This window comes from Maribacter sp. 1_MG-2023 (assembly GCF_030547005.1).
Classification (GTDB): Bacteria; Bacteroidota; Bacteroidia; order Flavobacteriales; family Flavobacteriaceae; genus Maribacter.
The window spans coordinates 1-57671 of record NZ_JAUOPN010000015.1; the positions used below are offsets into that span (position 1 = coordinate 1).

Here is a 57671-nt window from a genome sequence, read left to right on the forward strand (position 1 = left end):
CGATTTTTATATCCACAATATATCTCAGGTAATCCTAAGCAAAAAGAACATTAGCGATGCCAAATTACTTACAACGGTTTGTATATGAAACGTAGCGTGTAAAATAACGCAAACCTTTCGGATAAACACAGAGCCGAATTTTTATGTTTTGTTTTTACTTTTTCTCTTTTAAAAGCCAAATTTAAAAATTTGGCGGCTTCGCAAATAAGCACAAACCTTTCGGTTTAGCACTTACTAGCTATGTTTTATATACGTTGTTGTAACCAGTTATTTTACGCCCAATAACGTTCTGAATTCTTCTTCCAAATCCTCTATTACTTTCGGAAATTCGTCTTTAACAAACTGAGATATCTCTTTTGTTTTGTTAGAGTATTCTTCATAGAGCTCTCTAGTCATTCCTGATTCACTCAAATAACTGCTCATTTGCGCAAAATCCCAGCCTTTATTCCTATACTCATTTGCAAGGTTGTCCAATTTTTCCGCCAAATCTTTATCAAAGTAAATTCTATTAGGTAAATAGTAATTCACAAAATCTATAAGTCCTTTATTTACTCTAGTGATTCGTTCTTCTTTCTCCTTTTCTGCGTCTTCGATTACTGCGTGCATCCGTCTTGTGAAATCCGTCATCGCTGCCTGTAATTCGATTAACTTATGATATAGTTCTTTGACTACTTCAGCTCTGTCTTGATGTAATTTGGAAAATTGAATATTAAACTCATTAAGTTTTAAATCCAAATTGTGTTGGAAGTCTTGATTTTGCTGCTCCAACTTCATTTTATGGTTTTCCAATTCTTGGTTCAGTTCAGTTTTTTTCAATTCAATAGTTTCCGAAAAGAAGTATTCAATTAATTGTTTTCCAAAAAAGAGCACAGCAAGTATTATTAATACTCCTGGTCCATTTGTTTGTATTAGGTTATAAAGTTCTGTCATAATTGGTTACAACGTCTCGGCTAAGCGTAGTGCGGTAGTAAGGAAACGTTGAGTTTCCGTCTGCGCACGAAGCTAAAGCTTATTGTTTTGATTTATTTTTTCTATTTTAAAGCTAAATCCATAAGATTTAGCGACATCATAAATATACACATACCTTTCGGTTTTGCCCTAAAGTCCGCATTACGTTTAGGCATTGTTAGCTGTAGTTATTTTCACAATATTTTTAAAGTAACATAACCAATTGAGACAACTAGAATTAAAAAAGTTATAGCGCCTAGAATGTAGCTCAAGAACCCTTTGAAATAGCTCCATCTTTTCGGTCGTTCAAAAAATTGTCCAATTGCCCAAGCAACATAAATTGACCCAATAATAAATCCAATTTGCACTACTTTAAGGTTGGTAGTTCCATTAATAATTCCAAAAATTGTTTGAATTAATACCGAAATACCTATAAAATAAGAAAGTATGGTAAAAATTTGATAGTAGTTATAGTTTTGTTTTCGAAAAAATATTTTTGTCCACAAAGCAATGGGAATTGCCATTAAGATATTTGAATAACCGTAATTTTTAGAAAGCCATTCAAATAGTTTTTGGAAAATTGATTCCTCTTGAAAGTCCATAAAATAGCTTTGGAAGTTCAAAAACTGTTGAGCTAAAGTGAAAAGTAATGAGCATATTATTAAAAATAAGATAGGCTTAACTAATTTAGTCCTATCCTCATTCATGAACTCACGAACTGTTGGTCCAGGTTTTAAGAACAAGTTCTTAACGGTAAAAAAAATTCCTTTTTCTAAATTAAAGACGCTCTTAAATTCATCAAAAATATACTCTCCATCAATTGTTTTCAGTTTAATAGGAAAACCACAACTTGGACAAAAATTGCCATTAAATTCGGTGTTACATTTTTTACAAATATTCAATGGTGTTCTTTACTTTTTTATAATTACAGCTAACGGTTGAGCTATGAACAGTACGGGAGCAAACTAGCGTTTGTTTTCCGGCAATCACATAGCGAAATCTTTTGGTTTTGTTTTTTCTTTTTTTGTGTCAAAGCGAAATCCCAAAGATTTCGCGACATTATAAATATACACAGACCTTAACGTTTAAGCCCAAAGCCCGTATTGTTTATAGGTTTTGTTGTCATTAGTTATTCTTGCACAACAATATTAAAATTTTCAAATCCGTTTATCTTGTTGAGTTCGTTTAAAAATATCTCCATATCCTTATCTGCTTTATTTTTAGCTTGTTCCTCACTCAGTTTACGACTTTCTTCACTTATTGGAGTATAGAAGGCTTGAGTTTCCATATTCGATGCGTTTCGTGGATAATTCTTTGGGATTTCTTGTTTTGTTAGTTCTCCAAGAATTGTAGAATAGAGTGTTTTATATAATTCGGACTTAGATATAACCATCTCAAATGCTGTTCCTCTATTCCGTTCTAAATATCCCTCCAGCATTTTATAAAATTCAATTTCAGAATCTCGTTTGGGATTATATAGTTTTAGCTTTTGAATTAGTCCAATTTTGAAATCGCTAATATTTCGATAACCTTTCAGTTTTATATTTCTAGTGTTATTAGCTTTCAATACTTAATTCCTTTTGTTGAGTGAGTTATTGTTCATTTAACTATAAGCTTCTTCATAATTAATGACAACGGCGCGGCTATGGCAAGTAGGGCAGCGGACAGGCACTAAAATTTCCTCCACTCACTTAGCAAAACCTTTGGGTTTTCTTTTTTTTTTTTCTGGACAAAGCAAAATCCCAAAGATTTTGCGGACTTTGTAAACACGACCAAGCCAATGGATTCAACACTTTACGCCCTGTTTGCTATAGCCATTGTTGTCATTAGTTTTTTCCCGCTACTGTCTGTTTGTTATTTCGTTATTCCTGAAAATTACATACCAAGAATAAGAAACTGTTTCATAAGTTTCTTTACTCTTAATGTATGCTGGCTCAATGTCTTTTAATGAATTTACTACATCTTCAGTAATTTTTTTTAATTCAGGATTTTTGGTTTGATTCTCCGAAAGTGTTGTCGAGCCATCTTTATTAATTCTTATACGAACTTTTAAAGTGTCGGCTGGTAAAACTATTTTGTATTGATTTGCCCTGCTTAATATTTTGTTGCTAATTGCATTTTGAAAACAAGCCTCCGTATGATTTTTTTTACATTCCGATATTAAAGGAATTCTTGACTTGTTTTTAAACTTAGGTAATGATTTGTTTTTTTCTATTAATTTTGTTCGGTCTTTACTTCCAACGTATTCTGTTCCGTTCAATTTTGAATCGTTTACTAATGTTCTGTAAACTATTAAAATCTTGTGGATTGGGTAAATATTCTTTTTCTTATGAAGAGAATTAGACATTTCCAAAATCAGGTCAATTCGAGTATTCCCAACAGTCCAAGTATTTTTCTTATAATAATCTTTTTCTCCGTCTATGATGCTTTTTTTCGTGAATTCTCCTGTTTTATGACTTTTTCCTAATTCTTCGGATAACTGTTGTTCAATCAATATATAGTGATTCGCCAAAGATGTTCTAAAGTCTTTGTCCTGTTTATTTTCTATTTTTTCGTCAAAGTTTGCTATGTCAAGTTCATATCTAATTTCTTTAATTAACGAATCTTTTTTGGAAAAAACATAGCGTACTATTAAGTCCAAGTTCGGAACGCTATTGTCCTGTCTAATAAAAGATGCTATATCCAATTCCTCAGTGAGCGAGTTTACAGATTCGTCCAATATTTTTCCTCCCACAAACTGTTTTTCGATAGCTATAAAATCAGAAAGTGTCGATTTCGATATGTCATATTTCTCCTGAGATTTTCCTTTTGTACAGATTAATAGGACAAGAATTATGACTAAATTTTTAATGGTCATTCGGTTTTTTTAAAATTAATGACAACAATTGTATAAGGTAACAAGTTACTTTATATCTATTTTTGAATCACTAATCTAATGGATTTTTAATTTCTTTAAAAGTATTTGTAGCAACATGAGTGTATATTTCTGTAGTTTTACTAGAGCCATGTCCTAAAAGAACCTGAATTTGTCTTAAATCAACTCCAGATTCTAGTAAGTGAGTAGCAAAACTATGTCGTAGTACATGTGGAGTAACGTTTTGAGTGATTTTTGCTTTAATCGCAGCATTTTTTACTACCCCCAATACACTAACAGCAGAATATTTTGTGGCTTTTCGACCTTCAAATAAATATTCTTGTGGTTTCCATTCTTTAAAATATAAACGAAGGTCTTTAAGAGCTGATTCTGATAATAGTGTATACCTATCCTTATTGCCTTTTGAATTTTCGACACGTATAAGCATTCTTTTACTGTCAATATCTTTAATTTTTAAATTTAAAAGCTCACTCCGGCGCAAACCAGAACCATATAGCATTTTAATGATACATCGATGCTTTAAGTTGTTGGTGCTGTCAATTACAGCTATTATTTCTTCTTTAGAAATAACCTTGGGTAGTTTATGCTGTTTTCTTGGTCGTTCTATTTCATAAAACCGATTAGGCATTCCTAATACAACTTCGTAATAAAACTTAATGGAGTTGATGACTTGATTTAAATAAGAGTTAGATACATTTCTTTGAATTAGTACTTGTAGATAAGCCCGTATGTCTCTTTCATCAAGCGTTTCTAATTTTCTTTCTCTATAATGGTTAATGAACGTTTCAAAGTAAGTTACATAAGTTTTAACCGTACTATTGGCGTATTTTTTTAGTTCCAGTTTTAATAAGTATTCTTCTGGGCAAAGTCGGTAGCCTGGTACTATTATCCTTTTTCTAAACCATTGTACGTCCACTATTTCATTAGTAGTGTTGACAGGTTTGTTGGGGTGAAATTTATTGTAATTAATCCATACGATGCCTTTAAAAGTAGTAAAGAGAATTCCCAAGTTTTCTTTTGTGTTCGGTATATAAGCCATATTATATTGTTGACTCCATTTAGGGTTAGGAAGACCCTTGATCAAGTTCTGTATCAATTTATCTGGTGAGAATTTGATACCGATCATCTTCTGATCTTTAATCATTAAATGGTATAAGGTTATTGACTTTAATGGATTCATGTTGTAAGAATAATTGAAAATAAAATAATTAGCAGTATATTAACTGGGTAATATACGTTTACATTCGTTTATGAAAAAAAGATGTCCAGAGTGCAATATTGAAGTTGTCGGAAGATCCGATAAGAAATTTTGTTCGGCAAAATGTAAATCGATACATCAATATGAAAATGTACAGAAACAAGAAGTTTTCTATTTAATGGTCGACAAGCAGTTGAAAAGAAATAGAAGACTTTTAAAAAGGTATAATAAATCTGGCTTTACTACCATTAGAAGTACTGTTCTCTTAAACGACGGATTTAATCCTAAATATTTTACGCATTATTGGAAAACGAAGAAAGGGGAGCTTTATTTATTTTGTTATGATTTTGGATTTTTAAGTATGAATAGAAAAGGAGTGCAGAAGTATCTAATTGTACAATGGCAAGATTATATGTATGATTGATCAATAAGATGATTTAACATAAAAAAAGGGACAGCCAATAGCTATCCCTTTTTAATATCTTATTTAAAGCTGTTTTACGCTCTTGAGGTCAGTGATTTAAAGAATACGAACCCAAAGCCCAAGAATAGCATAAAGTGAAACGGAAACAGTCCGAAATCATTTAATGGTATTGCGCTATACATACCGAACATGAAATAAATCATTAAAGCAAATTCCAATATCATATTTGGCGATAATTTTTTAGCTAAATACTTGTTACCTTTCCAGCTTTGCTTAATGGTGCTAATATTGAATTTTGGTGTTCGTACAAATTCACTTCTTTTACCCATATGACCTTCAATTACTGCAATGGTATTGTGTAAAGAGAAACCTAAGGCAACAGAGAAAAAGGTAAAGAAGATACGTATGTAATCTACAAAGTTGTTAAAGCCACTGCCTTGTATACTCTTGTAAGTAAACCAATAGCAAACGAATAATATGATCGTACTTACGGTGAACAAACTTAGTAGTGAGAATACCCAGTCTAAATGCCCGTACGTATTCTTAATATAAAGCGATGGTATGCTTAATAAAGCAACTAAGAATACACATAAGAACATTGAGCTGTTCAGTAAATGCATTACCCCGTGAAACTTTGTTTTAAAAGGAATATTTTTTGCAGTTATAACGCTCCATACTGTTTTTCTAAAGTTCTCTGCACCACCTTTGTTCCAACGAAATTGTTGAGAACGTGCGGCACTTATAACTACAGGTAACTCTGCAGGAGTCTCTACATTTTCTAAATACTTGAATTTCCAGTCTTTCAACTGTGCGCGGTAGCTAAGGTCAAGATCTTCTGTAAGTGTATCGCCTTCCCAGTTACCGGCATCGATAATACACTCTTTACGCCAAATACCTGCGGTACCGTTAAAGTTGATGAAATGTCCTTTACTATTACGACCCACTTGTTCTAAAGTAAAATGCGCATCTAAGGCGAATGCCTGTATTTTAGTCAAAGTAGAGTAGTCGCGGTTCAAGTGGCCCCAACGGGTCTGTACCACACCAATCTCTTCATCTTTAAAATAGATAACGGTCTTCTTCAACCAATCTGAAGCCGGTAAAAAATCAGCATCAAAAATGGCAATGAATTCACCCTTAGCTACTTTAAGTCCTTCTTTTAAGGCACCCGCTTTAAATCCAGAACGATCAGTTCTTGTAATATGTTGAATATCTAAACCGGTCTCTTGTAATTTTGTAACAGTGGCAGCAGTAGTAATTACGGTGTCATCTGTAGAGTCATCTAAAACCTGAATCTCTAATTTACTTTTAGGGTATTCTATTTTAGCGATGTTTTCCAATAAACGATCCATAACATACTCCTCGTTAAATACAGGGAGTTGAATGGTTACGAACGGAATTTCTTTTGGGTCTAATAGATTAAATTTTGGAGCTGTTGTATTCTCTCTTTTTTGTGATAAGTAATTGATTAGCAAGTTCAGCTGCGCCAAGCTATAAAAGAAAATCAATAGTAAAGAGATACTATAAATTACGATAATAAGATACGCTAGAGCTAATGCCATATTATTTTATACTGTATTTGAAGATCCACCCCAAAATTTTTATGCCTGCAAATATACTACCTTTTACGGTTCCTGACACTTTAGAGATGCCAATTCTTCGTTTGTAACGCACTGGTACTTCGGTATATGTCATTTTTTTCTTAAGAACTTTTAGTTGCATTTCAACCGTCCATCCATAAGTTTTGTCTTCCATGTTCAATTCCTTGAGCTTTTCGTATTTAATTGCCCTAAAAGGGCCTAAATCCGTAAATTTTGCGCCAAAAAATAATCGCATTAAAAATGTCGCCAACCAGTTGCCAAAAATTTGTTGCGGAGTCATGGAGCCTTCTTCTCGTAAACCCTTAGTTCTGGCGCCAACTACAAAATCAATATTATTTTCCAAAATAGGAGCAACAACTTTATCAAGCTCCTCGGGATAATCAGAATAGTCTCCGTCAATAAATACGATAATGTCTGGTTGTTTAGATGTCGAAGCAACATAATCTAAGCCTTTAAGGCAGGCATAACCATAACCTTTTTTAGTCTCTGTAAGTACCGTAGCACCTGCGATTTCCGCATTTTTTACGGTATCGTCGGTAGAATTATTGTTCACAACGATTACCTCAGATACCGATTTTGGTAGCTCGTTGATGACATGGGCAATGGATTCTGCTTCGTTAAAAGCTGGTATTATTACTTTAATGTCTGTCATTATTTTAAATCTGATAAACTATTTTCACTGGTGAAAGCGCGAAAAGATGTCCATTCTTTTACTTTTTCACCCTTGTTATATTTCTCTGCAGATATCAATTTTGTGTCCTTGTATTTTAGGCAATATCCGTCTTTAATTCCTTTTGTTAACTGGCATTTGTGGTTTACGCTTCCCTTTCTGTCGTAAAACAACCACCAACCTATTTCTTTATTTTCAACGAATTTCCCCTCTTTGGTTCTAATACGGTCTTCGCTAAAAAAGAACCAATATTTCTCTTTCTTACCGTATGCGTAAAAACCTTGTTCAGATTTGTAACCGTTTGGGTGGTAGAAAGTCCAATAATCCGTTTTTGTACTATAGCGAATCCAGCCTTCACTTTCTAAGGTTCCGTCATCATAATAGGTACGTTCGTAGCGTTTGTCTTCAGGATTTATAAAAGCTAACAATCCTAAGCAAATAAGTGCGGCGTAAAAGAGTTTAAATAGCTTCATTTTTTTTAATATTTCATGTTTATTGCTGTATCGAGACAGACGTCTAAATTGCTATATTATTTAGCGCTTTTTAGAGTGTATGTATTATTTCCAGGTTTTAGTTCAACCTCAGTTCCTTGCCAAACTACCTTTCCTTTTATGGTTGTAGGAAGGGTTATTTCTGCGGATAATTTATGCTTGTTTCTTTTTAATTCAAATTCAATATTCCCTTTTGATGTAGGAAGTAAGCCTTTTATTTCATTAAGTTTTCCGAATGCCGGAGCAATTTCTACCTCTTCAAAATCATTTTTTACAGATCGGATGCCTGCCAAATAATTAAAATAAAAATATGCGGGCGATGCACTCCACGGGTGTACCTCTGATCTTGTAGGTTTTTCAACACTTTCAAAACGCTCTAAAGTAGTGGTCATGTGGTCTTCGATCATTTGCTCCCATGGTTTCTGGGCAACATCAAATAATTCTGGCGCCCCTAATTTTTTAATCGCTTCAAAAAGATAAAAACGGTAGTAATAGGTTGCTTGTAATAAATCTTCTTCGTTTAGAATTTTATCTAAAAGTGCACGCTGATCATTCTCTGGTATAGCATCGGTCAATATTGCCATGATATTGGTATGCTGATCATAAATGGTTTTATCTGGGCGCTCTGCAAAAAGATTTCTTTCAGTATCATAACACAATTCGTATACCGATTTAATAATTTCATCAGCACGATTTTTATAATTGATAGCAGTCTGCTCGTCGCCAATTTCATTAAAAAGGCGAGATGCATTTTGTAAGGCATCCACATAATGCAAACTAACTACGGCAGAGTTGAGTCCGTCGTTTTTAGTAGCGGTTCCGCTACCGTTATTCGGTCCGGTATACCAATCTATAAAATAGCGGTATGGTGTTTTGTTGACCAAATTAAGGTCGTTCATATTCTTCTCAAATCCGGCAAGGGTATTAATAATGCCATCTTTATAGGTATGAATAAATTCTTTGTTGCCAGAAGTATTGTACTGATCGGCAATCATATCTATCCAAACCAAAGAGTAGGTAGGGTAAATAAAGGTCGATCGCAGTGGGTAAGCTCCTAGAATATTACCGTCAGAATCTCTAGAATGGTCAAACTGGCGAATCGCATTTTTGGTATGTTCGGCATTACCGCTTAAAGCCTTCCAAATTAAGCCTTGTATTTTAGTATCGCCCACATACTGCATAGTTTCATAATAGGCATCACTTAAAAAGTAATCTTGGGTACAAATATCAATAGTACGCTTACAGATGTCAAAAATATCATTGTATATGTCGTCATCTGAAGTGAATTTTGCAATAGAAGGTATGGTAGTTCTTGATCTATGATTTACGAAATTTTCAAGAACAAGTTCTTGGTCTTTGGTTTCAATTTCAAACTCAATAAACCGAAACGTACGCATCCAGTTCGGAATGAATTTCTGTTCATCTTTTCCGTTAGAAATAACTTCATCGTAATAACCTAAAAGTTTTTTGTTCTTTAAGTCGTTTCGGTCCCCTTTTGCATTGTTGTCTCCGAATAGGTTCTCAGCGTACTTAATAGTAATTATTGATGATTTTCCTTTACTGAAGATTAATTCTGGGAATCCGTTAGTAACGTATTGTTGATCTAATAGAAAAGTAGTTTTTGTATTCGGGGCAAGCTTCAAAGTACCCAACACCGGAAACTCGGTTTTGATAGGTGTCGAAGAACGAACAATACTTGCAATTCTTTCCTCATCCCATGAAAGCAAAGGTAAATTACGAGGCTCTAATAAATAAGCAATAGAGCCGCCCATGCTACTGGCATTCTCAAAAAATTCAACTTTTTTCCAGTTAGTATGATCAAAATCTAACTTTTCCCAATGAGTAGGGTAGTTGTTCATATCAACAATATCAGTAGGGTTATTGGCATAGAATCCGCCAACGATTGCCTTTTCTCCATCACCTCTCCAAACTACTTCGTTCGCTTTGTACGATTCATCAATGGTGCTTACCCAAGTATCATTGAACCCGGTGGTATTAATGATTTTAGCATTTTCAGTAACGCCATTTACCATTAAACTGGTGAAAATGGACTGCATGCCTAAAAATCTTCTTTTACCAAAATTAATCACCTTAACGGCAATAACATTTTTCCCTTGGTTCAGGTAATCTTTCAGGTTTAAGGTTTCGTATTTGTAGTGCTGAATATCGCTCAATTGAGGTCCGTGAGTAATAAACTGACCGTTAACATATAGGTAATAATGGTTGTCTGCAGAAATATTGATAATAAAATCAGCTTTGGGATCTGCTACTTCAAAGGTATTACGAAACAACACGGCTGTGTCTTCGCCACCTTTAACATCTGGGTGGCTTACCCAACTGGCACTAATGTTCTCCTTACCATAAATAACTTCAGGGTAATTGACTTCCGTTTGCGATTGAACAGAAAGAGACACTAATAGTAAGAAAGAAAACAAGCGATTCATGTAATATATTTTGATGTAATTTGGTTGTAAAGATCATGAAAGAATAGTAAAAACCAGTCTTTCATGAGCTTTTTCCTGTTATCTAATTTAAGTGCACTTGAGTTTATAAGTCCCAATGCAAAAAAAAGCATATTTTATTTTAGAAATTAGATCTATTTCTTGTTCACTAGATCCATTAAATCAACATCGTTACCTAATAAAACATCTTGAGAATTAATACGTCCTTTTTCAGGTCCGTTTTCTAATTTTAAAACTCCCCTTGGGCAAACCGCAGAACAAATACCACAGCCTACACAACTAGAACGTACAATATTTTCTCCTTTTTGAGCATAGGCACGAACATCGATACCCATTTCGCAATAGGTAGAACAGTTACCACAAGAAATACATTGACCACCATTGGTCGTAATTCTAAATTTAGAGAACATACGTTGTTGAAAACCTAACATAGCCGCCATTGGGCACCCAAATCTGCACCAGACACGATTACCTAAAATAGGGTAGAATCCTGTTCCAATAACACCAGAAAAAATACTACCAATTAAAAAGCTATAAGTGGTTCTTAATGTTTCTGCTTTGAAAATGAATATGTTTGCTGAGTCACTAAAAAAGTGCATTCCTATTAATACAGCGATAATAGTGAAGTAGCCGATAGCACCATACTTGGCATCTTTCGCCAATTCTTCTCTTTTATAAATCATAACCCAAGCAAATACTGCAGTCAAAATAACTGCTACACCAGAGATGAACATTGTTTTTGTTAACCAGTATTTACTACTGTCATTTCCTAAATATGAGTAAATAACAGCTGTAGTCATTAAGGTTACGAATACTACCACACTGTGTACAACCCAACGCTCAACTTTCCAAGCAAATTTAGATTTATCACTTAGCTGGCGAAAAGAGTCACCGGCAGTCTCAGCCAATCCGCCGCAACCACAAACCCAAGAGCAATACCAACGTTTACCGTATTTATAGGTTAAAAAAGGAGAGATTACAAAAATCGAAATAATTCCGAAGAACAACATCGTCATACCAACACTACCAGAATCTATAAAGCCATTAATACGGTAACGTTCAAAGTTGTAATAGTTTAAGGGCCACATGTTTTTAAGATCGTAATATGGTAAATCACCATTTAAGCGCGCCATGATTTCTGGAATAAAAAAGGCAAATGCAGTCTGAAAAAACATAACACTAACCGTTCTCAATTGCTCGTATTTATTATGACGGTATTTCCAAATGAATTTAGCGCCAAAAGCCAAAATAGCAACGGTATACATAGTACCGTAAACAAACCATTGGCTGGCAGGGTTACCGCTAAGTCCTTTACTCAATGGGTCAAATAAAGCAATTAAACCTGTGTTGTCGCCATCTTTTACCAGACCTAAATACTGCGGATAGAAATAGAGCACAATATAAAACCCTGTTAAGGCGATACCACCCATCCAGGCAAGAACACCACGGCTAGAAATAGATTTAAACCAAACACCGTCATTTTTAATACCCTTGTGTTTATGTGCATAAGCAGCTTGAGAAAACCAGATAATACCTGCGAAAATGGCAACAATTGAAACCGTTAACCATAGTGCAGTATTACCTAGGTTTAAATTGAACAATTGTAGAATGAGAATGCCCAGACCGATCATTCCTGTTACTATTGCCAATTTTTGACCTGTATTTAATGCTTTAGGCGGTTCTCCCGCAAGTGACATACTTCTGTCAAAATTACCCATAGTAGGTGTTGTTTGTGTTTGTTATTTAGTTAGGCGATACTGAAAATACGTTTCCAGCTTTTTTTCTTTGCACTGATATTCTTGTTGAAATCAGCATTGTATTTGGCGATAATCTCATCCTCATAAAGTTTAAAGAACTCTGGGTCGAAATTGGCATCTTTTAAATAGGTCATGACATGGTCAATATCTTTGTTTTCTGTCAACCATTGGTCAAAAATTTCGTGTCGCATTCGAATGCCAAAAGTATTTAGACCTAAGAATTGATGGCTGTCTTTATCAAAGGCAACCGTTATACATATCTTTTCAGAAGCATGGCGCCAATGAAAATGGTGTTCGTTATCTTGTTTACTACGTTCGCTAAATACCCAACCGTAGGTTTGGTATTCTACATCTAAAAATTTAGCCGAATTGAACCAGTGACCAGGACTGTATTCTCTTGGGTTACCGCAAATAGATTGTGCAAGCGCTTCGCCCATCATTCTACCTGTATACCAAACAGCCTCTATTGGTCTTCTGCTACCAATACCCTCATGCTGTTCTGCACAATCGCCAATGGCGAATACATCTTTTACGTTGGTCTCCAAAAATCGATTAACCTTAACACCTCTGCCTAATTCAATGCCAGAATCTTTTAGAAAATCGATATTTGGTGCTACACCAGCAGTTAAGCCGACCACATTGCATTCAATGGTTTCGCCTTTATCTGTGACTACTGCTTTTGCACGCCCATTTTCATCAGAAATTATCTTTTCAAGATTGGTGTCTAACTGTAAATCAATATGGTGTTCTAGAATATGTTCGTTGATCATTGCAGATTCACCTGCAGGTAATACTCCGTTCCAAAAGCTCTTTTCGCGTACTAAAAAAGTAACCGGTATTTCGCGAGAACGCAACATTTCTGCCATTTCAATACCTATAAGTCCGCCACCTACAATTACAGCACGGTTACAAACCTTTTTGTTAGGTGCATTTTTCTCAAGCATCTCAAGGTCTTGTTTGGAATACAAACCTTGTACACCTTTTAAATCTTGACCAGGCCAACCAAACTTGTTCGGTTTAGAACCTGTTGCGATGATTAGTTTGTCATAAGAAATAGATGAACCACCTTTTAAGACTAGCTTTTTAGTATCGGTCTCCACTTTTTTAACAAACCCGTTTACGAGGTCGATTCTGTTTTTCTTCCAAAACCAGTTTTCGTAAGGTTGTGTATGTTCAAATTTCATGTGGCCCATATAGACATACATTAATGCGGTACGGGAGAAGAAATAGTCACTTTCTGCAGAAATAATGGTGATTCTTTTGTCTGATAGCTTTCGTATATGTCTAGCTAAAGTGACTCCGGCTATGCCATTACCAATAATTACAATATGATCCATAAAATGCTTTTGTTGATGGTTGTGTCGGTATTAAAGGTAAGAACTTAACACTACCCTTTTTATTTAGAAAGATTATAAACTTGTTATAACTCTGTGATACTTTTAAACGTAGTTTGCGTTTTAATAGAATTAAAACAGATTTGTAACACGCAGTAAATCAGTGCTTAATTAGCTTAAGAATTTTAAATAAAATAAATTTTATTTTTTAGGAAGTGTATGTTTTTGAAAAAAGCCACGACCTAAACAATCTCAAAAGCGATCATAAATTTAAATACCATGAAAAGAACTTTAATACAGACTTTGTTTTTCCTTTTAATAGTGACCAGTGTTTCTGCACAAGATGTAGCTACTTTTTTTAATAAGAGCGATAGCTTTTTTAAGACCAATGTAGTTGATGGTAAAGTAAAGTATGCAGCTATAAAAAATAACCCCGAAGCTTTGAATGCAGTATTGGAATCTGCCAAAGGCATTACAGTATCAAAATCTGATGCTGCTACCTATCAAGCTTTTTGGATTAATGTTTATAATCTGCTTGTTATAGATGGAATTGTTAAGAATTACCCATTAAAATCGCCTTTAGATGTTGCTGGCTTTTTCGATAAAACAAAGCACGAGGTTGGTGGAAAATCAATAACCTTAAACGGAATAGAGAATGATTTGCTAAGAGCACAGTTTCCGACTGAGGCAAGATTCCATTTTGTATTGGTATGTGCAGGTTTGGGGTGCCCTCCAATTATAAATACCGCATATAAGCCAGCTGAATTAGAAAGTCAGTTACAGAAGCAAACCGTTTTAGCGTTAAATAATCCTAACTTTATAAAAGTAAATAAGAATAAAGCTCAGATTTCACAATTGTTCGAATGGTATAAAGGAGATTTTGAACAAAAAGGAAGTACAGTAGATTTTATCAATACCTATAGAAAAGAGCAATTACCAGAAAATGCAAAGGTTTCTTATTACCCTTATGACTGGTCTTTGAACGAAGCTAAATAATTAACAAAATTTAAAAACCTTATTATGAGTATTTTAACTAGAGATTTATTTCTTGCTGTGGCTTTTTGTGCCTTATTTAAAGGGTATAGTCAAGATAGTTTGCAGCAAAAAAGTAATATTCAACAGTACACACCTTCGAAATTAGTAGGCAAAGGGCAGTACGATATCAAATGGTTTAATAATTTATATACCCAGACCGAAAGCACATTTACAGAAGGTAAAGAGCCAAGACAAACATTTTTTACTTCTACCATTGAAGGGTATACAGGCGTTGGTACGAACAAAAGATGGAATGTAGGTGCTATTTTAGAATTTAGATCAAATGTTGTCGGTGATAGAAGTGCATTAGATGTATTTAAGTTTGACGGAGAGAATAACACCGCCAGATCAGGTCTAACATCGATAGCGCCATCGGTAAAGTTTGTGCCAATTGCTTCGGTCAGTAATTTTTCTGTACAAAGTTCTTTCTTTATTCCGTTGGTGGATAATGAAACAGAGAACGGAGTATTTTTAGATCAAAAGGGATACATCTGGCAAAATAGATTCTTTTATGACTATACTTTTCCTGGTGATAAATGGCAGCTTTTTAGTGAAATCAATTCAGAATTAAGCTTTGGTGACAAAGATGAAAGTTTTGCAAATAATAGCTTAAATCTAAGTCCGGGTTTATTTCTTAGCTATTTTCCATCAAGTAAGTTTACCATTTTGGCATTGGCACAGCATTCTCAGCGTTTAGATTTAGGTAACAACTTTACACAAGATTTTACAGCCTTAGGTGGTGGTGCAAAATACCAACTAACAAATGCCTTGAACTTAGAGCTGCTGTATACCAACTTTGTGCGTGGTAATAATACAGGGCTAGGGCAGACCTTCAATTTGGGGTTGCGCGGTATATTTTAAAATTAGTTTGAGTGTTCCTTAAAAGAGCTTTTCGTTGTTATAAACAACTAGGCTCTTTTTTTTTGTATTTATAAACCAGGGTTTAATAGTTGGCTAATAACATGTTATTTTTGTTCTATATTGATAAAACAGGCATACAGTTCATGGAAATTTTGTTACGAGTATTAAAAAAATGAATTTAAAATCTATTCCGTTTCTAATATTGATGTTTGCTTTTCTTCTATTGAAAGGACAAAATAGCATGGTTGATACATTAAAATTTTCTGGAATTAAGAAAATTAAACTTTCTTTTGTAGAGAATTTTGTGGAAGCTAAGAATGGTATGGTGATAGATTCTCTTTTAATGGAAAGAGATATGCTACGTTTAAAAAGGTTGCCCTCAATAACGCATGCCTATTACAGTGTTCGTGCTTTAAAAAATAATCGTGTTGAGGTTAATTATGTTATAGAGGAGAGTTTTACTTTAATTCCTTCTGCTAATTTATTTAGTTCATCTAATGATGATTTTGCTTTTAGAATTGGATTGAAAGAATTTAATTTTCTGGGTCAGAACATAACCCTTGGGGCATTTTATCAATTTGATAATTACAGTTCGTATGGAATAGGTTTGAGAGCTCCTTATTTGTTTTCTAAAAAGTTGGGTCTAGCATTTAACTATAATGATTTTACAACGCTAGAACCGGTATTTTTTGAAGATGATACTGCCGATTATAAATACAGTAATAGTGGGTTTGAGCTACTTGGTCTTTATGAGTTCAATATCAACAATCGCATAGAGTTGGGCTATAGTCTTTTTACAGAAGACTATAGTTATGTTGAAGGTTCTACCAGTGTAGAAGTCCCTTTAAGTTTAAAGGTAGATAAGCATTTGTTTAAATTCATTTATGATTATAATAATTTGGATTATTTCTATCATTATTTAGAAGGGTTTAGAAGTCAGCTTAATTTTCAATATGTAGGAAGCGCTAATGCCAGTTTGCCTGAATTTTTAATTGGCTTTAATGATTTTACTTATTTTAAAAGATTTGGAAGTAAAGGCAATTGGGCAAACAGGTTGCGTTTAGGTTTGGCTAGTAATGTTGATAGCCCATTTGCTCCATTTACGGTTGATAATAATCTAAATATTCGTGGTGTTGGAAATACAATAGATAGAGGTACGGCAATGATTGTATTGAATACGGAGTTTCGCCATACGCTAATTGATAAGAATCAGTTTGTTTTACAAGGAAATGCTTTCATTGACGGAGGTACCTGGCGCAATCCTGCCGGTGGTTTTGATGATTTGCTTGAAACAAGAAACCTTAGAATTTATCCCGGTTTAGGCATAAGATTTATGCACAAACGAATCTTCAATGCAATTTTTAGAATAGACTATGGATACGGAATAACAAAAGATGGAGACAAAGGTTTTGTCTTTGGTATTGGTCAATATTTTTAGCAATTTTTTGTAATTCAAATGATGGTGATAAATAAATTATGGCATAGACCTTGCGTTAATAATTGCATGAAATATAACAGTTTTACAATTTTATTTTTATTGTTTTTTAGCGTTTTTTGCACTGCGCAAGATTCGTTGAAAACGGTTGTGGCAGAACCCGGAGACGGCATTTTATCACTGTTACGGAAGCAAGGTGTTAATCCGTATGAAGCTTATGATGAATTTGTAGAATTAAACTATCATGATTTGCGCGATAGTGTACATCTTGTTGCTGGTAGAGTTTATGTACTTCCAAGAATAAAATTAGATACGGTGGCTATTGTAGATTCTTTACAGTTGCAATCAAAAGAAATTAAAGCCCTAGAAAGTGATTCTTATGATATTTTTGGAGAGAAGCATAAAACGGTTATTGCTAAAAGCGAACGGTTAGAAGGCAATGTTTATTATTTAGTTTCGGGTCACGGTGGTCCTGATCCAGGAGCGATGGGCGTTTATGCAGGTAAGGCGATAGCAGAAGATGAATATGCCTATGATATTACTTTACGGCTAGCTAAAGAATTATTGGCTCATGGTGCAGAAGTTTATATCATTATACAAGATGAAAATGATGGCATTAGAGATGATTTCGTTCTTGAAATCGACCATGATGAGGTTGCGTATATGAATAAAAAAATACCGCTAAACCAAGTGGCAAGATTGAAACAACGGGTAGATATTGTCAATGATCTGTATAAAGAAAATAGAGAAAAATACCAGCGATTGATTGTTACTCATGTAGATAGTAGAAGTGAAAATCAAAATATAGATGTTTTCTTTTACCATCATGAGAAAAGTAAAAACGGAGAAAAACTAGCAGAAAGCATTCATAAGACCTTCGGAGCCAAGTATAAAAAATACCAGCCTAATAGAACGTATTCGGGTACTTTTGAAGATAGAACATCGCTGTATCTAGTAAAGAAAACGCATCCTGCAATGGCATACATTGAGATAGGGAATATTAGGAATAAAAAAGATCAAATCAGAATTCTAGATCCAGACAATCGCCAGGCACTCGCCAAATGGATCAGTGAAGGGATGTTATTAGATTTTGAAGGGGAATAAAGATTAAGCCGCTATATACTTTAAATAATACTGGTGTAACTCAGCTGGTTTTGCGCCTAAATGGTATTTTAAATGAATCATTCCGAAATGCCATTGCAATCGTAACTCGCCGCGCTCTTCATAACGTCGTGCGGAAGTAGTTACGGCAGAAGAAATAATTTTAAAAGGTTTTAGTTTGTATACTCTTCTAATGAATTCGTTGTCTTCGTAAATAACATAATTTTCATTGAAACCTTTAAGTTGTTGAAATAGTTTACTGGTGATGAAAAGAGACTGGTCGCCGCCTCGACAAATTTGATGATTAATGCGTGTGCACCAAGAAAAGAATTTTAAAAATCGGCTATTACTGTTAAAACGCATTTGAAAGCAACCCACTTCAAAACCTTGGTCAATTTCATTTAAAATAGCACTGTCAAAATCTTTTGGAGGTAAAGAATCTACATGTAAAAAATAAAGGATATCACCAGATGCCTTAGAGGCACCAAGGTTCATTTGTGCAGCACGTCCTTTTTTACTGTTAACAACAGATGCGCCATATTTTATAGCGTTTGCAACAGTGTGATCTGTGCTACCGCCATCAACCACTAGTATTTCTTTTATGCGATTTGTGCCCGCATTGGTAGAAATGGCAAGAAGTACATCTTTAATGTACTTTTCTTCATTCAATACCGGAATGATAATACTTATGGTTGCCTGGTGAGTACTCATAAAAAAATGTTTGCTTACTTATGGTAGTCAAATACTGGTATTCCTTACAATTGCTTAATTAATTCTTGAAATAACTTCACCATTTTAGGTTCAGTTTTTTCAGCAATAGAAATAATCTCGCTAATGTCAACAGGTTTTAAATTGTCTGGATCGCATTCATCTGTCAAAACAGAAACGGCAACAATAGGCAATGACAAATGATTGGCAACGATAACCTCTGGTACAGTACTCATGCCCACGGCATCTGCACCAATTAATTTGATCATTCTATATTCAGCCTTTGTTTCTAGTTGTGGGCCGACTACAGAAGCATAAACTCCGCTTTTTAATGATATATTATGTTCTTTGGCAATAGCGGTCAATTTGTTACGCATATCTAAATCATAAGGCTCAGACATGTCTGCAAAACGCTCGCCAAATTCACTAACACCTTTAAATGCTAAAGGAGAACCACCCTGTAGGTTAATGTGATCTTCGATCAGCATCATATCGCCCTTTTTATAATCAAGGTTTACTGCACCTGCAGCATTAGAAATAAATAATTTAGAAATACCCAACATGTGCATTACGCGAATAGGGTAGGTGATATCTAAAAAATCGTAGCCTTCGTAAAGATGAAAACGACCTTGCATTACAACTACTTTCTTACCAGAAATGGTACCATATACCAATTTACCAGTATGAAATTCAACCGTTGCCAATGGAAAAAATGGAATGTGATTGTAATGAGCTTCAATAGGGTCTTCAACACTATTGACTAATTTACCTAATCCTGTACCTAAAACAATTCCAATTTCTGGTTTGTCAAAACCTTTGTTTTTAAGGTATGCTACAGATTCTAAAAGTTCATCTTTCATCATAATTTTATATGTTTTAAAAAGGGAGCAAAGGCATCATTATCCTTTATATCCTCGTAATAATCAACGTCGTTTCTTGTTTCTAAAAGGGTAGTAGTTTCATTTTTAAGGTCAGCTAAAGTGTCCTTTAAAACGGTTTCTGTTCCCCATGTTTTGTTTTTGAAAAGTGCTGGTAAAAATTTCTTCATGCCTAGTAAATAGTATCCACCATCTTCAGCAGGGCCCACCACAAAATCGTTTTTCTCTAAAGCTTTAAATGCTTCTTCTAAATCTTCTTGAGAAAGATCAAGCATATCACTACCTATAATAATGATTTTTTGATATTCGTTTTTAAATCCTTCTTGAAAGGCATTTGCCATTCGAATACCTAAATCTTTGCCTACTTGTAATTTTTTACCAAATTTTTGATTGTCCCAGATATCGTTTTCCCAAATTTCTTCGGAATAATACACCTCTTTTTCTGCATATAAGTTTTTGGTGATCGCTACGGTATGGTCCAATAAAAATTTATAAATATCAAATGCAGCTTGGTCGCCAACCGTAGCGGCTAAGCGTCTTTTCCCCTTTCCCAATTCAGGGTTTCTGGTGAAAATCAGTAAAAGATTGTTTGAATTTGCGAGGGTGAAATCTATGACCTTCTCGTCTCGTACTGCTTTATTGTTCTGTAGTATTGCCAATGTATTTTTTTAATTTTCCTAACTCCTAACTCCTAACTCCTAACTAGTATACTTTAATTCCTTCTTGTAAAAGCTTGCCCCAGTGTTTACTAAAAGCATGAACGCTATCGGTTGCAATTTCTTTGTCGTTAAAAACGGTACCACCTTTATTTTTCCATTCAAAAATACCGCCATGCAAGTTTAGAATTTTGGTATACCCCAACTCTTTTAGCTTCTCACCAATATCTTCTGATCTTACACCGATAGAACAATACACGATTATGGGCTGCGATTTGTTAGTAATCGTTTTCAGTACCTTTTTTTCGTCGAATTTTTTATATCCGACCCAAATAGCATTTTTAAGGTGACTTACTTCAAATTCTTCTTTTTCTCTAGTGTCTAAATATGCGATAGAATCTGTTTCGGGTAAATTGTCAAAATACGCATAAGGTATCGTTCCTTGGTTCCAAGAGTTTAGTGCCTTTGAAATTTTGTCTTGTCCCGAGCTATATTTTGAAAAACAAAGGAAGGCAAGAACACAGAGTAATAACTTATAATTTAGTATTTTCATTACTACAAAGGTACTATAATTAGCATTTAAGAAGTACCGGTATAAAAGTGAATTTATGGTTAAAACTTTGCAAAATAAAGGTTTAGCAGTATTTGTATTTCTGTGTGTTATTTTCAATTTCAGTTGTAAACAAGAGGTAAAGCAAGAATTGATCGAAGAAGAAGAGATCCCAACGGGGTATTATATAGAAAAATATAGACCACAATATCATTTTACGCCAGAAGAAAAATGGATGAATGATCCTAACGGGTTGGTTTATAAAGATAGCTTGTATCACCTTTTTTACCAATATTATCCAGATAGTACAATTTGGGGACCCATGCATTGGGGTCATGCGGTTAGTAAAGATATGATGGTTTGGAAGCATAAACCAATTGCTTTATTTCCTGATGAAAACGGATTCATATTCTCAGGTAGTGCTGTGGTGGATCATAACAATACATCGGGCTTTGGTATAAAAGATAATCCCGCCATGGTGGCAATTTTCACTTATCATGATATGGCAGGTGAGAAAGCTGGGCAAAATGATTTTCAAACACAAGGTATTGCCTATAGTTTAGATAATGGTGATAGTTGGACGAAGTATGAGAACAACCCTGTAATTGAAAATACGGGAATTAAAGATTTCAGAGATCCAAAAGTTTTTTGGAATGATAAAACTGAGGTTTGGACAATGCTTTTAGTGGCTGGGGATCATTTACAAATATGGAATTCGCCCAATTTAAAAGAGTGGAAAAAAGTAAGTGAGTTCGGTAAAGATACCGGTGCGCATGGTGGCGTATGGGAATGCCCAGATTTGTTTCCATTAAAAATAGAAGGTACCGATGAGGTAAAATGGGTGCTTTTAATTAGTATAAATCCTGGTGCGCCAAATGGAGGTAGTGGCACGCAATATTTTATAGGAGATTTTGATGGTACAACATTTACCACAGACCAAGTAGAACATAAGTGGATAGATTTGGGTAGAGATAATTATGCAGGTGTGACCTATAACGACACACCGAATAATGAACGCATATTTATTGGTTGGATGAGTAATTGGGACTATGCCCGTGAAACGCCTACTGAAAAATGGCGTAGTGCAATGACAGTACCAAGAGCGTTGACTTTGCGCAAGGTTGGTGATGAAGTATCATTATTTAATTATCCTGTAATAGGTTTTGAAAAGCATGTTGCCTTGGCATACCCAGAAAGTATAATAAAGATTCAACCTACTAGAAAAAGAATTATTCCGCTGAAGTACGGCAACCAAAGCAAGACGAAATTCACCTTGTCCGTTCCAAATACTCAAATGTATTTTAGGAATAAAAACGGAGATAGTCTAAGTATTGATATTGATAGGGATAAAAAAGTGGTTACACTAGATCGAAGAAAATCGGGCAATGTTGATTTTAGTGATAAATTTTCGCCGGGAGTTCAGCAAATGAAAATTCCGAGTTTACCAGATGGTCTAATTGAAATAGTATTTCTACTAGATCATTCTTCATTAGAACTTTTTATAAATGGCGGTCAGTATGTAATGACCAATCAAATATTTCCTAATGAATTTTTTAGGGCGATTACGATAGTGAATAATTCAGAAGAAGAGTTAGTTATAGAAGACTTTACAGAGCATAAAGTAGAGCGTGTTTGGGATTAGTCTCTGCAGTGTTGTCGAGTAGATTAATACTTATTCGTCTGTATGTCAAATTACTATGTTCGTTTTTTATGTAATTTGCTAGGTATATTTTGGTGTCTCTAAGCTAAAGTTGGGTTAATTGTGGTTACTGAAACGTAGGCTATGATGATGTGCTCATCATTATATTAGGTTATAACCTCTAGTGTAATTCTGAAATCTTTTTGTCGATTTAAATGTGAAATGAACAGACCTATTCTATGATTCAAGAGCTACCCTATATATTTTTGCACTAGGGAAGGAGGGTATTAAAACAAAAAAATCCTTACCGTAAAGTAAGGATTTATTGTGGTGCCTCCAGGAATCGAACCAGGGACACATGGATTTTCAGTCCATTGCTCTACCAACTGAGCTAAGGCACCATGTCGCTATAAGCGGCTGCAAATATAATTTCAATTTTATGATTTACAAACAAAATCGTGAAAAAAGAAAAATGTTTTTTTAATTTTTAATCTTTGTAACATGAATTTAATAATTGATGCGGGTAATACAAACGTGAAGTTAGCAATCTTTAAAAAGTCAGAAATAATTCATTTAGAGACTGTTGTTGTCGATTTGTTTGTAGAAGCTATTAAAAAAATCTTCAAAGAATACACGAAAATTCAAGGTGCAATAGTTTCTAGTGTTGGATCACTTTCTAAGGCGCAAATGAAGGTTGTGGCCGTTTTTTGTGATCTACACGAGCTTTCAAATGCCTCGAAAGTGCCATTTAAGAACTCTTATGCGTCACCTCAGACTTTGGGTGTAGATCGTTTGGCTTTGGCGACAGCGGCCTATTATTTTAATCCGCATAAGAATAATTTGGTGATAGATGCAGGTACATGTGTAACTTATGATATGTTAAATGATTTTGACGAATATTTAGGTGGGGCTATTTCTCCGGGTGTTCAAATGCGCTATAATGCAATGCATGAGCAAACGGCAAAATTGCCATTACTCGAAAAAAAAGAACTTTTAGACTATATAGGTAATACAACAGAGAATTGTCTTCACAGCGGGGTTGTAAATGGTATATCTCTTGAAATAGACGGTGTCATTGATCTTTATAAGGCTCGATTTAAAGATTTAACAATTATTTTAACAGGGGGTGATACACTATTTTTGTCTAAACGATTAAAAAATACCATATTTGCGGATTCCAAATTTCTCCTGAAAGGGCTTAATTATTTGCTGGAATACAACAAGCACTAAATGATCAGAAAAATTGTAATTGCAATTGTATACATAACCACCGTGGGTATGTACGCTCAAGATGGTACCGTTTCTCCCTATTCTTTTTTTGGATTAGGTGAATTAAAGAGCGGGAGTACTGTAGAAAATCAAATGATGGGAGGTATTGGCGTATACGCAGATAGTGTCCATCTTAACTTGAAAAACCCTGCCGCATACGGTAAATTAGGTTTAGAAGTTATGGATAGAGAAGGTCTTGTGGTCTATACCGCTGGCGTCTCCAACAAAAATTATCAACTTAAGAGTTATACTGAGGAAGAAAAAAGTTCAGTTACTACTCTAGATTACTTGGCATTAGGTTTTAGTCTTGGTAAAGGATTGGGAATGGGCTTTGGTGTTATGCCGTACTCCTCAGTTGGTTATAATCTAGTAGAGGAGCAAACAAATATTGACAAGTCTTTAGTTAATATTTATAATGGAGAGGGTGGATTGAATCGTGTTTTTTATTCGGTCGGTTACGAAGTTATTAAAGATTTAAGTATTGGTGCTACCGTTAATTTTAACTTTGGTACTATCGATGCAGAGCGATTACAGCAAATTGAAGGAATACAATTTGGAACGTTTGATAGGCGAAGTTCAAGAATAAATGGCTTCGATTTTAATTATGCTTTAAATTATTCTCCACTAATTAAGGGTAGAAACCGGTTACATTCTTCTATTCGTGTAAATACTCAAGGTAATCTTATTTCCGAGAATAGTAGGCAAATTGGTTCGTTTTCTATCGCAAACGGGGGTAATATTGAAGAAATTGATGTTGATTTAGATGCTGAAAATTTAAGAAATACAGAATTTAAGATACCTACGACCACCACAATAGGTTTAGGTTACGGAGAGGATTATAAATGGTTTGTTGGTGCTGAATATAGTTTTCAGAAAATGAGTTCTTTTGAAAATGTTTTCTTAGGAACAGAGAATGAAATGTATAAAGATGCAAGTTCGTACGCATTTGGTGCTTTTATAACACCTGATCATGATTCTTTTACAAGTTACTTAAAAAGAGTTACTTACCGTGCGGGGGTGCGTTTAGATAATACGGGTATGCTTATCGATAATGTTGATATTAATAACTTTGGCATAACTTTTGGATTAGGCTTACCACTGGGAAGAAGTTTCTCTAATCTTAATTTAGGATTTGAATTTGGACGAAGAGGAACGACTAGGGCGAATTTAATTGAGGAAAGTTATTTTAAATTCAATGTAGGTCTTTCGTTAAACGATCGTTGGTTCCAGAAGAGAAAAATAAATTAAAATTTAGTACATTAACCATTTAAAAAAAGAAATATGAAATCGAAACTTTACTTCACGGCAATAATGATCCTAGGGATGATGGGAGTAAGTAATGCACAGGCACAGAACCCTGAATGTATGACTAACTTATCTATATTTTCTGAGCATTCGAAAGTTAAAAATTATGATGCGGCTTATGAGCCATGGAAAATGGTTTATGAAACTTGTCCTCAACTAAATAACGCTATCTATGTATATGGTGAACGTATACTTAAAGATAAGATGAAAAATGCGACTGGTGCTGACAAGGAGAAGTTTGCAAATGATCTTATGGGTCTTTACGATAATAAATTAAAGCATTTTGCATCTAAAACTAGTCAAGGTGAAACTGAAGTTGATAAAGCTTTAGTAATGTACGATAATAAAATGGCTGACGATGCTAAAATGTACAGCATGTTAAGTGATGCCTTTACAAAGGATCAAGAGAATTTCACTAGCCCGAAAGCATTATATATCTATTTCTCTAGTTTAGTTGATGAGAATAAGGCTGGTAGAAAAGATTTGCAAGAAGTTTTTGATGTATACGATGCTGTTACAGAAAAAATTGAAGTAGAAAATGAAAAAATTACAGGTAAAATTGCAAAGCTTTTACCTAAAGAAGAAGCTGGTACATTAACTTCTAAAGAAAAGTCTCGTTTAAAGTCTTACAATTCTTATTCTGAAGTTTACGGTAAAATCGCAGGAAGTATCGATTCTAAATTAGGTCCTTTAGCAGATTGTAGCAACTTAATTCCTCTTTACGAAAAGAGTTTTGAAGAGAAAAAGAACGATGTTGTTTGGGTAAAAAGAGCTGTTGGTCTTATGTTCAACAAAGAATGTACAGATGATCCAATGTTCCAAAAATTATTCGAAGCGCAGTTAAGGTTGGATCCATCTGCCGATGCTTATGTATATGGTGGTACTTTGAAAATGAAGAATGGAGATAGCTCAGGTGCTCTTGCAGATTTTGATAAAGCATTGTCTTTAGAAACAAATAACGAGAAGAAATCTAAAATTGCTTACAAAGTAGCGGTTATTAATAAAAGAAAAGGTAGTAAGTCTACTGCTCGTAAATACGCTCAGAAAGCAATTGATGCTAACCCATCTAACGGTCGTGCTTATTTATTAATTGCTAACTTATATGCAACAAGTGCAAACGGTTGTGGTACATCTGCTTTCGAAAAAAGAGCAATGTATTGGAAAGCTGCAGATATGGCAAGAAAAGCAGGTAGAGTAGATCCTTCATTAAGTGGTTCTTCGAGTCAAGCTGCAAATAGCTATAGTGCAAAAGCGCCTTCTAAAGAAATGATCTTTAGCTCAGGTATGGCTGGTAAAACTGTTACTTTCAACTGTTGGGTTGGTGGTAGCGTGAAAGTACCTTCTTTATAGAAAAAATGATACAGATTAAAAATTTTAAAGGCATTGCCGTGGTATGTACCATGGCAATGCTTTTTTTATCTTGTAAAGATGATTACAAGAGAGTAGGTGAAGAAGCTGCAAAAGATGTTTTTCCTAGAAGTGTGGCACAAAACTTCGTAGCCACCTATACCGAATCTCCTGAAAAATTAGGGTCTGAAGATGAAGGGTCTTCTAGAGTTTTGGCGGTGCTATCAGGACCTATAAGAAACGATTTTGAGCAGCTGTCTTTTCCGTATCAAACCTTTCCAGAAGGCTTATTGGTAGAGATTTTTAATGAAAAAAATGAAAAAACAACAATAGAAGCAGACTTCGGGGTATTGTACTCTAAGACTTCTATCGTAGATTTGCGCGGTAATGTGCTTATAAAAAGTGATGATGGTAAGAAATTAGCAACATCTCAATTGTATTATGATCGCGGTAATGAATGGGCATTTACGCAAGAGAAATTTACATTTACCAATCCTGATGATGGAACGGTGATGGATGGTGAAGGAATGGATATTCAGAAAGATCTCAAGTTTTTAAATGCACACAAAACCTATGGTCTTATGTTGATTAAAGAAGATAAAGAACAAGAGAATGATTAAAATATTAAGGTATACAGAGTACTTATATTTAATAGTAGCTGGTTTTTCAATTTTTAGAATTTTTACAGATTGGAATACGGATAGGAGTATGGCTTATTTTTTCATATTTTTTGCTATAGTATCTATAGGTATGTTCTTGTTTAGAAGAAACTACAGAAAAAAATTCGAACAACGTAAACGGGATAATCAAAACAAATAGTGGGTACAGCCAGTATTATCATTATACTTTCCTTGATTTTTTCAGCATTTTTCTCAGGAATGGAAATTGCCTTTATTTCTGCGAACAAAATCCATATTGAAATAGAGAAAAAACAAGAGGGTTTTTTGGCTAGGGTATTAACTAGATTAACCAAAAAACCATCTAAGTTTATTGCAACCATGCTTATTGGCAACAATATAGCACTGGTTATTTATGGTCTTTTCATGGGCGAAGTACTTATGAATTGGTTTGCAGGTATTGTGCCAGATAATGCTCTTTTAAAGTTGTTAATAACAGATTTTAGCCTGTTGACCCAAACGTTGATTTCTACCTTTATTATTTTGATAACAGCGGAGTTTTTGCCAAAGGTACTTTTTCAGATTTATGCAAATAACCTGTTGAAGTTATTGGCAATCCCAGCATTTTTATTTTACATATTATTCTCTTTTATTTCAGATTTTATTATTTGGATTTCTGATTTGATATTGAAATATGTTTTTGGAACATCTGGCGATGAAGTGCAATTCGCTTTTAGCAAACTAGAGTTGGGTGATTATATTACCGAACAGATGGAAACTATAGAGGAAGAAGATGAGGTTGATACCGAAATACAAATATTTCAGAATGCATTAGAATTTGCGGCTGTAAAAGCGCGCGAGGTTATGGTTCCAAGAACAGAAATTGTAGCTGTAGAAATGCATGAGACGCCTAAAAATTTAGCAAAACTATTTACAGAAACGGGCTACTCCAAAATATTAGTATTTAATGACACGGTAGATAATGTAATTGGCTATGTGCATTCTTATGAATTATTCAAGAAGCCAAAAACTATAAAAAGTATTTTATTACCTGTAGAATTTGTTCCAGAAACAATGCTAATTCAAGATATACTAAACGTGTTGATTAAAAAACGCAAGAGTATAGCAGTAGTTTTAGATGAGTATGGTGGAACATCTGGTCTTGTTACGGTAGAAGATATTGTAGAAGAGCTATTTGGAGAAATAGAAGATGAACATGATACTACAGATTTAAGAGAAGAAGTAGTTGATGAACGTCACTTTTTGTTCTCTGCAAGATTAGAGGTTGATGATATTAACGAAAACCATAAATTAAATCTTCCGGTATCAGATGAATATGAGACCTTAGGCGGTCTTTTGGTACATACCCTAGGGGAAATTCCAGATAAAGAAGTAGAGCTTACCATAGCGTCTTATAAGTTTACTGTGCTAGAAGTTTCTAACACCAAAATCGATTTGATTTCCATAGAAGTTTTAGAAGAGGAATAACAGTGCATCAATCAATAAATTAGGAGGCTTTTTAGTTTTTATTATTTCAATTAAAAATGGTAGTTTTGCCTCCCAATAACCACAAACGATTATTTTAAACGTTAATTAGAATGGCAGTATTAGAAAATATTAGGAAACGTACAACAGTGTTAATCTTGATAATAGGTTTAGCACTTTTTGCATTTGTTATTTCTGGGGTTTTTACCAGTAGCAATTTTGGAGGAGAAAAAGTAGGCTCATCAGTAGCTGAAATTAATGGAGAAGATATTTCTATTGATGAATTCAGAAGAGAAGTTGAAGTTGCTTCAAATAGAGTTGGTCCAACAGCATCATCTATGCAGGTTGTAAACCAGGTTTGGGAGAACAAAGTAAGAAAGACAATCTTAGGTGAGCAATTTGAAGATTTAGGTATTGGTATAGAGCAAGATCAAATTGTTGATTTTCTTAGAACTACCGGTTATGCGCAAAATCCTCAGTTTCAAGATCAGAACGGTCAGTTCGATGCTAACATGTTCAGGCAAACTGTAGCAGATTGGAAAGTTAACAACCCTGCACAATACGAAGCTTGGTTGCAAACGGAAGATGAAATTATTGAATTGGCAAAAGAGCAGACTTACTTTAATATGGTAAGAGCTGGTGTAGGTGCTACTTTGAAAGAAGGTGAGTTAGATTATAAGTTGGCTAACGAAAAAATGGACCTTAAGTACGTAAGAGTACCTTACACTTCAATTGCAGATAGTACTATTTCTGTTTCTAAAAGTGAAATTGCTGATTACGTTAGTAAGCATAAAGATGAGTATAAGCAGGATCCTGCTAGAGATTTGCAATATGTATATTTTCAAGAAAAACCATCTGAAGCTGATCAAACAGCTATTAAAGACGAAATCACAAAACTTTTAGATGATACAGTTGAGTACAATTCTCAAACAGATCGTAATGATACTATTAAAGGTTTTAGAAATACAAAAGATGTTACTGCATTTTTAGATAGATATTCAGACACTAAGTTTGATACTATCTTTAAAGCTAAGAAGAATTTACCTTCTAGTGTTGCTGATACATTGATGAGTTTAAATGTTGGTCAGATCTACGGTCCTTATAAAGATGGAGCTTCGTACAAGATTTCAAAAATGATCGCTAGAAAGCCAAATGGTTCTGTAAAAGCTAGTCATATTTTATTGGCTTACACAGGTGCAACGAGAGCTAATCCTGCTGTTACTAGAACAAAAGAAGAAGCTGAAGCTAAAGCAAAAGAATTATTAAGAGAGGCTAAGAAATCTGGAGTAGTATTTTCAGAATTGGCAAGAGATAACTCTGACGGACCTTCTGCACCGAACGGTGGAGATTTAGGATATTTCCAAAAAGGAGTTATGGTTCCTAAATTCAATGACTTTGCATTTAATAATAATGAAGGTTCAATTGGTTTGGTTGAAACTGATTTCGGTTTTCACGTTATCAAAATAGATGACAAAGAAGATGTAGTTCAAGTTGCTACCATCTCAAGAGAAATTGTTGCATCAGAAGAGACAATTAATACATTGTTTACAAGTGCTACTAAATTTGAAATGGAGACTACAGATGATGAAAGTGCATTTTCAACATTGGCTAAGAAAGATGAATATGTAGTTCGTCCGGTAAATAAGATTAAGGCTTTAGATGAAAATCTTCCTGGCTTAACGAATCAAAGAAACATTGTTCAGTGGGCTTTTAACGGTGATACTAAAGTTGGCGATGTAAAGAGATTTAACATCAATAACGGTTATGCGGTTGTTCAGTTAACAGGTAGTTATGCTGAAGGTGTAATGAGTGCTGAAGATGCTTCTGTGCTTGTTCTGCCTATTATTAGAAAAGAACGTAAGGCAGCGAAAATCATCGCAGCTAACAAGGGTAAGGATATGAGTGCTATTGCATCTGATAACGGTGTAAGTATTTCAAATGGTTCTGCTTTAACAGTAAAATCGCCAACAATACCTGGCGCAGGTAGTGAGCCAGTTGTAGTAGGTACTGCTTACGGAATGGCTGCTGGTGCAACTTCAGGGTTGATTCAAGGAAATACAGGAATTTTCAAAATTGAAATCGTGAAGAAAACAGAAGCTCCGAAATTAGATAACTATAGTGTATATGCTAATACTCTAAAAACAGGAGCAGCTAGCCGTGTAAACACTGCAGTTTATAATGCGTTGAAAGACGGTTCTGAAATAGAAGATAAGAGAGCTGCTTTCTACTAGTAGTTACTTAAAGATTTATATAAAAAAAGAGCATCCAATTTGGATGCTCTTTTTTTATAGTACCATTTTTGAATAGGGGAGAATGGTATTGTATCCTTTTTTTTTGAAGTATTGCATGTCATCTTCAGTGCCTGTTGCTAGCACAAAATCTCCGCCCCAAGCTCCTAAGCTTTTAATAGTTCTAGAGTAATCAGAAAATAGAGAGTCTTTAATAGTAGGTGTTTGAAGTGTTTCTGATAAAATAGCTTCGTGTTGGTTCAATAAACCTTCAAACTCAGTAATGGCAGTACACTGTTGAATGTTTTCAGTTATAGCGTCAATCTTGGTGATAAGAGCCTCTTTGTTAATGTCTAAGATACGGTAGCTATTAATGGCGTCTCTACTATTTTTTTTTTGATTTAGGTAAACGAAAAACAACTCATCTTTAAAATCAGGACTAAAAATCACCTCGTTTACTTTTGGTTCAAAACCATTTCTTTGGTAAGTAATTGCGGTATTATGTGTTGCACATGCAATATCATAACCGCTGCCGCCAAATGTAGTTTCTAATAATTGATACGGGTTAACTGATGCCCATGCTGCTATATTTGCAATCAACGTAGAAGATGTGCCTAATCCCCAATCTTTAGGAAAGGTAATTTTAGCTTCAATTACACTGTATGCTGAAATATGTGATAAGAACTCAGAATTCAACTTTTGTGTTTCAGTCAGTAATTGTTGTAATCTATCAGAAACGGCTTCGTCAGTTGTATTAATAGTTTTAAAATCTGTCTTAGAAAATTCAGCATAAAACCAAGTATCGTCATTCTCGTCAACACTAAACCAGTGAATGGTTTCAGAATTTTTATTTCTAAGTTTTAATGATTGTCCGAAAGATGTAGGTAAGGCTAAACCTTTTGCACCATCAAGAATGGCATATTCACCTGTAAGCAATAATTTTCCATTACTATAAAATTCTTTCATAGACACCTTACTTTCTTATGTTACTTAGTTGAATTTCTACACCGTGGTGTGTAACAGGGTTGGTTTTAAAATACTCGATCAACGTAGTTTTTTCGTTTTCATTTGCACCTAATTGGTTTAATATATTCAGCAGGTGCATTTTCATATGTCCTTTTTGAATTCCGGTGGTTACCAAAGAACTTACTGCGGCAAAGTTCTGCGCAAGTCCCGCAACAGCAACAATCTGCATAAGTTCTTCTGCAGATGGTCGTTGAAGTATCTCCATATTCAGTTTCACTAGCGGATGTAAATTTGTGAGTCCGCCAACGGTACCTAAAGCTAAGGGTAATTCAATCCAGAATTTAAAAATTCCGTTTTCAATTTCCGCATGGGTTAAGCTTTTATATTGTCCGTCTTTACAAGCATATGCATGTACACCGGCTTCTACTGCTCTAAAGTCATTTCCCGTGGCTAAGACAACCGCGTCAATCCCGTTCATAATGCCTTTGTTATGTGTAACTGCGCGATAAGGTTCGACTTGCGCAATTTTAATCGCTTGTATAATTTTTTCTGCGGTATGTTGCGGCGTTAATTCTGCTGTTAATTTTAAATCTTCAACAGGGCAGCTAACTTCGGCGCGAACAGTACAATTGGGTATGTAGTTGGAAAGTATGCTCATCACTACTTCAACATCTTTCTCTAAGGCTGAGAATTCATTATAATTTGTAGCTTCTTTTTTCAATGTAGCCGCAAATTGCTCTAAGCAGCTATTGATGAAATTAGCGCCCATGGCATCTTTCGTTTGAAAAGTGGCGTGTAGTTGAAAGTAATTTTCTAGTTCGCTGGTTTTATCTCTTAGAACGATATCAGAAATACCACCACCTCTTTTTTCCATATTGGTTGTCAAAGAAGCACTTTCGGCAAGTAAAATAGGTTTTAGATAGGTGAAAAAGGAGTTCAGCTTAGTTGCTTCCCCTTTAAACATAAAATGAACCTGACCTACTTTTTCGGTGCCTATAATCTCAGCTTTGAATCCGCCTTTGTTTAGCCAAAATTTTGCCGCTTTACTGGCGGCTGCAATAACCGAGCTTTCTTCAATGGCCATGGGTATGGCATAAAGCGTTTCGTTAATTAAAAAATTAGGGGCAATGCCTAATGGCATATAAAGATTGGTGAGTGTATTTTCAATAAACTCATCGTGTAGTTGTTGAATGTTAGAATTCTCATTCCAGTAGGTTTGCAATATTTTCTTTGATTGCGTTGCATTTTGGGTATAATTTGTGGTGACCCAATCTATTTTTTCTTCTTTCGTAAGTTTGGAGAAACCACTTATTGGCTTGGTCATTTAGGTATAACTTTCTACTAATATTCGATGTTGTGTAAAAGTCGCGATTTAGAAAAATAGCACATAATTTTACGGTAGTAAAGATAAGCATATTGGCAATAATCTAATTTCGATAGGCAAAGAGTTAAAAGCGCTTTCTTTTTCACTGCAAAGCGTGTTTTTTTGAGGAAATTGTGGTAAACTTGAGAGATTTAACAAAATTCAATTATTTATGCGAAAAATACACTTATTTGCGTTGGTTTTACTTTCACTCTCCGCAATTACTTGGGCACAGGAAAAACAGATTGAAGTAGCCGAAATTTATCAAGGTACTTTTAGAACAGAAGGGATGGATGCTCTTAGATCCATGAAAAATGGCACCCAATATACAGTTCTTAATACCAATAGAATCAGTCAAGTTACTACAGTTGATAAATACGATTATAAAACATTAGAAAAAGTTGGTACTGTAGTTTCTTCAGCAGATTTAGCTGATATATCTTCTTTCTCATCGTATGATTTCAGTTCAGACGAAAAAAAGATTTTGCTTTCAACAGAAGTAGAACCAATATTCAGAAGATCAAAACTTGGCATTTATTATGTGTATGATGTAGCTTCTAAAAAAGTAGTTCAAATAAGTGCAGACAAAATTCAAGAACCATTATTATCGCCAAATGGTAATCAGGTGGCCTATGTAAAGAGCAATAATATTTATATTCTGAATATGGTTTCAGGTGAAACCAAGCAGGTTACCACCGACGGTGTATCAAATAAAATAATTAACGGCGTTACCGACTGGGTATATGAAGAGGAATTTGCTTTTGTTCGTGCTTTCGAATGGAATGCCGATGGTTCTAAAATAGCTTTTCTTCGTTTTGATGAAACCAACGTGCCAGAGTTTTCTATGGATGTTTATGGAACTGGGCTATACCAACAACCACATGTATTTAAATATCCAAAAGCTGGCGAGAATAATTCTATAGTGACGTTGCATCTTTTAGATGTTGCAAGTGGAGCGCTTACTGCGGTAAATACCAATAGTGCATATTACATACCGCGTATTAAATGGATGAACCATAAAGATATGTTGAGTGTTCAAACTTTGAACAGGCATCAAAATCATTTGACCATGTATGCGGTAAATGCAAAGAAGGGTGATGTATCTGTTCTATTAGAAGAAAAAGATGATGCCTATGTTGATATCACCGATAACCTTACATTTTTAGAAGATGATAGCTTTATCTGGACCAGCGAAAAAGATGGATGGAACCATATTTACCTTTATGGGGAAGATGGTAGTTTAATGAATCAGATTACGAAAGGCGATTGGGAAGTCACTAAATACTACGGTTACGACCAAAACGAAGATAAAATTTACTATCAATCAACTGAAAATGGTTCTATAAACCGTGGAGTTTATAATATTAGCAGCGGTGGTGATGATAAAAAAGGTTTAGCAGTAACTGAAGGAACTAACAACGCTTCTTTTAGTACTGATTTCACGTATTTCATTAATACATTCTCAAGTGTAGAAATGCCTCAGGTATATACCTTGCATCAAGCCATTAATGGTAAGAAGGTTAAAGATATAAAAGACAATAGTCAATTATTGAAGAGGTTAGAAGGGTACGCTGTGAGTCTGAAAGAGTTCTCTACAATTGCTATTAATGGCAATGATCTTAATATGTACATGATAAAGCCAAAAGATTTTGATCCTTCAAAAAAGTATCCGTTGTTTATGTATCAGTATAGTGGTCCTGGTTCGCAAAATGTGAGCAATAGTTGGATGGGCGCTAATGATTACTGGCACCAAATGTTAGTAGCTGAAGGGTATATTGTAGCTTGTGTTGATGGTCGTGGAACCGGATTCAAAGGAAGAGATTTCAAAAAAGTTACTCAAAAAGAATTAGGAAAATATGAGGTAGAAGACCAAATAGCGGCTGCTAAAAAATTAAGTGAATTACCGTATATCGATGAAGAAAGAACGGGTATATGGGGTTGGAGCTATGGTGGCTTTATGTCAACCAATTGTATTTTAAAAGGTAACGATACTTTTGAAATGGCAATTGCCGTTGCACCTGTTACATCATGGGCTTTTTATGATACTATCTATACGGAGCGCTACATGCAAACTCCGCAAGAAAACCCAAGTGGTTATGATGACAACTCACCATTTAATTACCCGCAGTTATTAGAAGGTGATTATTTGTTGATACATGGTACTGGTGATGATAATGTACATGTACAGAATTCTATGCGTATGATAGAAGCTTTAATTCAGGCTGACAAGCAATTCGATTGGGGAATTTATCCAGACAAAAATCATGGAATTTATGGTGGAAATACAAGAATTCACCTCTACAATAAAATGACCAACTTCATAAAAGAAAAACTTTAATCAACTTTTAATCAAACTAACATCAATATGACTGAAAGTACTGAATTTTCAGACCAAAAACAGATTTTTGGACACCCGCAGGGTTTATTTTACTTATTCTTTGCAGAGTTGTGGGAGCGTTTTAGCTTCTACGGTATGCGAGCGTTACTGACGCTTTATATGATCGACGTAATCTTCAAAGCCTTGGCGGAAAGAGATTATGCAACAGCAGCTGTTTACTCCTCTTATGGTTCATTAGTTTATGCCTCTACAGTTATCGGAGGAAAATTATCGGATAAGATTTTAGGGATGCGAAATTCCATTTTCTTAGGGGGAATCTTAATGTCTATAGGTCACTTTGTTCTGGCTATTGAAAACGACATTGCTTTTTTCTTGGCGCTATCATTGATCATTGTAGGTAACGGATTTTTTAAGCCAAATATTTCCACATTTGTTGGTACACTCTATGAAAAAGGAGATCCCAAAAAAGATTCGGGTTTTACCATTTTTTACATGGGTATTAATATTGGTGGTTGGGTAGCTCCACTTTTATGTGGTTGGCTAGCGGCTACCTATGGTTGGCACTATGGTTTTGGTCTTGCAGGTATAGGTATGTTAACTGGTCTGATCGTTTTTTGGAGAGGTATTCAAAACAACGTATTTGGGGATAGGGGATTACCACCGAATGAGTATGTGCTAGAGAAAAAAGTACTTGGTGTAAAACAGGGTATTCTTGTGCCTGTACTAGCTGTATTGGCAGCACCATTAATAGCACTTTTATTATCATCTTATAAAGCGGTTGCGACTGATGGTATGTTTGCTGATCAGAACATTGTAAATATTATATTCACTGGTATTGGTATTGCGGTATTAGCTTACCTGGCCTACGAAATGTACAAAGCAAATGTTAAGGAAAGAAAAGAGCTATTTGTAGCTGTTTTACTTACATTTTTCATGACCATTTTCTGGGGTTTCCATGAATTGTCTGGTAGTGTAATTACCTTGTTTGCAGCTAGAAATATTGATTTAGAAGGCATCATGTCTGCGGCGCAAACAAATTCATTGAACTCGATGTTCATTATTATATTGGCTATTCCGATTTCAATGATGTGGACTTGGTTAAGCAAGAAAAAATGGAATCCTAGAACTCCGTATAAATTCGGATTAGGATTACTTTTTGCAGGAATCAGTTTCTATGTTTTAGCATTAAGTGGTGGTAGCGCAAACGAAAGCGGATTTGTCCCCTTTACATATCTTTTGTTAATGTATTTCTTATTGTCGGTTGGTGAGTTATTTATGTCTCCTGTAGGCTTATCTAAAATGACCGATTTAGCACCGATGAGATTAATCGCCTTTATTATGGGTGTTTGGTTTTTGTCATCGGCATTTGCATTTCAGATTGTAGGTTTTATTGGTAAACAATTAGCTATTGAAAGTACAGATGGCGATGTAAGCGGATTTGCAACTTTATCGGTGTATACAGATGGTTTTATGCTTATTGCAAAATATGCTTTAGGTGCAGGTGTTATAGTTCTATTAGCATCTCCGTTAATTAAAAAGTTAATGGGTAAAGTGCATTAATTTATACTACTCAAAATAATAAGCTCCCTTTTCACCAGTATAGTGAAAAGGGATTTTATTTTTTATACAAGTAGCTTCCCAACGGTCAATATAACTTTTGTAGTTGCTACCATCTACGATAATCACTTTTGGATTGATGCTGTCAAGCAATCTATCTAGGTTGATTTTTGGTGATTGCGTCAATAAGATTTTATGGGATGCTGACTTCGGATATATTCCTGTGCTATCAATAATCAAAAGCAATTTATCTTCAAAAGCATAGCTGTTTTTTAAAGAATCATATCGAACAGAATCTAAACGTTCAGCAGGTATATAATCTGATATAGGATAATCAGGTTTATTATCAAGATTTGTTAATATGGATAAATCATCTCCGCTTCTGTTAAAAATGAGACTCTTTCTCGTTTGATGCAGTACTAATACTTCCGACTTGTTATGAGCTTCATATTCCTGATAGATTGTATAACCTTGAAAACATAGAATGGTTAATAAGAAGAAAACTATTTGTTTGTAGTTGAATTTTGTGCATAGTTCTATGCCTATTACCAAGACCAAAACACTTAACAATAGCTGAATAAAATCAAAAGAGATAGCACTGAAAATAAAACTTTCTTGTTTTGCTACCCAAGCTATTAAGCTATTCATTAAACCAATAATTTCATTGTAAAACCATGCTAATGGCGAGGGAAGCCAATTTAATAGTGATAATACAATCACTAAAATACCTATACCTAGAATCAATCCTAAAGCAGGCACAATTACTAAATTCGAAACAAAGAACAATCCTGGAAACTGATGAAAATAAAATAAGCTAATAGGTAAAACACCTAATTGCGCGGCGATGCTAACACAAAGCAGCTGCCAAAAGTAACGTACCACTTTATTTTTCGGAAACCATAATTGTTTAAGTAAGGGGAAAATCCAAAGTATTGCAAAAACAGCAGCATAACTCATTTGAAATCCGACTTGAAACAATAAATTCGGATTGATGAATAGTAGAATAAATAATATGGAAAGCGCAAGTATATTGAAGGTGTTACTAGGTCTATTTAAATAAAGTGCATAAGCCACAAAAGTGAACATGGTGGTTGCACGAATAATACTAGCAGACAACCCAGCAATAAAGGCAAAACCCCATAAAAAGAGAACCGATAGAATTAAAATAAGGGTTCGCCCATTAGGGATGTTTTTTAGCGGACTCAATAAAAATTGAATTACTAAGAGTAGAATACCAATGTGTAGTCCAGATACTGCTAAAATATGCACGGCACCCGCTTTCTGATAGTTGGTATACGTTTCTTCTGATATATCTGAACGCTGCCCAAGTAATAGTGCTTGTATGACTCCTAATTCATCTGCTCCGAAATTTTCTTTATCAAGTTTTTTAATAATATGATTTCTAGCTCTTGCAGCGATGCCGAGAAGGGTAGTTTGCGAACTTTTAATTTTCACAAGCTTATCATGTTCTATTCGTATACTATGATATACACCTAGATTCTCCAAATATTTTTTATAATCAAATTGATGTGGATTTAACGGAAAGGAAATAGCTTTAGCTTCGGTATAGGTTACAAATTCATCATCGATAGCTAAGCTTAAATTCGCTGAATCTCTGGGTATGGTGAGAAGAATAGTGCCACTTACATGCTCATTCTCGATATTTTTTACAGTGGCAAAATAGCGGGTCGAAAACTGATTAGGTTTTAGAACCTCTTTGATTTTTAGCGTCCATAATTCGTTACTGGTATTTTGGTGATTACTGTAGTGACTGCTATAATTTATAGGTTGTGCGGCAGTGTAGCTGTAGATCCCTAGTGATACAAATGTTAGCGCGGCAATGGTTCCAAATAAAATTGATTTTGTATTCTTTTCAAAAAAGAAAATTCCGGCAAGTAGTAGAAAAAGAAAAACGGTGATGTAAAGAGTATATAATAAGTTGAGAGAAAAAAAGTAACCTATTAAGATTCCAACAATGAGTAAAAGCGTTAATCTGATAGGAATAAACGCTAAGAGCTTCATGCTATAATATTCTTGTAGCCTTTACGAATGCTTGGTTCCAGAATCCGTCTCGTAAAGATGAAACGGTAACACCACGAGATGTTGATGCGTGTATAAATGTAATTTCGTTATTGTCTGTACCGACAACCATACCTACATGGTTTATGCGTTTAGAGCCTCTCGAAGTTTTAAAAAATAGCAGGTCGCCCTTCTCTACATTTTTTACGGTAACACGATGACCTTCCTCTGCCATGTGAATAGAAGTTCTAGGTAGTTGCACATCATGTTCACCAAAAGAAATATATAGCAGACCAGAGCAATCCATTCCTTTTTTTGTGGTACCGCCAAACTTATAGCGTGTTCCAGAAAATGAAAGGGCGGTGTTGATGATCTCGTCAGCCTTTGTGTGCGTTGAAGAAGTTATAACTCTTCTTTCTTCAGTTCTTGTAGGTTGGGCAACATTACCTGTTCTGGCATTATTTGCTGCAGCAACAGATATTTTACGCTCCTTGTCAGAAGTGCTCGTCTTTTTGACTCCGCAACTGGCTAAAAAGCAAATGATTAAAAAGTATGGTAATATGCGCATAAAATAGAATGTACCCTGTAGTACGTGTAACTCCAAAATTATAGAATTATTTTTTAAAATTAATAAAGCTATGAAATTTTAGCATTTGCAATAATAAGCGCCGCAGCCTCGGTACTAGCCCCAGAACCACCCAATTTCGCAATTAACTCATCATAATCAGCCAATTGTTTATTTCTAGATTCACCATCTAAAATTAGGGTCAGTTCCTTTTTTAGGTTCTGTATCGTGAAATCATCTTGTATTAATTCTTTAACTACTTCCTTTTTCATGATTAGGTTGACCAAAGAAATATATTCTAAAGTGATAATACGTTTCGCAATTTGGTAAGAAATCCAGTTTGCCTTGTAGCATACTACTTGTGGTACCCTAAATAAAGCAGTTTCTAATGTAGCGGTACCACTGGTAACCAAAGCTGCAGTTGATATCGAAAGTAAATCGTAAGTTTTATTTTGAATGAATTTTACATTCGCATTGGTAAGAAAAGCAGCGTAAAATTCTTTGTCTAAACTTGGTGCACCTGCAATAACAAATTCATATTCAGCAAAGTCGTTGGCCAAAGAAAGCATCAAAGAAAGCATCTTTTGAACTTCTTGTTTACGACTGCCAGGTAGTAAGGCTATAATTGGTTTTTCAGGATCTATGCCGTTATCTGATCTAAATAGACTGTCGTTTAATTCCGGTCTATTGTCAATGGCGTCTAGTAAAGGGTGTCCTACAAAGTTGACTGGGTAATTGTGTTTTTTTTCGTAAAATTCTTTCTCAAAAGGGAGAATCACATACATGTGGTCGACCGTAGCTTTTATTTTCTCGATTCTACCTTCTCTAGATGCCCAAATCTGTGGAGAGATGTAATAATTGGTTTGGAAATTATGTTCTTTAGCCCATTTTGCAATACGTAAATTAAATCCGGAATAATCAATAAAAATTATAGCATCAGGGTTGAAAGCTGCAATGTCTTGCTTGCAGAATTTTATATTTTTAAAAATGGCATTTAGGTTGAGAAGAACTTCTATGAATCCCATAAAAGCCAATTCTTTGTAGTGTTTAGCTAAAGTTCCGCCAGCTTGTTGCATTAAATCTCCACCCCAGCATCTAATGTCGGCATTCGGGTCTTGTTTTTTCAGAGCCTTAATTAAATTAGAGCCATGAAGATCACCAGAAGCTTCGCCTGCAATTATGTAGTACTTCATTTTAAAATACTTTGTAGTATAGAATTGCGAAAGCGGTTAATATGGTAGCAATCAAAACCCCTTTAGCTCTATTATCTCTCTTAATTCTTAAAAATCCGAAAAATGCCACTAGGTTGAGAATAGCACCTAACGCCAAAAGGCTGCCAACATGTTCTTGGTTTACCGCAGCTTCAAAAGTTTCTGTAATACTTAAATCTGAAAATATAAGAATGTACAATAATGTACCAAGAGTGTTTGCTATGATGCCTACTATAAAGCCTATTAGAATTTCTTTTTTGGTATTCATTTAAAATAGTTGTGCGTAATAATTAAATCTTTAAACTGTGTTTTACTATAGCTCCCAAGTATTCAACTCTTGAATGACATGATGGGCAGTCAAATCGAATTGGACAGGTACTACAGATATATAACCATTTGCCAATGCCCATTCGTCGGTATCTTCGCCTTTGTCGAGCAATTCAAATTCACCGGTAAGCCAATAGTAATCTTTGCCCATAGGGTTGGTGCGCTTATCGAATTTTTCTTTCCAATTTGCTTTTGCTTGTCTGCACACTTTAATACCCCTTATTCCCTCTTTTTTAAGCTTAGGTATGTTTACGTTTAACACAGTACCTTTCGGTATGCCGTTCGCTAAAGCTTGGGTAACGATACTATGAATGAAATTATGAGCTTGCTCAAAATCAGCATTCCAACTATAGTCACATAAAGAAAAACCAATGGCAGGAATTCCCTCTATACCAGCTTCTACCGCAGCACTCATCGTGCCTGAATAAATAACATTTATTGAAGAGTTAGAGCCATGATTAATACCGCTAACACAAATGTCGGGTCTTTTTGGTAGTATTTCTTGAAGTGCCAATTTTACACAATCTGCAGGTGTACCACTACAGCTATATTCGTCAATACCGTCTTGGTCGAGATCGATTTTCATTTTTTTAGAAAAAAGGGCAGTATCTAGGGTGATGGCGTGACCCATACCAGATTGCGGACTGTCAGGTGCTACGACAACTACATCGCCTATTTTTTTCATTATCGTGATTAACATGCGTAAACCAGGCGCAGTAATTCCGTCATCATTCGTTATTAAAATCAGTGGTTTTTCCATATCATATACTTTCTGTAGTAAAAATACGTTTTTAAATATGATAAGCCCGAAATGCCGTTTAACAAAAAATTAGTTCTAAGTACATTTAATTGGCATGGATTTTTCTTTACCTTAGGGGTTTAAGTAGCTTTTTATGTTGCTTACAACCCTCAAATTCGGAGATATTGAAAAGGAAAGTAAAAGATAATTTTATGAAAAGAAATTTAGCCTACGTACTATTGTTGATGCTCGCAGCTGTAGCATCTTGCAGTTTTACAAATAAGACTTTTGAAAATGACGATAAGGACAAATTGTTGTTAGATTTAATAACCTATGTGTTAGAAAAAGGACATTATGAACCAAAAGCGCTTGACGATGATTTTTCGGTACATGTGTTTGAAGATTTTATTGATGTAATCGATCCTACCAAAAGATACTTTATTGCATCTGATATCGCAGAATTCGAAAAGTACAAGTATCAGATAGATGATGAAATCAAGAATACAGACATCACATTTTTCAATGTAGTATATGAAAGATTGATGGAGCGTATGGGCGATGCAAAAGGAATTTATAAAGAAGTTTTAGAAACTCCTTTTGATTATTCTGAGAATGAAAGCATCAGCATTAAATATGATGAAGAGCCATTTGCTGCAGATAGAAAAGAGCTTAAAGAACGTTGGAGAAAGCAATTGAAATATGCAACTTTAGGTACGTATGATTCTAAAATCTCTCATATGGAAAAAGAAGTTGTTTCAACTAAAAAGCATGAAAATGGCGAAACGGTAGAGGTATTGAATAATGTTAAATTAAATGATGATCATGACCATAGCGCTCATACTCCTGAAGAAGCAGAATTAGAATCTAGAAAATCTACTGAAACTACTTTAGATGAGTTCTTTGATTTTGTAAATGATTTAGAACGTAAAGATTGGTTCGTACAATACATCAATACTATTGTAGATGAATTTGATCCACATACATTTTACTTCGCTCCAGAAGAAAAAGAGAAGTTTGATACAAGTATGTCAGGTAAGTTCGAAGGTATTGGAGCAAGACTTCAGAAAAAAGCTGAAGGTGCAAAAATCGTAGAAATTATTTCTGGTGGACCAGTATGGAGAGATGCACGATTAGAAGTTGGCGATGAAATTATAAAAGTTGGTCAAAATGGAGAAGAGCCTATAAATATTGTAGGTATGCGTTTAGACGATGCCATTAAACTAATAAAAGGTGCACAAGGTACTATTGTAGATTTAACTGTTAAAAAGGTAGATGGTTCTTTAGAAGTGGTTTCTTTAACAAGAGACGTTGTTGAATTAGAAGAGTCGTATGCAAAATCTGCCAACATTATAAAAGGAGAAGAAAAATTCGGAATTATTAATCTTCCAAAATTTTATGTTGATTTCAATGATTATAGCGAAAGAAATGCGGCAACAGATGTTGCTAAAGAAGTAGAGCGTTTAAAAGAAGAAGGCATGGAAGGTCTTATCTTAGATTTACGTGATAATGGTGGCGGATCTTTAAAGACTGTTGTTGAAATGGCTGGTTTGTTTATTAAAGATGGTCCTATTGTGCAAGTGCAGTCTAGAGATAAAGGTAAAGATGTATATGATGATAAAGATGAAAGAATTCAGTGGGATGGTCCCTTGGTAATTCTTGTAAACGAATTATCAGCTTCTGCTTCTGAAATTTTAGCAGCTGCAATGCAAGATTATAAAAGAGCTATAGTTATTGGTAGTAAGCAAACATTTGGTAAAGGAACGGTACAGAACGTTATACCTTTGAACAATATGTTACGTAGTAATGAGCACGGCGATTTAGGTGCTATTAAAATTACTACTCAGAAGTTCTATAGAATTAACGGTGGTTCTACGCAGTTAGAAGGTGTTAAGAGTGATATCGTTGTACCAGACAGATATAGCTATATTGATTTAGGGGAAAGAGATCAGTCTAATCCGTTAGGGTGGGATAAGATTACACCTGCAGACTATAAATTATGGGATGGTTATATTAATTATGAAAAAACCATCGCTGATAGTGAAAAGAGAATGGCAACTAGTCAACAAATTAAGTTGATAGAAGAAAATGCAAAGTGGTTAAAAGCCGAGCAAGACGAAACAGAGATCTCTTTGAATTTTGATACTTATAAGGAAGAAAAAAATAAGGATAAAGAACAGTCGAATTACTTCAAGAAATTAACCGATTACGATTCTCAACTTACGTTTAAGTCTTTAGGGTATGAAGAGCAGTTATTTACTAAAGATTCTGTGTTACGTGAAAAGCGTAACAGATGGCATAAAAATTTAGCAAAAGATGTTTATGTTGAAGAAGCTGTAAATGTGTTAGAAGATTTAAAAATGAATAACATTAAGCAAGGTAAACTAGCTAGTGTTAAGAACTAGAGTTCTTATTTTATAAAAAAGTAAAGCCGCTATATAAGTTTTATAGCGGCTTTTTTATGTGCTAATTTTTTAAATGAATTTAGCGTGCTCAGGTTTTCCGAAATCAGCTAACTCATTATTTGTGTTACGTATTTTTTTACTTTGAATGTATGTTACAAATAGAAGTACAATACATACTACTGCAGATGCTCCATTACCATCTTTAATGGCTAAATGAGCCAGAGCACCTAATGTATAGTTCATAAAGAAGCCGGCATATACCCATTCTAAAGCCCAATGTGATTTGTTGAAAAGAATTAAGATTAGACCTAAAGATTGAAATACACCAAGAACATGAATTAGATAAACCGGATAGCCAAGTTTTGTAAATGTTTCTGCAACCATCTCATAGTTTAAGAATGAATTGATGATTGAACCTATAACGGCGATGGCGAAAAGCCCCAGAGCAATGTAATAAAAAGATTTTTGAGAATTCATAATAAGTAGGTTTTAATGTTATTATGTCTCAAAAATAAGTTCACCTTTAAAAAGTTTTATGTTTTTATAGGTGAACTGAAAATTGCTATAGTTGAATAGAATGTCTCTTAAGATAAACCGAACTACATGCTATGATAAAAGCTTGTCGGCATGTAACTGTCTAAGTTTGGCCAACTTCGGGTTGATAACAACCTGGCAATAGCCTTGCTCAGAATTGTTCTTGTAGTAATCTTGATGATTGTCTTCAGCATCATAGAAAATACCTAAAGGACTTAATTCAGTGACAATAGGTTTTTCATATACTGCTTGCATTTCGTTCAAAACTACTTTCGCTTTTTTCTCTTGTTCGTCATTGTGAAAATAAATGACAGAACGATATTGGGTTCCTGCATCGGCACCCTGTCTATTTAAAGAAGTAGGGTCGTGGGTTGTCATGAAAATAATCAGAATATCTTCATAAGAAATAATAGCTGGGTCAAAAGTAACTTGGACCACTTCTGCATGACCGGTTAGTCCCGAACAGATTTCTCTATATGTCGGTCTTCCCGGAGCTTTTCCGCCTGTGTATCCAGAAACTACTTTATGTATCCCTTTTACCTCTTGAAATACCGCTTCGGTACACCAAAAGCAGCCACCACCAACTGTGGCGATTTCTAAATTTGTATTAGCCATTAGCTTCCTCCTTTTCTAATTGCATAGATTCAGAATTAATGCAGTAGCGTAATCCACTAGGTTCTGGTCCATCAGGGAATATATGTCCCAAATGCGCATCGCAAGTATTACACATTACTTCTACGCGTATCATACCAAAGGTTGTGTCCTTATGATATTTTATAGCATTCTCTTTAATGGGTTGTGTAAAACTAGGCCACCCAGTACCAGATTCAAATTTAATAGTAGAATCAAATAATGGTGAGCCACAACAAACACATTCATACTTACCAGCTTCGTGAGCAGTACAAAGCGCACCGGAATGCGGAGCTTCAGTACCTTTTTTTCGAGTAACTCTAAACTGTTCAGGTGTCAAAATCTCTTTCCATTCCTGTTCTGTTTTTTCAACTCTTCTATCAGGTTCAGGGTTACCATTCACTGAAAAATGAATTACATCTTTCCAAGTTAACATCATAATTTTCCTTTCGTTTAGACTTTGTTTACTAGGTTTATTGGTCGGTAATTTACCATATATCTTACAAAATTAGGTAATTTTGGCGTATGGCATACCGCAAAAAAAATGGATCTCTGTATAGTATTTTAATTCTTGTCTGTATTGTTGGTTTTTGGCTGTTTGAAAACTTTTATACTCCCGCAACATATTCTGAAAATGAAGAGGGTGTTATTTCAAATGAGTTTCCAAAAGAATTACTACCGTCATCAACAACGGGTGAAATTGTAAATCATGAGTATTTCACCTTGTCTTACAATGAGCCTTATGAGCAAGCCGAATGGGTGGCATATACACTGAGTAAAAGTCATTTGACCTATGATGATAGAAAGCGCCCCTATTTTATAGAAGATCCATTTGTTTCTTCTAAATCTGCAGATTGGCGAAATTATAAAGGGTCGGGTTATGACCGTGGACATTTATTACCAGCTGGTGATCGTAGATTCTCGTTACAGGCATACAATGAGACTTTTTATACGAGTAATATAAGTCCGCAAGACAGAGAGTTCAATTCAGGTATTTGGAACGACTTAGAGCAGCAAACAAGACGCTGGGCGAAACAGTATGGTACATTATATATATTTACCGGTGGTGTGTTAGAAAGTGGATTAGAAGAGATCGGACAAGAAGACGTTGATGTGCCCAATGCTTTTTATAAGATTATTGCACGTAAGAAGGGAGATAAGATCTATACTTTGTCTTTTTTAATGCCGAATAAACCCCAATTTACATCTTTGCGCAATTTCGTAGTATCAATTGATGAGATAGAAAAAGAAACTGGAATCGACTTTTTTACCAAACTAACAGAAAAGCAACAAAGTGCTTTTGAAGGAAGTAAGAATACTACTGGGTGGAAGTTTTAGAAACTCTCCTTTAGTCTGTTCGTATCTAGCCTTAAAAAAATAAAGAGTAGAATAGTAAAGAATAGGAGTCCGGACCCACCATAACTAAAGAATGGTAGCGGTATGCCAATAGTAGGTAGAATGCCTATTACCATACCTATGTTAATGAAATAATGGATTAGTAGAATTGAAATAACCCCGTAACCGTACATTCTGGAAAAGGCATTTTTCTGTCGTTCTGCTAAAGAGATTAACCGTAGGAACAATACGGTAAATAGAATAATTACTGTTGCGGTACCTAAGAATCCCCACTCTTCACCAACGGTGCTAAAAATATAATCTGTATGTTGTTCAGGTACAAAATCTCCTTTTGTACGGGTACCTTCTAAAAATCCTTTTCCGAAGAATCCGCCCGATTCAATTGCTTTTTCAGATTGATAAGTGTTGTATCCAATCGATTTTCTAATCTGCTCTAGTTTTTTCGGATCTTTTTCTAATCGTAACCATAGTCCAAAACGATCTCTATGGCGTTGCTCAAACACGTTATTGAAAACGAAATTTACCGAAAGGGAGAATAGAATTACAGCTACACTAACGAGACTAAGCGGTATTACCGGAATTTTTAATTTTTTACGTTTGGTAGCGAATAAAATTATAATCAATAATGCCAAACCAATAATAAGCCAAACGGTGCCGAACATTAAGGTTGTGACAAAAACGAGAATTAAACTCAATATAATTACTAAATAATATAGTGGTAATCCTTCTCTGAAAATCACGAAAATCATTGCAAAGAATACTAGTGCACTACCGGGATCAGGTTGTGGTATAATTAAAATGGCTGGTACCAGTATAATTAAAAGTGCATAAAACTGATCTTTTCTACGTTTAATATCTGTTTGTATATCGCTGAGGTATTTAGCGAGTGCCAGTGCAGTAGCTACTTTTGCAAGTTCAGAAGGTTGTAAGTTGAAAAAACCAAGGTCGTACCAAGAAGTTGCACCGGCAATAGTTTTACCAAATACAAATAACCCAAGGAGGGATACCATTGATAATAGGTATAGCAAACTAGAAAAGCGTTCATAGAAATTTACTTCTAAGGCAAGTACCACAACTATAGTGACTAAACTAACCCCGATAAAAAATAACTGCTTTCCGTAAAGTGTACTGAAATCAAAGATAGAACTATGCTCGTCAGTAAATGTACTAGAGTAGATATTGATCCAGCCAATAAAAACAAGTGCGAAATAGATGAAAACACTTAGCCAATCAATTCTTTTTAAGATGCTTCTACCAGACACGTTCGTTTATTTTAAACTCTTCCCTACTGTAGGGTTTCGCGTATTCTGCTTTTAGTGTTTTTTCTAGCATTCTCTTTTCAAGGGTCTTTAAGGTAATTTCACCCTTAAGATATTTTTCGATCATAAGAGTAGCTATATGTCCGGCGTATCTCGATCCAAAATATCCATTTTCAATATATACCGCTATAGCAATTTTAGGGTCATCGACAGGTGCGAATGCTACAAATACCGAGTGATCTGTCAATTGTGTACGCACGCCATCTATTTTAGTGAAGTTTTCGGCGGTACCTGTTTTTCCGGCCACTTCAATACCTGGTATTTGCAACCATCTTGCAGTACCACTTACATAAACATCTGCCATACCTTGAACCACAGGTTCGAAATGTTTAGGGTCGATTGTGGTATGTTTAGCCTCTGTGAATTTTGGTTCGGTGATATCCTTACCTTCAATTTTCTTTAAGATATGCGGTGTAAAATAATGTCCTCTATTGGCAATTGCCGCCGTCATATTCGCCAGTTGTACCGGTGTAGCCAATATTTCGCCTTGTCCAATAGCATTAGAGATGATATATGAAGAACTCCATCTGTTATCTCCGTACCATTTGTCGTAGTATTCTTTGTTAGGTATGCGTCCTTTTTGTCCGAATGGTAAATCGTAACCTAAATAGTCGCCTAGACCAAAGCTTTTCATGTGTTTTTCCCAGACATCCATACCTTCATCAGTAGTTTCAAACTTTTCATATATTTTTCTGAAAGCTCCTGCGAAGTAAGCATTACATGATTGCGAGATTCCTTTATTCAAACTTCGTAAACCACCACCACAGTGACAACCTCTTTTTTTCTTGCCCACATAAAACCCATGGTAACATTGTATGGTCGTATTTACATCTAGAACACCTTCCTGTAAGGCTATTAATGCATTTAGCGTCTTAAATGGCGATCCTGGTGGCTGTTGTGCGTGAATAGAGCGATCCCAAGTTGGGTTTGCTATAGTATCATTATATAGTTTCGTATAATTTTTAGAACGTTCTCTACCGACTAAAAGAGCAGGGTCGTATGTTGGACCTGATATCATGGAAAGGATTTCACCTGTTGCAGGCTCTATAGCTACAATACCGCCTCGTTTACCATTCATCAATAACTCGCCATATTCTTGCAATGCTTTGTCAATGGTGATGCTTATTTGTTTTCCTTGTTCTGGAAGGGTGTCTATGGTTCCATTTTTATATGGTCCAATATCTCTATTGAATCTATCTTTCTGAATGTATTGTACGCCTTTTCGACCTCTCAATAAATCTTCGTAGTAACGTTCAACTCCCGTTCTACCTTTCAGTTCGCCTTGAACATAATATTTATTGACTGCTAAGTCACCTTCGTTTACCTCACTGATATAGCCTAAAACATTTGCCGCACTAGGGGTGTCGTAATAACGTAAAGATCTTTTTTGGATATAGAAGCCCTTATACTTACGCATTTTCTCTTGCAGCTTTGCATAATCTTGTTTTGAAAGTTGTGGAACCAATACAGAAGGTAGTCTTGGTGAGTACACTCTTGCTCTTCTAAGTTTTTCTACGAATTTTTCTTTGTCAATACCTAATAGACCACAAAATTCAAGAGTATCTAAAGGTTGAACTTCTCTAGGAATAACCATGACGTCATAAGCAGGGTCATTACCAACTAAAAGATGACCGTTTCGATCATAAATGTAGCCTCGTTCAGGATAATCATATATCGCCTTAATTGCCGGGTCCTCTAAAACTTGCTCCGCAGAAAAGCTAAAAATTTGCAAATAAGATAGCCTTCCCAAAAAGGTAATGGCGATGACAACTATAATTAATGATAAAAGAATTTTTCTCATTCTTTTTTACTGCTGAATAAAGTACTGAACAATATGCCTAAAATCAACGTAGATACACCCACTGTTAGTGTTTTTTGCAAAATTAACAAGCTGTTAGAAAAGCTGAAAATTTCTAAAGTGAAGTATACCAAGTGATGTATTATAATCAATAACGCTAAAAACGTAAATTGTTGTGCCTTTGTACTGTTGTTTAACTTAAAACTTTGAAATTCATAATTGACACCAAAGACAAAACGCATAATGGTTGGTCGAAGATAAGCTATGGTAACGGTAGCTGCTGCGTTTATGGCCAGTGTGTCAGAAAAAATATCTACGCAAAGACCTAAGAAAAAGCATAGAATTATAAAGGTAGTTCTATTTTGTTTGATAGGATACCAATACAAGAAAAGAATATAGATTAGCGGATTTATGTAGCCAAAGAAATTCAGCTTATTGAATACTAGCACCTGTAGTAGCACCAATAAAATAAATCGGAGTACAATTAAAAATGAAGTACTATTAATCATTGGCTTCTGTTTCTGCTTCTAATTCTAAAACCTCTTTACGGTTCAAATTTCTAATAATATAAATATTGTCAATATTTGTCATATCATAGAAAAGTTCTACATCTATAAAATAGAAACTTTTTGAGTTATCTAAATCAAATCTTTTAATCGTACCAATAGGAATGTTTTCTGGGAAGATGCTACTCATGGCTCCCGTAACAATAGTGTCACCTATGGTCAATGGTACCAGTCTTGGAATATCGATTAATTGAACAACATTATAATCTGTGGTATTTTCCCAAACTAAAGATCCAAAGTGATTAGAGTTTTTGATTTTTGCATTTATGTTCGACTTGTCACTTAAAATACTCTGTACGGTAGAAAATTTATCTGATGTATTTTCAACGATTCCTAAAATACCCTTGTCTGTAATAACACCCATATCTTGTACAATACTGTCATTTCTACCTTTGTTGATAGTGATGTAGTTACGCTGGTCCGCATAACTATTATTGATGACACGACCTCTTACCACTTCGTAGTCCACAGAAGTAGAATCTATTAGTGAAGGTGAAAGAACTACATTGTTAAAGAGCTTATCTCTAAGTCTTTTGTTTTCTTCAACAAGCTTGTTGTTTTCTTCCCTTAAGCCAAAATATGAGGTTACATTATCTGAAAAAGTATAAATACTCCCAGAAATATAGTTGGAGGAATTTAAAAATTTAGATTGATGGTACGAGTGCGATTGAAACGTAAAGATGCAGGAAATCAATAACAGAAAAAGGTAAAGTAAAAATATCTTATACCTAATTAGAAAATTTATGATCTGTTGCATTCACCCTTAAATTTTTACTCGATAATCGAGATTTAAACCTGACTGCCGTTAGGCAAGCTACTTCGAGGCTTGCCTCGAAGTTCTATCAATACTTAATACTAAATAGCTCTTGAAATTTTTTCAAGGTTTTCTGCCATTATTTAAGAAGTTGTTCGCAAAATGAACTTCTTACTTAATTAATATGCTCTTGTAGCGTTCTAAATTCTTTAATGCGATTCCTGTACCACGTACTACGGCACGTAATGGGTCTTCTGCAATATAAACTGGTAGGTCGGTCTTTTGAGACAATCTTCTATCCAGCCCACGTAACATAGAACCACCACCTGCTAGGTAAATACCAGTATTGTAAATATCGGCAGCTAATTCTGGGGGAGTCTGAGATAATGTTTCCATAACCGCATCTTCAACACGCAGAATAGATTTATCTAAAGCCTTCGCTATTTCTCTATAAGATATTTGAACTTGCTTTGGTTTACCTGTTAACAAATCACGACCCTGTACAGATTTTTCATCTGGTGGCGATTGTAAATCTTCAGTTGCAGAACCTATTTCAATTTTAATTGCTTCAGCTGTACTTTCTCCAACGTATAAGTTGTGTTGTGTACGCATATAATAAATGATGTCATTAGTAAATACGTCACCTGCAATCTTTACAGATTTGTCACAAACGATACCGCCTAAAGCAATAACTGCAATTTCAGTAGTACCACCACCTATATCAACAATCATGTTACCTTTTGGCTGCATAATATCTAAACCGATACCTATAGCTGCAGCCATTGGTTCGTGAATTAGATATACTTCCTTACCGTTAACACGTTCAGCAGATTCTTTTACCGCACGCATTTCAACTTCGGTAATACCAGAAGGTATACAGATCACCAAACGCAATGCTGGTGGAAACCATTTTTTCTTTAATGCCGGAATGTTCTTGATGAACATCATCAACATCTTTTCAGATGCATCAAAATCGGCAATTACACCATCTTTCAATGGTCTAATGGTTTTTATGTTCTCATGGGTTTTACCTTGCATCATGTTGGCTTCTTTACCAACTGCAATGATTTTTCCGCTAATTCTATCTCTGGCAACGATGGATGGGCTATCGACAACTACCTTGTCATTATGAATGATAAGGGTGTTCGCTGTACCTAAATCTATAGCTATTTCCTCGGTCAAGAAATCAAAAAATCCCATATGTGCTGTTTAAATTTTAGATAAAAGGGTGTATTTCATCGACAAAAGTAATGAAATTAATGTTTGAAATGACGTGTGCCTGTCATCACCATTGAAATTTTGTGCTCGTTGCAATAATCTACACTTAATTGGTCTTTAATAGATCCGCCAGGTTGAATAACACTAGTAATCCCGGCTTTGTCTGCAATCTCCACACAATCAGGGAAAGGGAAGAAAGCATCACTTGCCATAACTGAACCTTTTAAGTCGAAATTAAAGGTCTGGGCTTTGTGTATTGCTTGGTTTAAGGCGTCAACTCTACTTGTTTGTCCAGTGCCACTTGCGCAAAGTTGTTTGTTTTTTGCGATTACAATAGTATTTGACTTCGTGTGCTTACAAAGTTTAGATGCAAAAATTAAATCTTCTAATTCTTGTTCTGTTGGCTTTGTGTGGGTGGCATTTGTAAGATCGGCAAGCGTATCTGTTTTATGATCTTTTTCTTGAAGAAGCATACCGTTTAAACAAGTTCTTACTTGCATCTCTGGCATTTCAACTTCATTCTGGATTAGAATGATTCTATTTTTCTTTCCTTTTAATATCTCAAGCGCCTCTGCATTATAACTTGGTGCTATAACTACTTCACAGAATAATTTATGAATCTCTTCTGCCGTAGCTTTATCAATTTCTTTGTTGCTAATAAGAACTCCGCCAAAAGCAGAAACAGGGTCACCGGCTAGAGCGTCAACATAAGCTTGGTGTAAAGTATCTCTTTGCGAAAGTCCGCAGGCATTGTTGTGTTTCAATATTGCGAAAGTCGGAGCATCATTTTTAAATTCCAACATCAAATTAACTGCAGCATCAACATCTAAAAGGTTGTTGTATGATAATTCTTTACCGTGCAATTTAGAGAACATAGCATCAAAATCGCCGAAGAAGAATCCTTTTTGGTGTGGGTTTTCTCCGTAACGTAAAACTTTACCTTGAGTTTCGCTAACTTTTAAAGCAGCGATATCATGGTTTTTATTGAAATAGTTAAATATAGCAGTATCGTAATTAGAAGAAACATTAAAAGACTTAGCGGCAAAACGCTTTCTGTCTTCTAAGCTAATGTTGCCATTATCAGCAGAAACAACGTCAAGAAACTCTGCATAATCTTCCATGGAAGAAACACATGTAACATCTTTAAAGTTTTTTGCTGCAGCACGAATAAGAGAAATTCCGCCTATATCGATTTTCTCAATGATATCTTGTTCAGAAGCACCACTGGCAACTGTTTTTTCAAAAGGATATAAATCAACAATGACGATATCTATTTGTGGAATTTCAAATTCAGCTAATTGGGCAACATCACTTTCGTTGTCCTGTCTGTTTAAAATACCACCAAATACTTTTGGGTGTAAAGTTTTTACTCTTCCTCCTAGAATAGAAGGGTAGCTGGTTACATCTTCTACAGGAACCACGTCGATTCCTAAATCAGTTATGAATTTTTCGGTTCCTCCGGTGGAGTAAATAGTGATTCCTAATTCTTGAAATTTTCTTACTATTGGCTCTAATCCGTCTTTATGAAAAACTGAAATTAAGGCTGAAGACGCTTTTTTTACACTGCTCATTGTATGATGCTTAAATGTTTTTAATAAGCAAGCAAAAGTAATTTTTTTGCAGTTATAAAATGAGCTAGTTTATCAACAAAAAGCCTAAAGTTTTAAAGAATTTTGGCTACTTCAAAATTTACGAATTCTAAAAAGGTCTCATCTGCCTCTGTAAAAGGGTCAGGAGTGTTAGAGTCGATATCTATTTGACCAATGTTTTCGCCATTTAAAAATAGAGGCACAACTATTTCTGCTTTCACTGTAATGCTACATGCTATGTAGTTGTCTTGAGCCTGTACATCTGGTACAACAAAATTCTCGTTGCTTTCGGCTACTTGACCACAAATACCTTTTCCGAAGGGTATAATAGTATGATCCGTTGGTGCACCAGCATAAGAACCTAGTTTTAGTTCGCGCTTATCGCCATTCTTAAAATAAAACCCTACCCAGTCATAATGCGGTACATTAGCTTTTAAAAGCTCGCAGATATCTAGCATTTTAGCATCGGGAGTTTTATTTGAGTCTATAATAGAACTTACTTGAGGGCGAAGTGCATCGAACATAACTTTTTTTTACAAAAGTAAGAATTGTTCATATTGGGTAGTGTTATGATAGGTATAAAAAATAAAAAAGAGGATGTTTTTGAAAACATCCTCTTTTAAACCTAAATATTATAAGTTGAGATTATGGTTGAATCTTAACATCAAATTCAATAAAGTCAGCATTACCAAATCCTGGTTGTATGGCAGTAACTTTAATTAATCCTTTTTTACCGTAGTTGTCAACGAATTCAATAACATCACCTACGCTTAGGTTAGTGATTTTTTGAGCATCTGGAGTTGCTGTAAAATCGATATCACCAGATAATGTTATGGCGTCAAATGCAGCAGCATCTGTAGAGGTAGAAGTAGCAAAAAACATTTGGTTCAATGTTTCTGTTGCAGCATTCTCTTCGTCTGCACCTGGCTCTAAACCTTCTACATCAAATCCAAAAGAAGCATCATATTGTTCCGTTGAAGCAAAAGAAGCATTGTCATCTGCAGAGATACCGGAAGCACCGTAGTAGTATCCGAAATCCCAGAATGCTCTAAACTCAGGTCCAACATTAATCTTGTAAACAGTTTCGTTCAATAAAGAAAAGAATGTTTCTGTATTACCATTTACATCTGGTGCAAATAATTTTACATCATTAAATTCTCTTATTGCAGCAGCAGGGTTGGCACCTGTACCAACTGTTACTGTAATTTGACCAGCACCTAAGGCTAATCTTTTGGTAGAATCTCTAAAATCTCCTTTACCAGTAGTTGTCCAAAAAGTATATACTATCTCACCATTGTCAATATCTGGAACTGGAAGAGGAAAAGAAAAATCGATTTCTTTTTTCGTAGCACCATCTAAGTCAATAGAACCATCAGCTTTTAAAGCTTTAGTTAAATCATCACTTACAAGGTCAAAAGAACTAAAAGGCATTTCTCCTTGTCCTAAATAATTTTGAGTAATATACATTCTACGTTGTGTAGTAGCGTCTGATGTAAAAATAACTCTACCAGTAACATTTGTACCTGCTTCTCCGCTCGCAGATGCTGTTGTAATGTTTACGGAAGGTAATGCTTCGTTAAAAACTATCGTAGCCACTTCTGGCTCATCAGAGTCGTCAGCGCCATCATCTCCTGTAGTATCATCTGGTAATGGAGTGTCAAAAACTGAACCGTCGTCAGAACTACAACCACCTACAAAAAGGGCAATTGTACAAATTAGAAATGTGTATTTTAAATGTTTTCTCATGATTTTAAATTTAAATAGTTAGTGTTAAATCTGTTAATGATTAATATTTTGTTAATGTGTTAACCCTTTTAACTTGAAATTATTGCAAATCGTATACTGTATGTGCCATTTTTTATGGGTTTAGCAGATGTAAGGCATTTCTTATAGCAAAATTTCGTTAAAGAAATGAAGTATAAGCTCTTAAATATTAATATTTCGTAGTTTTGTAATGTGAAACAATTGCTACATAAACTATTTTCTATATTCATGGCAATGCTATTATTACTGTCTACAATTTCTTGGACAGTAGAAAAGCATTTGTGTATGGGTCGTGTTATGGATGTAGCATTGTTTAATCACGCAGATGATTGTGGCATGGAAGCTGGTTTGTCTTTATTGGAAGATGCACCTAGAGTAAAAAAGCACTGTTGTAATGACGAAGCTTTTACCATGCAAGGTCAAGATGATTTGACACATGATATTTCTAGTTTTGATTTTTCACAGCAGGTATTCTTAATCTCTTTTACAAGTTCTTATATAGGCTTGTTTGAAGAAATTACAGATGAGAATATAGATTTTGATTTATATCCTCCGCCTTTATTGGCTGAAGATTTGAATATTCTACACCAAGTTTTCTTGATTTGATTTAAAACGTGTTATACGTCGCTTTTTGCGTTCACACATTTTTTAATCAAATCTAATATTCAATGAAAAATTTTACTTGGCTTTTAGCCATTATCCTATTTGGGATACAATATTGTGAGGCACAAGGTCCTCCTATTACTGCTGATAAACCAATTATGTTGGGTGGCGGTAGCTTTACTGCAAAAACCTTAACAGAGATACGGCATACGGAAAGAGGTGATTTTACCTATGTTCCGGTAATGCTACATTATTTGCCAACTTCTAATTCTTTGGTGGCAATACATTTACCTTATATAAATTATGATATCGAAAACGGACCAAGTGGTAGCAGTTTAGCGGATATTAAAATAATGGGAAAATATCAATTCTTTAGAAAAGATGGTACAGGCAAGACCTTTAGAATGGTAGCCAAAACATTACAAACACTGCCTACTGGTAAAGAATTGGACGTAATGGATTTAAGTACTGGCAAATATGCGGGATATTATGGAATTGTTGCAGGTTACGAATCGCTGAAATATGGTATTTCTAACGAACTGGGCTATAATTGGGTACCCGATGGTAGTTTAGATGCTTTGACCCATAAAATCGGTTTCGGTCTTCCATTGTTAAAGCCACAGTATCCTAATAAACAAATCAATCTGTATTTTGAATATACCAATTTATGGCTGGTAGAGCGTGATTGGTATCAATTATTGTACGCACAAGGGTTACAGTATGCAAGAAAGAATGTTACGTTCGACTTAGCGGTACAGGTACCGTTGGTAAACGATATTGAAGCAGGTCGTAAATTAAACTATAGCCTGTTTTTAGGTTCTAGATATTCATTTTAATAAAAATTTTTAAAACATAAAATAATGAAAAAATCAATAATTATATCGGCGTTACTAACGCTAATGGTTGTCTTTAGTGCGGTTGCACAAGATGGTAAGGATAAGTTTATGGTACAGGTAGATGGTCTAGGTTGTCCGTTTTGTGCATATGGTCTTGAGAAGAAATTCAAGGAGTTTAAAGGTATTAAAAATGTGAAGATAGATATCGAAACAGGTGACTTTAGTTTTTCTTATCCTTCGGAAAAAGCATTAACACTAGCTGATGTAGAGAAGCAAGTTGAAAAAGCGGGTTACACGCCAATTACCGCAAAAGTTGAACGTGCCAATGGTGAAATTGAGGAATCAT

General features: G+C 34.9%; 53 protein-coding genes and 1 tRNA gene (1 of these 54 running past the window's edge). 20 read left to right on the forward strand and 34 right to left on the reverse strand.

All coding sequences use genetic code 11. From position 1 onward, the window contains the following. Positions 1-267: 267 nt before the first annotated feature. The 5 genes from Q4500_RS15170 to xerA form a co-directional block, all read right to left on the reverse strand. On the reverse strand, positions 268-930 hold the full coding sequence (locus Q4500_RS15170) for a hypothetical protein (protein ID WP_303600450.1): 663 nt from the start codon (positions 928-930) through the stop codon (positions 268-270). A gap of 212 nt (positions 931-1142) precedes the next feature. Continuing rightward, positions 1143-1850 (reverse strand): DUF3667 domain-containing protein, encoded by a 708-nt coding sequence (locus Q4500_RS15175; protein WP_303600451.1) that lies wholly within the window; start codon positions 1848-1850, stop codon positions 1143-1145. A gap of 227 nt (positions 1851-2077) precedes the next feature. Next, positions 2078-2386: a hypothetical protein gene (locus tag Q4500_RS15180; protein ID WP_303600452.1), complete on the reverse strand. Its 309-nt coding sequence runs from the start codon at positions 2384-2386 to the stop codon at positions 2078-2080. A 402-nt stretch (positions 2387-2788) separates the two neighbouring features. After that, entirely contained in the window at positions 2789-3805 is a 1017-nt protein-coding gene (locus tag Q4500_RS15185) for a hypothetical protein (protein WP_303600453.1), read from the reverse strand. Between the two features lie 70 nt (positions 3806-3875). After that, positions 3876-5003, reverse strand: coding sequence for a site-specific tyrosine recombinase/integron integrase (gene xerA / locus Q4500_RS15190; RefSeq protein ID WP_303600454.1), 1128 nt, complete (start codon positions 5001-5003; stop codon positions 3876-3878). Positions 5004-5073: 70 nt separating this feature from the next. On the opposite strand from xerA, the gene Q4500_RS15195 reads away from it, so the two are divergent. Further along, positions 5074-5445 (forward strand): hypothetical protein, encoded by a 372-nt coding sequence (locus tag Q4500_RS15195; protein ID WP_303600455.1) that lies wholly within the window; start codon positions 5074-5076, stop codon positions 5443-5445. 74 nt (positions 5446-5519) lie between these two features. On the opposite strand, the gene Q4500_RS15200 is transcribed toward Q4500_RS15195, so the two are convergent. The 6 genes from Q4500_RS15200 to Q4500_RS15225 all read right to left on the reverse strand — a co-directional run bounded on the left by Q4500_RS15200 (position 5520) and on the right by Q4500_RS15225 (position 13760). Further along, positions 5520-7004, reverse strand: coding sequence for a cellulose synthase family protein (locus tag Q4500_RS15200; protein ID WP_303600456.1), 1485 nt, complete (start codon positions 7002-7004; stop codon positions 5520-5522). A gap of 1 nt (position 7005) precedes the next feature. After that, positions 7006-7695, reverse strand: coding sequence for a glycosyltransferase family 2 protein (locus Q4500_RS15205; protein WP_303600457.1), 690 nt, complete (start codon positions 7693-7695; stop codon positions 7006-7008). Beyond that, positions 7695-8186 carry a toxin-antitoxin system YwqK family antitoxin gene (locus Q4500_RS15210; protein WP_303600458.1) on the reverse strand — a complete coding sequence of 164 codons (492 nt, stop codon included), beginning with the start codon at positions 8184-8186 and terminating at the stop codon, positions 7695-7697. The genes Q4500_RS15205 and Q4500_RS15210 overlap by 1 nt, the downstream gene beginning before the upstream one ends. A 56-nt stretch (positions 8187-8242) precedes the next feature. After that, positions 8243-10648 carry an alpha-L-rhamnosidase C-terminal domain-containing protein gene (locus tag Q4500_RS15215; RefSeq protein ID WP_303600459.1) on the reverse strand — a complete coding sequence of 802 codons (2406 nt, stop codon included), beginning with the start codon at positions 10646-10648 and terminating at the stop codon, positions 8243-8245. Positions 10649-10800: 152 nt separating this feature from the next. Then, positions 10801-12384 carry a 4Fe-4S dicluster domain-containing protein gene (locus Q4500_RS15220; RefSeq protein ID WP_303600460.1) on the reverse strand — a complete coding sequence of 528 codons (1584 nt, stop codon included), beginning with the start codon at positions 12382-12384 and terminating at the stop codon, positions 10801-10803. A 29-nt stretch (positions 12385-12413) separates the two neighbouring features. Then, positions 12414-13760, reverse strand: a complete 1347-nt coding sequence (locus tag Q4500_RS15225; RefSeq protein ID WP_303600461.1) for an NAD(P)/FAD-dependent oxidoreductase — start codon at positions 13758-13760, stop codon at positions 12414-12416. A 276-nt stretch (positions 13761-14036) separates the two neighbouring features. On the opposite strand from Q4500_RS15225, the gene Q4500_RS15230 reads away from it, so the two are divergent. The 4 genes from Q4500_RS15230 (at position 14037) to Q4500_RS15245 (ending at position 18192) form a co-directional block, all read left to right on the forward strand. Next, entirely contained in the window at positions 14037-14753 is a 717-nt protein-coding gene (locus Q4500_RS15230) for a DUF547 domain-containing protein (protein ID WP_303600462.1), read from the forward strand. A 24-nt stretch (positions 14754-14777) separates the two neighbouring features. Further along, positions 14778-15653 (forward strand): hypothetical protein, encoded by an 876-nt coding sequence (locus Q4500_RS15235; protein ID WP_303600463.1) that lies wholly within the window; start codon positions 14778-14780, stop codon positions 15651-15653. Between the two features lie 172 nt (positions 15654-15825). Next, complete coding sequence (locus Q4500_RS15240; RefSeq protein ID WP_303600464.1) at positions 15826-17091, forward strand: outer membrane protein assembly factor; 1266 nt, start codon at positions 15826-15828, stop codon at positions 17089-17091. 147 nt (positions 17092-17238) lie between these two features. Beyond that, entirely contained in the window at positions 17239-18192 is a 954-nt protein-coding gene (locus tag Q4500_RS15245; RefSeq protein ID WP_303600465.1) for an N-acetylmuramoyl-L-alanine amidase, read from the forward strand. A gap of 3 nt (positions 18193-18195) precedes the next feature. Here the strand turns inward: Q4500_RS15245 and Q4500_RS15250 are convergent, their stop codons facing one another. From Q4500_RS15250 to Q4500_RS15265, 4 genes are read right to left on the reverse strand one after another with little or no spacing between them, the layout of a single operon-like run. Next, positions 18196-18900, reverse strand: a complete 705-nt coding sequence (locus Q4500_RS15250) for a TIGR04283 family arsenosugar biosynthesis glycosyltransferase (protein ID WP_303600466.1) — start codon at positions 18898-18900, stop codon at positions 18196-18198. 44 nt (positions 18901-18944) lie between these two features. Further along, complete coding sequence (locus tag Q4500_RS15255) at positions 18945-19760, reverse strand: purine-nucleoside phosphorylase (protein ID WP_299800609.1); 816 nt, start codon at positions 19758-19760, stop codon at positions 18945-18947. Further along, the gene (locus tag Q4500_RS15260) at positions 19757-20428 is read right to left on the reverse strand and encodes a TIGR04282 family arsenosugar biosynthesis glycosyltransferase (RefSeq protein WP_303600521.1); all 672 of its coding nucleotides are present in this window, start codon (positions 20426-20428) and stop codon (positions 19757-19759) included. The genes Q4500_RS15255 and Q4500_RS15260 overlap by 4 nt, the downstream gene beginning before the upstream one ends. 49 nt (positions 20429-20477) lie before the next feature. Continuing rightward, the gene (locus tag Q4500_RS15265) at positions 20478-20984 is read right to left on the reverse strand and encodes a rhodanese-like domain-containing protein (RefSeq protein WP_303600467.1); all 507 of its coding nucleotides are present in this window, start codon (positions 20982-20984) and stop codon (positions 20478-20480) included. A 55-nt stretch (positions 20985-21039) separates the two neighbouring features. On the opposite strand from Q4500_RS15265, the gene Q4500_RS15270 reads away from it, so the two are divergent. Further along, the gene (locus tag Q4500_RS15270; RefSeq protein ID WP_303600468.1) at positions 21040-22623 is read left to right on the forward strand and encodes a glycoside hydrolase family 32 protein; all 1584 of its coding nucleotides are present in this window, start codon (positions 21040-21042) and stop codon (positions 22621-22623) included. Between the two features lie 325 nt (positions 22624-22948). Here the strand turns inward: Q4500_RS15270 and Q4500_RS15275 are convergent. Continuing rightward, positions 22949-23021, reverse strand: a tRNA-Phe gene (locus Q4500_RS15275). Between the two features lie 100 nt (positions 23022-23121). On the opposite strand from Q4500_RS15275, the gene Q4500_RS15280 reads away from it, so the two are divergent. The 7 genes from Q4500_RS15280 (at position 23122) to Q4500_RS15310 (ending at position 30874) form a co-directional block, all read left to right on the forward strand. Beyond that, on the forward strand, positions 23122-23850 hold the full coding sequence (locus Q4500_RS15280; RefSeq protein ID WP_303600469.1) for a type III pantothenate kinase: 729 nt from the start codon (positions 23122-23124) through the stop codon (positions 23848-23850). Next, complete coding sequence (locus tag Q4500_RS15285) at positions 23851-25137, forward strand: hypothetical protein (RefSeq protein WP_303600470.1); 1287 nt, start codon at positions 23851-23853, stop codon at positions 25135-25137. 33 nt (positions 25138-25170) lie between these two features. Next, on the forward strand, positions 25171-26544 hold the full coding sequence (locus Q4500_RS15290; protein ID WP_303600471.1) for a M48 family metallopeptidase: 1374 nt from the start codon (positions 25171-25173) through the stop codon (positions 26542-26544). 5 nt (positions 26545-26549) lie between these two features. After that, positions 26550-27161: an LPS export ABC transporter periplasmic protein LptC gene (gene lptC / locus Q4500_RS15295; protein WP_303600472.1), complete on the forward strand. Its 612-nt coding sequence runs from the start codon at positions 26550-26552 to the stop codon at positions 27159-27161. Beyond that, positions 27154-27360, forward strand: coding sequence for a hypothetical protein (locus Q4500_RS15300; protein ID WP_303600473.1), 207 nt, complete (start codon positions 27154-27156; stop codon positions 27358-27360). Before lptC ends, Q4500_RS15300 begins: the two co-directional genes overlap by 8 nt. Further along, positions 27360-28646, forward strand: coding sequence for a hemolysin family protein (locus Q4500_RS15305; RefSeq protein WP_303600474.1), 1287 nt, complete (start codon positions 27360-27362; stop codon positions 28644-28646). The genes Q4500_RS15300 and Q4500_RS15305 overlap by 1 nt, the downstream gene beginning before the upstream one ends. Before the next feature lie 110 nt (positions 28647-28756). Then, a complete protein-coding gene (locus Q4500_RS15310; protein ID WP_303600475.1) occupies positions 28757-30874 on the forward strand; it encodes a peptidylprolyl isomerase in 2118 nt (705 codons plus the stop codon). Positions 30875-30928: 54 nt separating this feature from the next. Here Q4500_RS15310 and Q4500_RS15315 read toward each other — a convergent pair whose 3' ends face one another. Then, positions 30929-31837, reverse strand: coding sequence for a GYDIA family GHMP kinase (locus Q4500_RS15315; protein WP_303600476.1), 909 nt, complete (start codon positions 31835-31837; stop codon positions 30929-30931). 7 nt (positions 31838-31844) lie between these two features. Then, positions 31845-33161, reverse strand: a complete 1317-nt coding sequence (locus Q4500_RS15320; RefSeq protein ID WP_303600477.1) for a hydroxymethylglutaryl-CoA reductase, degradative — start codon at positions 33159-33161, stop codon at positions 31845-31847. Between the two features lie 211 nt (positions 33162-33372). On the opposite strand from Q4500_RS15320, the gene Q4500_RS15325 reads away from it, so the two are divergent. Next, on the forward strand, positions 33373-35538 hold the full coding sequence (locus tag Q4500_RS15325; RefSeq protein ID WP_303600478.1) for a S9 family peptidase: 2166 nt from the start codon (positions 33373-33375) through the stop codon (positions 35536-35538). 27 nt (positions 35539-35565) lie between these two features. Further along, complete coding sequence (locus Q4500_RS15330; protein ID WP_303600479.1) at positions 35566-37098, forward strand: peptide MFS transporter; 1533 nt, start codon at positions 35566-35568, stop codon at positions 37096-37098. Positions 37099-37104: 6 nt separating this feature from the next. Here Q4500_RS15330 and Q4500_RS15335 read toward each other — a convergent pair whose 3' ends face one another. The 5 genes from Q4500_RS15335 to surE form a co-directional block, all read right to left on the reverse strand. Then, positions 37105-39117: a ComEC/Rec2 family competence protein gene (locus Q4500_RS15335; protein ID WP_303600480.1), complete on the reverse strand. Its 2013-nt coding sequence runs from the start codon at positions 39115-39117 to the stop codon at positions 37105-37107. A gap of 1 nt (position 39118) precedes the next feature. After that, on the reverse strand, positions 39119-39682 hold the full coding sequence (locus Q4500_RS15340) for a C40 family peptidase (protein ID WP_303600481.1): 564 nt from the start codon (positions 39680-39682) through the stop codon (positions 39119-39121). A gap of 68 nt (positions 39683-39750) precedes the next feature. Beyond that, on the reverse strand, positions 39751-40872 hold the full coding sequence (gene lpxB, locus Q4500_RS15345) for a lipid-A-disaccharide synthase (protein ID WP_303600482.1): 1122 nt from the start codon (positions 40870-40872) through the stop codon (positions 39751-39753). 1 nt (position 40873) lies between these two features. Continuing rightward, the gene (locus Q4500_RS15350; RefSeq protein WP_303600483.1) at positions 40874-41158 is read right to left on the reverse strand and encodes a hypothetical protein; all 285 of its coding nucleotides are present in this window, start codon (positions 41156-41158) and stop codon (positions 40874-40876) included. A gap of 45 nt (positions 41159-41203) precedes the next feature. Then, entirely contained in the window at positions 41204-41977 is a 774-nt protein-coding gene (surE, locus tag Q4500_RS15355; protein WP_303600484.1) for a 5'/3'-nucleotidase SurE, read from the reverse strand. A gap of 191 nt (positions 41978-42168) precedes the next feature. On the opposite strand from surE, the gene Q4500_RS15360 reads away from it, so the two are divergent. Beyond that, positions 42169-44358 carry a carboxy terminal-processing peptidase gene (locus Q4500_RS15360; RefSeq protein ID WP_303600485.1) on the forward strand — a complete coding sequence of 730 codons (2190 nt, stop codon included), beginning with the start codon at positions 42169-42171 and terminating at the stop codon, positions 44356-44358. A gap of 69 nt (positions 44359-44427) precedes the next feature. On the opposite strand, the gene Q4500_RS15365 is transcribed toward Q4500_RS15360, so the two are convergent. The 3 genes from Q4500_RS15365 to msrB form a co-directional block, all read right to left on the reverse strand. After that, the gene (locus Q4500_RS15365) at positions 44428-44835 is read right to left on the reverse strand and encodes a DoxX family protein (RefSeq protein WP_303600486.1); all 408 of its coding nucleotides are present in this window, start codon (positions 44833-44835) and stop codon (positions 44428-44430) included. A 129-nt stretch (positions 44836-44964) separates the two neighbouring features. Continuing rightward, entirely contained in the window at positions 44965-45507 is a 543-nt protein-coding gene (msrA, locus tag Q4500_RS15370) for a peptide-methionine (S)-S-oxide reductase MsrA (RefSeq protein ID WP_303600487.1), read from the reverse strand. Then, entirely contained in the window at positions 45500-45958 is a 459-nt protein-coding gene (gene msrB / locus Q4500_RS15375) for a peptide-methionine (R)-S-oxide reductase MsrB (RefSeq protein WP_303600522.1), read from the reverse strand. The genes msrA and msrB overlap by 8 nt, the downstream gene beginning before the upstream one ends. Before the next feature lie 89 nt (positions 45959-46047). Between msrB and Q4500_RS15380 the strand changes: the two genes are divergently transcribed. After that, positions 46048-46860: a DNA/RNA non-specific endonuclease gene (locus tag Q4500_RS15380; RefSeq protein ID WP_303600488.1), complete on the forward strand. Its 813-nt coding sequence runs from the start codon at positions 46048-46050 to the stop codon at positions 46858-46860. Here Q4500_RS15380 and rodA read toward each other — a convergent pair. From rodA to Q4500_RS15420, 8 genes are all read right to left on the reverse strand, one after another. Next, positions 46857-48140: a rod shape-determining protein RodA gene (gene rodA / locus Q4500_RS15385; RefSeq protein WP_303600489.1), complete on the reverse strand. Its 1284-nt coding sequence runs from the start codon at positions 48138-48140 to the stop codon at positions 46857-46859. The two genes, Q4500_RS15380 and rodA, sit on opposite strands and share 4 nt — an antisense overlap. Then, entirely contained in the window at positions 48130-49998 is a 1869-nt protein-coding gene (mrdA, locus tag Q4500_RS15390; protein ID WP_303600490.1) for a penicillin-binding protein 2, read from the reverse strand. Before mrdA ends, rodA begins: the two co-directional genes overlap by 11 nt. Continuing rightward, a complete protein-coding gene (mreD, locus tag Q4500_RS15395) occupies positions 49995-50504 on the reverse strand; it encodes a rod shape-determining protein MreD (RefSeq protein ID WP_299800634.1) in 510 nt (169 codons plus the stop codon). The genes mrdA and mreD overlap by 4 nt, the downstream gene beginning before the upstream one ends. Then, positions 50497-51318: a rod shape-determining protein MreC gene (gene mreC, locus Q4500_RS15400; protein ID WP_303600491.1), complete on the reverse strand. Its 822-nt coding sequence runs from the start codon at positions 51316-51318 to the stop codon at positions 50497-50499. The genes mreD and mreC overlap by 8 nt, the downstream gene beginning before the upstream one ends. Positions 51319-51486: 168 nt before the next feature. Further along, positions 51487-52515, reverse strand: a complete 1029-nt coding sequence (locus Q4500_RS15405) for a rod shape-determining protein (protein ID WP_027066022.1) — start codon at positions 52513-52515, stop codon at positions 51487-51489. A 56-nt stretch (positions 52516-52571) separates the two neighbouring features. After that, positions 52572-54104, reverse strand: a complete 1533-nt coding sequence (gene purH / locus Q4500_RS15410) for a bifunctional phosphoribosylaminoimidazolecarboxamide formyltransferase/IMP cyclohydrolase (RefSeq protein ID WP_299800637.1) — start codon at positions 54102-54104, stop codon at positions 52572-52574. Positions 54105-54196: 92 nt separating this feature from the next. Further along, positions 54197-54646 (reverse strand): GAF domain-containing protein, encoded by a 450-nt coding sequence (locus Q4500_RS15415; protein ID WP_303600492.1) that lies wholly within the window; start codon positions 54644-54646, stop codon positions 54197-54199. A gap of 121 nt (positions 54647-54767) precedes the next feature. Then, entirely contained in the window at positions 54768-55868 is a 1101-nt protein-coding gene (locus tag Q4500_RS15420) for a hypothetical protein (RefSeq protein WP_303600493.1), read from the reverse strand. Between the two features lie 252 nt (positions 55869-56120). Between Q4500_RS15420 and Q4500_RS15425 the strand changes: the two genes are divergently transcribed. The 3 genes from Q4500_RS15425 to Q4500_RS15435 all read left to right on the forward strand — a co-directional run. Continuing rightward, the gene (locus tag Q4500_RS15425; RefSeq protein WP_303600494.1) at positions 56121-56492 is read left to right on the forward strand and encodes a hypothetical protein; all 372 of its coding nucleotides are present in this window, start codon (positions 56121-56123) and stop codon (positions 56490-56492) included. Positions 56493-56554: 62 nt separating this feature from the next. After that, on the forward strand, positions 56555-57325 hold the full coding sequence (locus Q4500_RS15430; protein ID WP_303600495.1) for a hypothetical protein: 771 nt from the start codon (positions 56555-56557) through the stop codon (positions 57323-57325). A 24-nt stretch (positions 57326-57349) separates the two neighbouring features. Next, positions 57350-57671 carry the 5' portion of a heavy-metal-associated domain-containing protein gene (locus Q4500_RS15435; protein ID WP_303600496.1) on the forward strand. 308 nt of this gene lie beyond the right edge of the window, so the window shows 322 of its 630 coding nt (coding positions 1-322); the start codon lies at positions 57350-57352; the stop codon falls past the right edge of the window.

Excerpts from the sequence above, each read along its gene's own strand:
- Q4500_RS15170 (WP_303600450.1), bottom strand. The coding sequence starts at position 930 with ATGACAGAACTTTATAACCTAATACAAACAAATGGACCAGGAGTATTA.
- Q4500_RS15180 (WP_303600452.1), bottom strand. The coding sequence starts at position 2,386 with ATGCTGGAGGGATATTTAGAACGGAATAGAGGAACAGCATTTGAGATG.
- Q4500_RS15185 (WP_303600453.1), bottom strand. The coding sequence starts at position 3,805 with ATGACCATTAAAAATTTAGTCATAATTCTTGTCCTATTAATCTGTACA.
- xerA (WP_303600454.1), bottom strand. The coding sequence starts at position 5,003 with ATGAATCCATTAAAGTCAATAACCTTATACCATTTAATGATTAAAGAT.
- Q4500_RS15195 (WP_303600455.1), top strand. The coding sequence starts at position 5,074 with ATGAAAAAAAGATGTCCAGAGTGCAATATTGAAGTTGTCGGAAGATCC.
- Q4500_RS15200 (WP_303600456.1), bottom strand. The coding sequence starts at position 7,004 with ATGGCATTAGCTCTAGCGTATCTTATTATCGTAATTTATAGTATCTCT.
- Q4500_RS15205 (WP_303600457.1), bottom strand. The coding sequence starts at position 7,695 with ATGACAGACATTAAAGTAATAATACCAGCTTTTAACGAAGCAGAATCC.
- Q4500_RS15210 (WP_303600458.1), bottom strand. The coding sequence starts at position 8,186 with ATGAAGCTATTTAAACTCTTTTACGCCGCACTTATTTGCTTAGGATTG.
- Q4500_RS15215 (WP_303600459.1), bottom strand. The coding sequence starts at position 10,648 with ATGAATCGCTTGTTTTCTTTCTTACTATTAGTGTCTCTTTCTGTTCAA.
- Q4500_RS15220 (WP_303600460.1), bottom strand. The coding sequence starts at position 12,384 with ATGGGTAATTTTGACAGAAGTATGTCACTTGCGGGAGAACCGCCTAAA.
- Q4500_RS15225 (WP_303600461.1), bottom strand. The coding sequence starts at position 13,760 with ATGGATCATATTGTAATTATTGGTAATGGCATAGCCGGAGTCACTTTA.
- Q4500_RS15230 (WP_303600462.1), top strand. The coding sequence starts at position 14,037 with ATGAAAAGAACTTTAATACAGACTTTGTTTTTCCTTTTAATAGTGACC.
- Q4500_RS15235 (WP_303600463.1), top strand. The coding sequence starts at position 14,778 with ATGAGTATTTTAACTAGAGATTTATTTCTTGCTGTGGCTTTTTGTGCC.
- Q4500_RS15240 (WP_303600464.1), top strand. The coding sequence starts at position 15,826 with ATGAATTTAAAATCTATTCCGTTTCTAATATTGATGTTTGCTTTTCTT.
- Q4500_RS15250 (WP_303600466.1), bottom strand. The coding sequence starts at position 18,900 with ATGAGTACTCACCAGGCAACCATAAGTATTATCATTCCGGTATTGAAT.
- Q4500_RS15255 (WP_299800609.1), bottom strand. The coding sequence starts at position 19,760 with ATGATGAAAGATGAACTTTTAGAATCTGTAGCATACCTTAAAAACAAA.
- Q4500_RS15265 (WP_303600467.1), bottom strand. The coding sequence starts at position 20,984 with ATGAAAATACTAAATTATAAGTTATTACTCTGTGTTCTTGCCTTCCTT.
- Q4500_RS15270 (WP_303600468.1), top strand. The coding sequence starts at position 21,040 with ATGGTTAAAACTTTGCAAAATAAAGGTTTAGCAGTATTTGTATTTCTG.
- Q4500_RS15280 (WP_303600469.1), top strand. The coding sequence starts at position 23,122 with ATGAATTTAATAATTGATGCGGGTAATACAAACGTGAAGTTAGCAATC.
- Q4500_RS15285 (WP_303600470.1), top strand. The coding sequence starts at position 23,851 with ATGATCAGAAAAATTGTAATTGCAATTGTATACATAACCACCGTGGGT.
- Q4500_RS15290 (WP_303600471.1), top strand. The coding sequence starts at position 25,171 with ATGAAATCGAAACTTTACTTCACGGCAATAATGATCCTAGGGATGATG.
- lptC (WP_303600472.1), top strand. The coding sequence starts at position 26,550 with ATGATACAGATTAAAAATTTTAAAGGCATTGCCGTGGTATGTACCATG.
- Q4500_RS15300 (WP_303600473.1), top strand. The coding sequence starts at position 27,154 with ATGATTAAAATATTAAGGTATACAGAGTACTTATATTTAATAGTAGCT.
- Q4500_RS15310 (WP_303600475.1), top strand. The coding sequence starts at position 28,757 with ATGGCAGTATTAGAAAATATTAGGAAACGTACAACAGTGTTAATCTTG.
- Q4500_RS15315 (WP_303600476.1), bottom strand. The coding sequence starts at position 31,837 with ATGAAAGAATTTTATAGTAATGGAAAATTATTGCTTACAGGTGAATAT.
- Q4500_RS15320 (WP_303600477.1), bottom strand. The coding sequence starts at position 33,161 with ATGACCAAGCCAATAAGTGGTTTCTCCAAACTTACGAAAGAAGAAAAA.
- Q4500_RS15325 (WP_303600478.1), top strand. The coding sequence starts at position 33,373 with ATGCGAAAAATACACTTATTTGCGTTGGTTTTACTTTCACTCTCCGCA.
- Q4500_RS15330 (WP_303600479.1), top strand. The coding sequence starts at position 35,566 with ATGACTGAAAGTACTGAATTTTCAGACCAAAAACAGATTTTTGGACAC.
- Q4500_RS15335 (WP_303600480.1), bottom strand. The coding sequence starts at position 39,117 with ATGAAGCTCTTAGCGTTTATTCCTATCAGATTAACGCTTTTACTCATT.
- Q4500_RS15340 (WP_303600481.1), bottom strand. The coding sequence starts at position 39,682 with ATGCGCATATTACCATACTTTTTAATCATTTGCTTTTTAGCCAGTTGC.
- lpxB (WP_303600482.1), bottom strand. The coding sequence starts at position 40,872 with ATGAAGTACTACATAATTGCAGGCGAAGCTTCTGGTGATCTTCATGGC.
- Q4500_RS15350 (WP_303600483.1), bottom strand. The coding sequence starts at position 41,158 with ATGAATACCAAAAAAGAAATTCTAATAGGCTTTATAGTAGGCATCATA.
- surE (WP_303600484.1), bottom strand. The coding sequence starts at position 41,977 with ATGGAAAAACCACTGATTTTAATAACGAATGATGACGGAATTACTGCG.
- Q4500_RS15360 (WP_303600485.1), top strand. The coding sequence starts at position 42,169 with ATGAAAAGAAATTTAGCCTACGTACTATTGTTGATGCTCGCAGCTGTA.
- Q4500_RS15365 (WP_303600486.1), bottom strand. The coding sequence starts at position 44,835 with ATGAATTCTCAAAAATCTTTTTATTACATTGCTCTGGGGCTTTTCGCC.
- msrA (WP_303600487.1), bottom strand. The coding sequence starts at position 45,507 with ATGGCTAATACAAATTTAGAAATCGCCACAGTTGGTGGTGGCTGCTTT.
- msrB (WP_303600522.1), bottom strand. The coding sequence starts at position 45,958 with ATGTTAACTTGGAAAGATGTAATTCATTTTTCAGTGAATGGTAACCCT.
- Q4500_RS15380 (WP_303600488.1), top strand. The coding sequence starts at position 46,048 with ATGGCATACCGCAAAAAAAATGGATCTCTGTATAGTATTTTAATTCTT.
- mrdA (WP_303600490.1), bottom strand. The coding sequence starts at position 49,998 with ATGAGAAAAATTCTTTTATCATTAATTATAGTTGTCATCGCCATTACC.
- mreD (WP_299800634.1), bottom strand. The coding sequence starts at position 50,504 with ATGATTAATAGTACTTCATTTTTAATTGTACTCCGATTTATTTTATTG.
- mreC (WP_303600491.1), bottom strand. The coding sequence starts at position 51,318 with ATGCAACAGATCATAAATTTTCTAATTAGGTATAAGATATTTTTACTT.
- Q4500_RS15405 (WP_027066022.1), bottom strand. The coding sequence starts at position 52,515 with ATGGGATTTTTTGATTTCTTGACCGAGGAAATAGCTATAGATTTAGGT.
- purH (WP_299800637.1), bottom strand. The coding sequence starts at position 54,104 with ATGAGCAGTGTAAAAAAAGCGTCTTCAGCCTTAATTTCAGTTTTTCAT.
- Q4500_RS15415 (WP_303600492.1), bottom strand. The coding sequence starts at position 54,646 with ATGTTCGATGCACTTCGCCCTCAAGTAAGTTCTATTATAGACTCAAAT.
- Q4500_RS15420 (WP_303600493.1), bottom strand. The coding sequence starts at position 55,868 with ATGAGAAAACATTTAAAATACACATTTCTAATTTGTACAATTGCCCTT.
- Q4500_RS15425 (WP_303600494.1), top strand. The coding sequence starts at position 56,121 with ATGCTATTATTACTGTCTACAATTTCTTGGACAGTAGAAAAGCATTTG.
- Q4500_RS15430 (WP_303600495.1), top strand. The coding sequence starts at position 56,555 with ATGAAAAATTTTACTTGGCTTTTAGCCATTATCCTATTTGGGATACAA.